The sequence below is a fragment of the Polaromonas aquatica genome, from assembly GCF_042659145.1.
Taxonomy (GTDB): Bacteria; Pseudomonadota; Gammaproteobacteria; order Burkholderiales; family Burkholderiaceae_C; genus Polaromonas; species Polaromonas aquatica.
The window spans coordinates 53,605-108,888 of sequence record NZ_JBHSRS010000080.1 but is presented as its reverse complement, the minus strand read 5'-3'; the positions used below and the strand labels follow the sequence as shown (position 1 = coordinate 108,888).

Annotated in this window: 54 protein-coding genes, 1 tRNA gene and 5 pseudogenes (2 of these 60 cut by a window edge); 26 read left to right on the top strand and 34 right to left on the bottom strand. The window is 59.2% G+C overall.

Going from position 1 to position 55,284, the window contains the following annotated elements; all coding sequences use genetic code 11:
* The 11 genes from ACFQND_RS16505 to ACFQND_RS16455 all read right to left on the bottom strand — a co-directional run.
* Positions 1–1,170, bottom strand: partial view of an acetyl-CoA carboxylase biotin carboxylase subunit gene (locus ACFQND_RS16505; protein ID WP_371439217.1) — the 5' portion only. 303 nt of this gene lie to the left of the window's left edge; 1,170 of the gene's 1,473 nt are visible here — the first part of the coding sequence; the start codon lies at positions 1,168–1,170; its stop codon lies off the left edge, out of view.
* Positions 1,167–1,982, bottom strand: coding sequence for a TetR/AcrR family transcriptional regulator (locus ACFQND_RS16500; protein ID WP_371439218.1), 816 nt, complete (start codon positions 1,980–1,982; stop codon positions 1,167–1,169). Before ACFQND_RS16500 ends, ACFQND_RS16505 begins: the two co-directional genes overlap by 4 nt.
* A complete protein-coding gene (locus ACFQND_RS16495; protein WP_371439219.1) occupies positions 1,979–3,787 on the bottom strand; it encodes an acyclic terpene utilization AtuA family protein in 1,809 nt (602 codons plus the stop codon). The genes ACFQND_RS16500 and ACFQND_RS16495 overlap by 4 nt, the downstream gene beginning before the upstream one ends.
* 27 nt (positions 3,788–3,814) lie before the next feature.
* The gene (locus ACFQND_RS16490; protein ID WP_371439220.1) at positions 3,815–4,606 is read right to left on the bottom strand and encodes an enoyl-CoA hydratase-related protein; all 792 of its coding nucleotides are present in this window, start codon (positions 4,604–4,606) and stop codon (positions 3,815–3,817) included.
* Between the two features lie 2 nt (positions 4,607–4,608).
* The gene (locus tag ACFQND_RS16485) at positions 4,609–5,565 is read right to left on the bottom strand and encodes an SDR family oxidoreductase (RefSeq protein ID WP_371439221.1); all 957 of its coding nucleotides are present in this window, start codon (positions 5,563–5,565) and stop codon (positions 4,609–4,611) included.
* A 28-nt stretch (positions 5,566–5,593) separates the two neighbouring features.
* Positions 5,594–6,796 (bottom strand): ABC transporter substrate-binding protein, encoded by a 1,203-nt coding sequence (locus ACFQND_RS16480; RefSeq protein WP_371439222.1) that lies wholly within the window; start codon positions 6,794–6,796, stop codon positions 5,594–5,596.
* Positions 6,797–6,861: 65 nt separating this feature from the next.
* Complete coding sequence (locus tag ACFQND_RS16475) at positions 6,862–7,908, bottom strand: branched-chain amino acid ABC transporter permease (protein ID WP_371439223.1); 1,047 nt, start codon at positions 7,906–7,908, stop codon at positions 6,862–6,864.
* The gene (locus tag ACFQND_RS16470) at positions 7,908–8,780 is read right to left on the bottom strand and encodes a branched-chain amino acid ABC transporter permease (protein WP_371439224.1); all 873 of its coding nucleotides are present in this window, start codon (positions 8,778–8,780) and stop codon (positions 7,908–7,910) included. Before ACFQND_RS16470 ends, ACFQND_RS16475 begins: the two co-directional genes overlap by 1 nt.
* Positions 8,777–10,678, bottom strand: coding sequence for an AMP-dependent synthetase/ligase (locus tag ACFQND_RS16465; protein WP_371439225.1), 1,902 nt, complete (start codon positions 10,676–10,678; stop codon positions 8,777–8,779). Before ACFQND_RS16465 ends, ACFQND_RS16470 begins: the two co-directional genes overlap by 4 nt.
* 61 nt (positions 10,679–10,739) lie before the next feature.
* Positions 10,740–11,546, bottom strand: coding sequence for an ABC transporter ATP-binding protein (locus tag ACFQND_RS16460; RefSeq protein ID WP_371439226.1), 807 nt, complete (start codon positions 11,544–11,546; stop codon positions 10,740–10,742).
* A complete protein-coding gene (locus tag ACFQND_RS16455; protein ID WP_371439227.1) occupies positions 11,543–12,334 on the bottom strand; it encodes an ABC transporter ATP-binding protein in 792 nt (263 codons plus the stop codon). Before ACFQND_RS16455 ends, ACFQND_RS16460 begins: the two co-directional genes overlap by 4 nt.
* Before the next feature lie 380 nt (positions 12,335–12,714).
* Between ACFQND_RS16455 and ACFQND_RS16450 the strand changes: the two genes are divergently transcribed.
* Both ACFQND_RS16450 and ACFQND_RS16445 read left to right on the top strand, forming a co-directional pair.
* Entirely contained in the window at positions 12,715–13,497 is a 783-nt protein-coding gene (locus ACFQND_RS16450) for an enoyl-CoA hydratase/isomerase family protein (RefSeq protein WP_371439228.1), read from the top strand.
* Between the two features lie 68 nt (positions 13,498–13,565).
* A complete protein-coding gene (locus ACFQND_RS16445) occupies positions 13,566–14,783 on the top strand; it encodes an acyl-CoA dehydrogenase family protein (protein WP_371439229.1) in 1,218 nt (405 codons plus the stop codon).
* A 303-nt stretch (positions 14,784–15,086) separates the two neighbouring features.
* Here the strand turns inward: ACFQND_RS16445 and ACFQND_RS16440 are convergent.
* Positions 15,087–15,180, bottom strand: a pseudogene (locus ACFQND_RS16440) (IS3 family transposase); the annotation flags it as partial.
* Between the two features lie 193 nt (positions 15,181–15,373).
* Between ACFQND_RS16440 and ACFQND_RS16435 the strand changes: the two are divergent.
* Positions 15,374–15,637 (top strand): phage integrase central domain-containing protein, encoded by a 264-nt coding sequence (locus ACFQND_RS16435; protein WP_371439230.1) that lies wholly within the window; start codon positions 15,374–15,376, stop codon positions 15,635–15,637.
* A gap of 138 nt (positions 15,638–15,775) precedes the next feature.
* Positions 15,776–16,006 (top strand): annotated as a pseudogene (locus ACFQND_RS16430) (hypothetical protein); the annotation flags it as partial.
* On the opposite strand, the gene ACFQND_RS16425 reads toward ACFQND_RS16430, so the two are convergent.
* Positions 15,986–16,486, bottom strand: a complete 501-nt coding sequence (locus ACFQND_RS16425) for a hemerythrin domain-containing protein (RefSeq protein WP_371439231.1) — start codon at positions 16,484–16,486, stop codon at positions 15,986–15,988. The pseudogene ACFQND_RS16430 and the gene ACFQND_RS16425 overlap by 21 nt on opposite strands.
* A gap of 331 nt (positions 16,487–16,817) precedes the next feature.
* Between ACFQND_RS16425 and ACFQND_RS16420 the strand changes: the two genes are divergently transcribed.
* On the top strand, positions 16,818–17,786 hold the full coding sequence (locus ACFQND_RS16420; protein WP_371439232.1) for a PDR/VanB family oxidoreductase: 969 nt from the start codon (positions 16,818–16,820) through the stop codon (positions 17,784–17,786).
* Between the two features lie 19 nt (positions 17,787–17,805).
* On the opposite strand, the gene ACFQND_RS16415 is transcribed toward ACFQND_RS16420, so the two are convergent.
* Complete coding sequence (locus ACFQND_RS16415; RefSeq protein WP_371439233.1) at positions 17,806–18,495, bottom strand: Crp/Fnr family transcriptional regulator; 690 nt, start codon at positions 18,493–18,495, stop codon at positions 17,806–17,808.
* 72 nt (positions 18,496–18,567) lie between these two features.
* On the opposite strand from ACFQND_RS16415, the pseudogene ACFQND_RS16410 reads away from it, so the two are divergent.
* The 9 genes and pseudogenes from ACFQND_RS16410 to ACFQND_RS16370 all read left to right on the top strand — a co-directional run.
* Positions 18,568–19,631, top strand: a pseudogene (locus ACFQND_RS16410) (IS4 family transposase); the annotation flags it as partial.
* 123 nt (positions 19,632–19,754) lie between these two features.
* Positions 19,755–20,513 (top strand): SDR family NAD(P)-dependent oxidoreductase, encoded by a 759-nt coding sequence (locus ACFQND_RS16405; RefSeq protein WP_371439234.1) that lies wholly within the window; start codon positions 19,755–19,757, stop codon positions 20,511–20,513.
* Between the two features lie 83 nt (positions 20,514–20,596).
* The gene (locus ACFQND_RS16400; protein WP_371439235.1) at positions 20,597–21,622 is read left to right on the top strand and encodes a Bug family tripartite tricarboxylate transporter substrate binding protein; all 1,026 of its coding nucleotides are present in this window, start codon (positions 20,597–20,599) and stop codon (positions 21,620–21,622) included.
* 72 nt (positions 21,623–21,694) lie between these two features.
* Positions 21,695–22,080: pseudogene (locus tag ACFQND_RS16395) on the top strand (IS481 family transposase); the annotation flags it as partial.
* A gap of 630 nt (positions 22,081–22,710) precedes the next feature.
* The gene (locus ACFQND_RS16390; RefSeq protein ID WP_371439236.1) at positions 22,711–24,153 is read left to right on the top strand and encodes an NAD-dependent succinate-semialdehyde dehydrogenase; all 1,443 of its coding nucleotides are present in this window, start codon (positions 22,711–22,713) and stop codon (positions 24,151–24,153) included.
* 141 nt (positions 24,154–24,294) lie between these two features.
* On the top strand, positions 24,295–25,545 hold the full coding sequence (locus ACFQND_RS16385; protein WP_371439237.1) for a cytochrome P450: 1,251 nt from the start codon (positions 24,295–24,297) through the stop codon (positions 25,543–25,545).
* A 19-nt stretch (positions 25,546–25,564) separates the two neighbouring features.
* Entirely contained in the window at positions 25,565–25,789 is a 225-nt protein-coding gene (locus ACFQND_RS16380; protein WP_092007594.1) for a ferredoxin, read from the top strand.
* 24 nt (positions 25,790–25,813) lie between these two features.
* Positions 25,814–26,137, top strand: a complete 324-nt coding sequence (locus ACFQND_RS16375; protein WP_371439238.1) for a 2Fe-2S iron-sulfur cluster-binding protein — start codon at positions 25,814–25,816, stop codon at positions 26,135–26,137.
* Positions 26,134–27,408: an NAD(P)/FAD-dependent oxidoreductase gene (locus ACFQND_RS16370; protein ID WP_371439239.1), complete on the top strand. Its 1,275-nt coding sequence runs from the start codon at positions 26,134–26,136 to the stop codon at positions 27,406–27,408. Before ACFQND_RS16375 ends, ACFQND_RS16370 begins: the two co-directional genes overlap by 4 nt.
* Positions 27,409–27,887: 479 nt before the next feature.
* Here the strand turns inward: ACFQND_RS16370 and ACFQND_RS16365 are convergent, their stop codons facing one another.
* From ACFQND_RS16365 to ACFQND_RS16345, 5 genes and pseudogenes are all read right to left on the bottom strand, one after another.
* On the bottom strand, positions 27,888–28,394 hold the full coding sequence (locus tag ACFQND_RS16365) for a LysR family transcriptional regulator (RefSeq protein ID WP_371439240.1): 507 nt from the start codon (positions 28,392–28,394) through the stop codon (positions 27,888–27,890).
* 89 nt (positions 28,395–28,483) lie between these two features.
* On the bottom strand, positions 28,484–29,719 hold the full coding sequence (locus ACFQND_RS16360) for a Rieske 2Fe-2S domain-containing protein (protein WP_377414159.1): 1,236 nt from the start codon (positions 29,717–29,719) through the stop codon (positions 28,484–28,486).
* Between the two features lie 50 nt (positions 29,720–29,769).
* On the bottom strand, positions 29,770–30,759 hold the full coding sequence (locus tag ACFQND_RS16355; protein WP_371439242.1) for a Bug family tripartite tricarboxylate transporter substrate binding protein: 990 nt from the start codon (positions 30,757–30,759) through the stop codon (positions 29,770–29,772).
* A 23-nt stretch (positions 30,760–30,782) separates the two neighbouring features.
* Positions 30,783–31,646, bottom strand: coding sequence for a fumarylacetoacetate hydrolase family protein (locus ACFQND_RS16350; protein ID WP_371439243.1), 864 nt, complete (start codon positions 31,644–31,646; stop codon positions 30,783–30,785).
* A gap of 860 nt (positions 31,647–32,506) precedes the next feature.
* Positions 32,507–32,722: pseudogene (locus ACFQND_RS16345) on the bottom strand (thermonuclease family protein); the annotation flags it as partial.
* A gap of 182 nt (positions 32,723–32,904) precedes the next feature.
* Between ACFQND_RS16345 and ACFQND_RS16340 the strand changes: the two are divergent.
* Together ACFQND_RS16340 and ACFQND_RS16335 are read left to right on the top strand one after the other, a co-directional pair.
* A complete protein-coding gene (locus ACFQND_RS16340) occupies positions 32,905–33,453 on the top strand; it encodes a hypothetical protein (protein ID WP_371439244.1) in 549 nt (182 codons plus the stop codon).
* Positions 33,454–33,494: 41 nt separating this feature from the next.
* A complete protein-coding gene (locus ACFQND_RS16335) occupies positions 33,495–33,980 on the top strand; it encodes a hypothetical protein (protein WP_371439245.1) in 486 nt (161 codons plus the stop codon).
* A gap of 1,222 nt (positions 33,981–35,202) precedes the next feature.
* Here the strand turns inward: ACFQND_RS16335 and ACFQND_RS16330 are convergent.
* Together ACFQND_RS16330 and ACFQND_RS16325 are read right to left on the bottom strand one after the other, a co-directional pair.
* On the bottom strand, positions 35,203–37,554 hold the full coding sequence (locus ACFQND_RS16330; protein WP_371439246.1) for a hypothetical protein: 2,352 nt from the start codon (positions 37,552–37,554) through the stop codon (positions 35,203–35,205).
* A 1-nt stretch (position 37,555) separates the two neighbouring features.
* Entirely contained in the window at positions 37,556–37,831 is a 276-nt protein-coding gene (locus ACFQND_RS16325; protein ID WP_371439247.1) for a hypothetical protein, read from the bottom strand.
* 452 nt (positions 37,832–38,283) lie between these two features.
* Between ACFQND_RS16325 and ACFQND_RS16320 the strand changes: the two genes are divergently transcribed.
* Both ACFQND_RS16320 and ACFQND_RS16315 read left to right on the top strand, forming a co-directional pair.
* Entirely contained in the window at positions 38,284–38,613 is a 330-nt protein-coding gene (locus ACFQND_RS16320; RefSeq protein ID WP_371439248.1) for a hypothetical protein, read from the top strand.
* Between the two features lie 143 nt (positions 38,614–38,756).
* On the top strand, positions 38,757–39,386 hold the full coding sequence (locus ACFQND_RS16315) for a recombinase family protein (protein ID WP_371439249.1): 630 nt from the start codon (positions 38,757–38,759) through the stop codon (positions 39,384–39,386).
* A gap of 90 nt (positions 39,387–39,476) precedes the next feature.
* Here the strand turns inward: ACFQND_RS16315 and ACFQND_RS16310 are convergent, their stop codons facing one another.
* Positions 39,477–40,214: a type II toxin-antitoxin system death-on-curing family toxin gene (locus tag ACFQND_RS16310; RefSeq protein WP_371439250.1), complete on the bottom strand. Its 738-nt coding sequence runs from the start codon at positions 40,212–40,214 to the stop codon at positions 39,477–39,479.
* A gap of 105 nt (positions 40,215–40,319) precedes the next feature.
* On the opposite strand from ACFQND_RS16310, the gene ACFQND_RS16305 reads away from it, so the two are divergent.
* Complete coding sequence (locus ACFQND_RS16305; protein ID WP_371439251.1) at positions 40,320–40,583, top strand: hypothetical protein; 264 nt, start codon at positions 40,320–40,322, stop codon at positions 40,581–40,583.
* Between the two features lie 724 nt (positions 40,584–41,307).
* Positions 41,308–41,706 carry a Rha family transcriptional regulator gene (locus tag ACFQND_RS16300; protein WP_377414154.1) on the top strand — a complete coding sequence of 133 codons (399 nt, stop codon included), beginning with the start codon at positions 41,308–41,310 and terminating at the stop codon, positions 41,704–41,706.
* Here the strand turns inward: ACFQND_RS16300 and ACFQND_RS16295 are convergent.
* The 3 genes from ACFQND_RS16295 to ACFQND_RS16285 all read right to left on the bottom strand — a co-directional run bounded on the left by ACFQND_RS16295 (position 41,610) and on the right by ACFQND_RS16285 (position 44,049).
* Entirely contained in the window at positions 41,610–41,873 is a 264-nt protein-coding gene (locus ACFQND_RS16295; protein WP_371439323.1) for a hypothetical protein, read from the bottom strand. The two genes, ACFQND_RS16300 and ACFQND_RS16295, sit on opposite strands and share 97 nt — an antisense overlap.
* Positions 41,874–42,048: 175 nt before the next feature.
* Positions 42,049–43,938, bottom strand: a complete 1,890-nt coding sequence (locus ACFQND_RS16290; protein ID WP_371439253.1) for a hypothetical protein — start codon at positions 43,936–43,938, stop codon at positions 42,049–42,051.
* Positions 43,939–43,973: 35 nt separating this feature from the next.
* Positions 43,974–44,049 (bottom strand) — tRNA-Arg (locus ACFQND_RS16285).
* 188 nt (positions 44,050–44,237) lie between these two features.
* On the opposite strand from ACFQND_RS16285, the gene ACFQND_RS16280 reads away from it, so the two are divergent.
* A complete protein-coding gene (locus ACFQND_RS16280) occupies positions 44,238–45,092 on the top strand; it encodes a c-type cytochrome (RefSeq protein WP_371439254.1) in 855 nt (284 codons plus the stop codon).
* Between the two features lie 99 nt (positions 45,093–45,191).
* On the opposite strand, the gene ACFQND_RS16275 is transcribed toward ACFQND_RS16280, so the two are convergent.
* Genes ACFQND_RS16275 through ACFQND_RS16260 form a run of 4 tightly spaced genes read right to left on the bottom strand, consistent with a single transcriptional unit; the run spans position 45,192 to position 48,044 of the window.
* On the bottom strand, positions 45,192–45,752 hold the full coding sequence (locus ACFQND_RS16275) for a DUF2946 family protein (RefSeq protein WP_371439255.1): 561 nt from the start codon (positions 45,750–45,752) through the stop codon (positions 45,192–45,194).
* Between the two features lie 18 nt (positions 45,753–45,770).
* Positions 45,771–46,739, bottom strand: a complete 969-nt coding sequence (locus tag ACFQND_RS16270) for a YheT family hydrolase (RefSeq protein WP_371439256.1) — start codon at positions 46,737–46,739, stop codon at positions 45,771–45,773.
* Positions 46,740–46,754: 15 nt separating this feature from the next.
* The gene (locus tag ACFQND_RS16265; RefSeq protein ID WP_371439257.1) at positions 46,755–47,198 is read right to left on the bottom strand and encodes a YybH family protein; all 444 of its coding nucleotides are present in this window, start codon (positions 47,196–47,198) and stop codon (positions 46,755–46,757) included.
* A 51-nt stretch (positions 47,199–47,249) separates the two neighbouring features.
* Complete coding sequence (locus tag ACFQND_RS16260) at positions 47,250–48,044, bottom strand: hypothetical protein (protein ID WP_371439258.1); 795 nt, start codon at positions 48,042–48,044, stop codon at positions 47,250–47,252.
* A 43-nt stretch (positions 48,045–48,087) separates the two neighbouring features.
* Here ACFQND_RS16260 and ACFQND_RS16255 point away from each other — a divergent pair, with 43 nt between their 5' ends.
* From ACFQND_RS16255 to ACFQND_RS16245, 3 genes are read left to right on the top strand one after another with little or no spacing between them, the layout of a single operon-like run.
* Positions 48,088–48,687 (top strand): LemA family protein, encoded by a 600-nt coding sequence (locus ACFQND_RS16255; RefSeq protein ID WP_371439259.1) that lies wholly within the window; start codon positions 48,088–48,090, stop codon positions 48,685–48,687.
* Between the two features lie 8 nt (positions 48,688–48,695).
* The gene (locus tag ACFQND_RS16250; RefSeq protein ID WP_371439260.1) at positions 48,696–49,646 is read left to right on the top strand and encodes a TPM domain-containing protein; all 951 of its coding nucleotides are present in this window, start codon (positions 48,696–48,698) and stop codon (positions 49,644–49,646) included.
* Positions 49,647–49,653: 7 nt separating this feature from the next.
* The gene (locus ACFQND_RS16245) at positions 49,654–50,187 is read left to right on the top strand and encodes a TPM domain-containing protein (RefSeq protein WP_371439261.1); all 534 of its coding nucleotides are present in this window, start codon (positions 49,654–49,656) and stop codon (positions 50,185–50,187) included.
* A gap of 39 nt (positions 50,188–50,226) precedes the next feature.
* Here ACFQND_RS16245 and ACFQND_RS16240 read toward each other — a convergent pair whose 3' ends face one another.
* Entirely contained in the window at positions 50,227–50,805 is a 579-nt protein-coding gene (locus tag ACFQND_RS16240) for a cyclic nucleotide-binding domain-containing protein (protein ID WP_371439262.1), read from the bottom strand.
* A 138-nt stretch (positions 50,806–50,943) separates the two neighbouring features.
* On the opposite strand from ACFQND_RS16240, the gene ACFQND_RS16235 reads away from it, so the two are divergent.
* A complete protein-coding gene (locus ACFQND_RS16235) occupies positions 50,944–51,312 on the top strand; it encodes a chorismate mutase (protein ID WP_371439263.1) in 369 nt (122 codons plus the stop codon).
* Positions 51,309–52,283: a Bug family tripartite tricarboxylate transporter substrate binding protein gene (locus ACFQND_RS16230; RefSeq protein ID WP_371439264.1), complete on the top strand. Its 975-nt coding sequence runs from the start codon at positions 51,309–51,311 to the stop codon at positions 52,281–52,283. The genes ACFQND_RS16235 and ACFQND_RS16230 overlap by 4 nt, the downstream gene beginning before the upstream one ends.
* A 98-nt stretch (positions 52,284–52,381) precedes the next feature.
* Here ACFQND_RS16230 and ACFQND_RS16225 read toward each other — a convergent pair whose 3' ends face one another.
* The 4 genes from ACFQND_RS16225 to atpA all read right to left on the bottom strand — a co-directional run.
* Positions 52,382–52,798 carry a F0F1 ATP synthase subunit epsilon gene (locus ACFQND_RS16225; protein WP_371439265.1) on the bottom strand — a complete coding sequence of 139 codons (417 nt, stop codon included), beginning with the start codon at positions 52,796–52,798 and terminating at the stop codon, positions 52,382–52,384.
* A gap of 39 nt (positions 52,799–52,837) precedes the next feature.
* Positions 52,838–54,241 carry a F0F1 ATP synthase subunit beta gene (gene atpD, locus ACFQND_RS16220; protein WP_305638331.1) on the bottom strand — a complete coding sequence of 468 codons (1,404 nt, stop codon included), beginning with the start codon at positions 54,239–54,241 and terminating at the stop codon, positions 52,838–52,840.
* Between the two features lie 48 nt (positions 54,242–54,289).
* Positions 54,290–55,156, bottom strand: a complete 867-nt coding sequence (gene atpG, locus ACFQND_RS16215) for a F0F1 ATP synthase subunit gamma (RefSeq protein ID WP_371439266.1) — start codon at positions 55,154–55,156, stop codon at positions 54,290–54,292.
* A 66-nt stretch (positions 55,157–55,222) separates the two neighbouring features.
* Positions 55,223–55,284: the 3' portion of a F0F1 ATP synthase subunit alpha gene (gene atpA / locus ACFQND_RS16210; RefSeq protein WP_371439267.1), read on the bottom strand. It continues 1,492 nt past the right edge of the window; 62 of the gene's 1,554 nt are visible here — the last part of the coding sequence; its start codon lies off the right edge, out of view; its stop codon occupies positions 55,223–55,225.

Sequence of the window (55,284 nt, the reverse complement as noted above, 5' to 3'; positions counted from 1 at the left end):
CAGTTTGGCCAGCATGGAGTCGAAATCGGCCGTCACGGGGGCGCCTTCGGTCACACCACAATCAAAGCGCACGCCGGGTCCGGCCGGTGCGCCAAGCAACAACACCTTGCCTGTGTCCGGTACAAAACCTGCATCAGCGTCCTCGGCCAGGATGCGGCATTCAATGGCGTGCCCGCTGAATTGCACATCAGCCTGCCTGAGCGGCAGCGGCTCGCCCTGCGCCACACGCAACTGCAGCTCCACCAGGTCCAGCCCGGTCACCATTTCCGTGACCGGGTGTTCAACCTGCAGGCGGGTATTCATTTCGAGGAAGAAGAACTCGCCATCGGGCGACACAATGCATTCCACCGTACCTGCATTCACATAACCGGCAGCGGCAGCCAGCTTGACAGCGGCATCGCAGATGCGGTCGCGCAGACCGACAGGCAGCGCTGGTGCAGGAGACTCCTCAATCAGCTTCTGGAAGCGCCGTTGAATCGAGCATTCACGCTCACCCAGGTGGATAACCTTGCCGTAGCTATCGCCAAACACCTGCACCTCGATATGGCGGGGCTGCTCGACAAAACGCTCGGCAAACAGCCGGCCGTCGCCAAAATAGCGCTGGCTTTCTGCGCGCGCGACGCTGATGGCGTGGGCAAGCTCTTCTTCTCGCCGCGCAATCTGCATGCCCTTGCCACCACCGCCCGCAGCTCCCTTGACCAGCAGCGGAAAGCCAACGGCGCGTGCGCGTTTTTCAAAACTCGCCGGATCTTCCGCCTCGTCGGCCGATGGCGTGACCGGCATGCCCTGCGTGACCGCAAAACGGCGCGCGGTGATCTTGTCGCCCATCAACTCGATCGCTGAAGCAGGTGGGCCAACGAAGATAAGGCCTGCATCTGCTACCGCCTGGGCGAAAGCTGCGTTTTCCGAAAGGAATCCGTAGCCAGGATGAATGGCATCACAGCCTGTATCGATGGCTGCCCGCACCATGGCGTCCATATCCAGCCAGGCCGCTACCGGCGGGCTGCCAAACACCTCTACCGTTTCGTCAGCCTCGGCCAGCGCCGGGCCGGACTGGTCCTGCTGGTGCCAGGGCACGACAGTGGCAATGTCCATGCGCCTGGCGGTACGCACGATGCGCAGCGCGATCTCTGCGCGGTTGGCAATAAAGAGTTTTCGTATGGTGGTCATGAGGTCTTTTTTCGGCTTGACGCTACGGGCGCAGCAACCGGAGCGGGGCCGGCAGCCACCAATTTTTCGAGCCGCTCCAGCCGCCGTTCGATGTCCTCACGGCTGGAAGCAACGGGCGCTACGGAAACTGATACCACCTCAGGCTCACCAGCAGGCTGGATTCCCCTGAGCACCATGTCGGTAAACCGGTCGGCTGCTACTTCAACATCAACGGTATCGCGCCCGTACAACACGCCCCACATACGATGCTCTATGCCGCCATAGACCATGCCGCGGATCATCTCGCCATCAGTGTCCTTTTGCAGTTCGCCGGATGCGATCGCGTCGCGCACGGTACGCATCAAAAATGCGGTGTAGCGCACATGCAGGTCATGAAGCGCAGAGTTGAAGTATTCAGGCCGTGTCCGCACCTCATGCAGCACCAGGCGCGAGAGCCCCGGGTCCTCGACATAAACACGCAAGTGCCGCCATATCAGGAAACGCAATCGGCTGCGCAGCCCTTTGAGACGGCTGAAGCCATCTTCTATTTCGCTTATGAGCGGCTCGTACATACCGCCAAGCACTTCATTCAGCAGGTCACGCTTGGTCGGAAAGTAGGAATACAGGAGGCCCTCGACAACGCCGACCTTGGCAGCGATCTCGCTGACCGAGGCCTTCTCAAAGCCCTTGTCCAGAAAGGTTTCCCGCGCGGCCGCAACAATTTCTGCCGCGCGCCGCAAACGGCGCGGGGTTCTCTTTCCGGCGGGATTGGTGGCCAGAGCCTGCCCGTCGGGGTCTATTGTTTTTTTGAGTATTTTTTTTGCGGGTTTCATGGCAATTTTTCAAGAAGATCCACGGGGACATCCACAGGTATATCCAGCAACATCTGGGCAAGGGCTTTACCCTGCGGGTCATAACGCAGCGATGCAACACCGCCGCCGCCCAATGCATTTTCAAGCGTGAAGTTGAGAGCGTTAAAACCGGGCAGGCTGTAACGCGAAACCTTACCCCTGACTACATGTAGAAAATAGTCACGCACGCTGTCTGCAGTCAGGTTTTTCAACAACACGGCATATAGCGCGTCAGAGCGGGCAATGATGCCTATATTGGCCATATCGCCCTTGTCACCGCTACGCCCGTGCGCGACACGCATCAACGGCACAGTCCGGGTTGCGCCCTGCGATGCATACGAAGATGCAGGAGTGACCGGAGTGTCGCCGGAAGCGTCAGAAACTCCGGAGCTGAACACTTCCTCAAACGGCAGGTTGTTCCCGTCGACGCAGACCGACGCATTCACAAGGCGTCTGTCCGTCAGGAAAGAAAACAGCCTCACAACTGGCGACGGCGCTGCCCTGCCAGCGGCAAAACCAGTGATGCCTTGCGCCATGGCCGTGGCCGACGGGGCGATCTCGCGTGCCAGCAACTCCAGCGCCTCACGAGACACATGTTTGGCGGCAATCTTGAGAACCACTTCGCGCGCACCCGCTGTACGCGCATGGGGGCCGTAAGTGCTTTCCGCACCCAGGACTTCCAGGCTGGTTTCACTATAGTCAGCCCATCCCCTTTCAAGGAACATGCGGCGCGTGCGTTGCAGGATGGATTCACCGACACGCTGGGCTTTCCGCGCAGCATCTGTTCCGCCAACCATCACGGTGCTGAGTACACGCCAGCCGTCGCTGAAAGTGGCACTGACCTTGTAGGAGGCAGGTGCGGGGCGGCCTCGCGCACCGCTGATCCGGACCCGGTGCGGGCCGTCCTGAACCAGCTTCACGTTCCGGAAATCGCAGCTGACGTCGGGCAGCAGGTAAGCCGAGGGATCACCGATTTCATAGATGATCTGTTCGGCCACGCTGGCCGGCTCCACCAGCCCTCCAGTAGCGGCAGGCTTGGTGAGTACAAAACTCTCGCCCGACGCCTCGCATTCTGCAATCGGAAAGCCCATGTCGTCCCAGCCGGGGACACGTTCCCAGTCGGTGAACAGGCCACCCGTGGCCTGGGTTCCGCATTCGATGACATGACCGGCGAGGCTGCCGGCGGCCAGCTTGTCCCAGTCTGCCCAGGACCAGCCGAACTCATGCACCAGCGGGGCCAGGGTCACGGCACTGTCCACCACACGCCCGGTGATGACGATGTCAGCACCCGCATCGAGTGCCGCAGCAATCGGCTGGGCGCCGAGATAGGCATTGACGCTTAAAAATTGTGCAGGCATGGCCATGCCACTGAACATCTCGCGCACATCGCTGGCCCTGAATTCATCGGCCCGGGCAGAGAGATCGTCGCCTTTGACGATGGCAATTTTCAGGTCAACCCCCTGTGCCTGTAGCAGCCTGGCCAGGGCTTCGCCGCAAGCACGCGGATTGACTCCGCCGGCGTTGGACACCACCTTGATGCCACGCGACTTCAGCTCGCCTGCCAGCGAGGCAATGATGCGCACAAAGTCCGGGGCATAACCGGCATCGGCCGATTTTGCACGCGCGCGCGCCAGCAAGGACATGGTGATTTCAGCCAGGAAGTCAAAGACGAGGTAATCAATGCCGCCGTGCAAAACAAGCTGTGCCGCACCAGCCTCCGAGTCGCCCCAAAAGCCCGTGGCACAGCCAATGCGCAAGGGCTTTGTGCGGAGTATTTTTTTCTGCATATTCATCATTGCTGCCGGTCGCCGCGCCTACCGTCCCGGCCATACCGGCGCACGCCGTTCGGCAAAGGCCTTCATGCCTTCTTTTGTGTCCTCACTCTGGGAGAGTATGGGCAATACGGCCTGCGTGAGGTTGAGAGCATCGGAGAACGACAGGTCGGTCACGGCTGAAATTGCACGCCTGCCAATTCGAAGCGCAACAGGTGAATTGGCAGCCAGCTTGTCAACCATGGCCGCGACGGCTGTGTCCAGCTCGGCGGCGGGCACCACCTGGTTCACGATCTCGAACTGCTGCGCCTCAACAGCAGAGAACCGGTGCGCAAAAAAACACATCTCCAGCAGCCTGCGGCGTGGGATCACGCGCATCAAAACAGGCAGGATCATCATGGGGAAAACGCCGACTTTCGCCTCCGTCGTGCCAAATTTTGCGCTGTCCACAGCCACGGCAAAATCGCAGGCACATACCAAACCCAGGCCACCGCCGAATGCGCTGCCATTGACACGGGCGATGATGGGCAGGTTGCAGCGGTCCAGGGCCTTGAACATCTCCGCAATCGGGTTATCAAAGCGGCCAGGCTCCAGCGCAAAGGGCGAACCGTCAGCCGTCGGCTTGAGTTTTCCGCCGGCACAGAAAGTCTGTTCACCTGCGCCCGTCAGCACAATGGCGCGTACGCCGTCCATGCCTTCGGCCTGGCGAAATGCCAGGGTCAATTCTTCCATGACCAGGTCAGTCATGCTGTTGTGTTCTGCTGCGCGGTTGATGGTGATGTGGCAGGCTTCGCCGCGCACCTCAAACAGCAGTTGAGAAAAATTTTGGCCCACGTTTACTCCCCCTGCACTGTCGACGCAGGCGTGTCGGCAAACGTGACGGGCGGCTGGTATTGCGGAAAACCGTTGTACGCAAAGCTGCGCTCGGCCGGCTGCAGCTTCCAGCTGTGCCGCGCAGTGGGCACAGCGCCGTCAACCCGGATAACGCTGCCGCTGATGAACCCTGCAGCTTCAGACAGCAAATACACGGCGGCAGAAGAAAGTTCGGCTTCGGTTCCGAAGCGTTGCAGCGGCACCTTGGTGCGCAACCCACGCAGCACATTGCGGTAATCCTCGTCATAGGTGTCAATGCCGGCGGATGCAATCCACCCGGGCGCCACGGCATTGACCCGTACCCCTGCATGTCCCCACTCACAGGCGGCGGTTTCTGTCAGCGTCAAAACGCCACCGCGCGCGGCACCGGAATGCCCCATGCCCGGCAAGCCTCCCCAGATGTCCGCCAGCATATTCACAATGCTGCCGCCGTGGTGCTCCATCCATTGCACAAAACATTCGCGTGAGAACAAAAACGTACCGTGCAGGTTGTTACGAACGACCGCATCCCATCCCTTAAGCGAGATATCGCGCAGTTTCGCCGGGAACTGCCCGCCAGCGCAGTTAAAAAGCCCGTCGATGCGGCCATGCTTATTCAGGATGCTTGCCACGGCGGCTTTGACTTCGGACTCATCCCGGATGTCACAGACGGTGGTGCTGACATCCCCGGCACGCTCCGGATAGATGGATGAAATCTCGGCAGCCACGGCATCCAGCTTGGCTGCCTGCCGGCCCACCAGGGCGACATGTGCGCCCAGGCTGGCCAGTTCGTGCGCCGCGCACCGGCCAAGCCCACTTCCTCCGCCGGTGACAACAACAGTCTGGCCATCAAATAGTCCCGGCCTGAAAGCAGATCGGTAACGTGTCTTGCTGGCCGGGCCGTCATGGCCGGTATCCGTGGTGGTGCTTTGCAGGTTCATCTTTTTTTGATGTGAGGCGTTCAGGTTTTCAGTAAGCGATGAAGTCGGTCATCGACTTGACGGTGCCACTGGCCGGATCTGTCTGGAACAGCTTGATAGGCAGGACTGCCTGGGCCTTCGGATTGTTGAAGGACACCGGGCCGCTGAGGCCACCGGTCTGGAAGTTTTGCAGCTTGTTGAGCTCGTTCACAACGCAGACACGCGTGACATTTGCACCGCAGCGGCGAATACCCTCGGCAAAAACCAGGGTTCCCACATAACCGCTGACGGTGTAACGGTTGAAGTTGGCGTAGTCATCCGCATTGAGGTACTTTTTGGCCTTTGCCATCAGGGCCACGCCAGCCGGGTCGTAGTTGGACGCGTAATAGTCCGGGATCAGGTATTTATAGCCTGAAGGCGCGGCCAGTTTGACAGCGGCAGGCAGTTGGCCGGCCCAAAGGGTTCCCAGTGTCACGTCCATGTTCAGGCGCCGGAACTCCGACATCACCGATGCAGACTCGGTCGTCAGCGTGCCGAGGTAGACGGCATCGGCACCCTTGTCCTTCAGGGTCAGCACTTCGGCAGAGAAGTCCTTCGCCCCGCGCTTGAAGGAGATTTCAGCGACGCTGTTCAGGCCATACTGCTTGACCGCTTTCTGATAGCCTGCGAGCAGCGCCTTGCCGAAGTCATCGTCCTGGTAAAGGATGCCGAACTTGCCGCCCTTCTTGTTCATTTTCTCGACCATGTAACTGATGGGCGCGTAACCTGCATAGTCGTAGTCGGGCCCTATCATGAACACGGTCGGACGGCGCGGGGTGACAACCGCCGGATTGGGCGCCATGTGCACGATGGTCGGTATCTTGGCCTCCTCAATGGTCGGCAACATGGCCACCATGTGCGAGCTGCCCGTGGTCCCGGTGATGCCGAACACCTTGTCAGAGTCGATCAATTTTTTGACGGACGACACCGAACGCGCCGGCACATAACCGTCGTCTTCATAGATCGCACGCAGCTTGCGGCCGTTGATACCGCCGTTGGCGTTGATCTCTGCGATGGCCAGTTTGGAGCCCGCCGCACCGGCCTTCCCGATCAGCGAAGCCGGCCCGGACATGGGCTGGACCTCCCCTATCAGGATTTCCGTTGCCGTTACGCCGACATCCTGTGCGGCGGCAGTCATGGCAGCACCCGCCGCAAGCGCGATGGCGGAAATTTTTGCAAGATGGCCGACTATTTTCTTAAAATTTTTGCTCATGTTGTCTCCTCTAGAAATACGCTGGCACCGGGGAATTCCGGTGTCATGCGAATGTGTTGGGCGGCTCACTGCGACAGAGGCCACTGCACCCAGAAACGTTTTGACTTGCGCCAGATGCCGGCCATGCCTTCAGGCTCCAGCCGCAGGAACAGCAGGATGACAATGCCGTACATCATTCCCTTGATTTCATAGATACGGTCGGCCATCAGAGTTTTAAAACTGTCACCCGCTGCCGAGAATCCAACATTCAACAGTTCAGGCAGCAGCAGAATCAGCGCCGTGCCAAGAATGGCACCATGAATGCGCCCCATGCCGCCGACGATAACCATGGCCAGCGCCTCGATGCTGATGAGGATGCTGAATGTGTCGACATTGATGAACCGTGTCTGCAGCGCCACCATGGCACCGGCCACCCCGGTGTAAAACGCACTGACCATGAAGGCCAGCAGTTTGTAGCGCATCAGGTCAATGCCCATGGCGCGCGCAGCAATGTCATGGTCGCGCAACGCCAGCCAGGCCCGGCCAATACGCGAGCGCATCAGGTTGAGCGTGATGAGCACAAACAGCAGCAGCAGCGCCAGGGCCGCATAATAAAACCGCACATCGCCCTTGAATGAAAAACCTAAGACGCTCAGCGCATCCACCGGCATGCCGGCCGATCCACGTGTAATGCCCTCGGCGAATAGGACAATGTGGCGCACGATAAATGTGAACGCCAGCGTCGTAATGGCAAGGTACAGGCCCTTGAGACGCAACGAAGGTATGCCCACAACCAGGCTTGCGATGGCTGCGACCAGGCCGGAGACAAATACCGCAAGCAGGGTAGGAAGCTTGTAGTCGGTCGTCAGGATGGCCTGTGCATACGCCCCTATCAGCAGGAAACCGGCATGACCCAACGATATCTGGCCCGCCACGCCTGACAACAGGTTAAGGCCCAGCACACCGATGGATGCCACAAAGATGGCGGTCAGCATATTGAGCCCGAATGAGCCGAACAGCGCAGGCATCAAGGCCAGCACCAGAACGCCGATGGCAGCCCAGACCCATGCCGTGGGCTGGTTGGACAGAGCCACCAGGCCCGCGTAGGAGTTTTGATAAGTACGGCTACGCATCAGACACGCTCGATTTCACGTTGACCAAAAAGACCATAGGGTTTGACCATCAGCACAACGATGATGAGGACAAACCCCGCGATTTCCTTCAAACCCCGGCCAAGGTAACCGCCAGCCAGGTTTTCCATCACACCAATGACAAGGCCGCCGAAGGCACCGCCAACCACAGAGTCCAGCCCCCCCAGGATGGTTGCCGGAAAGCCACGCAGCCCCATCTGCGATATCTCGGGCTCCAGGCTGAACATCAGGCAAAACGACAGGCCGGAGAATGCCGCGAAAACCGCGGACAGGGCCCAGGCAATCGCGCTGATGCGTTTGACGTTGATGCCCATCAGCAGCGCAGTGGTTTCGTTGTTGGAGGTAGCGCGCATCGCAATGCCGACACGGGAACGGCGAAAGAAAAGCCACATCGCGAGGGACAGCACCGCCAGCGAGACAAGGGCAAAGATCTGCCCCGGGTACAAGGCCATGTCGCCAAAACGGATCACTTCATTGCCGAACGGTCTCGGGAAGGCCGTGGGTTCCACACCCCAGATCAGTATGACAAATGAGCGTATGACCACCGCAAGCCCAATGGTCACCATCACACGCGAGAACATGGGTTCGCCAAGCATGGGCCTGATGAAGGCCCATTCAATCAGCAAGCCGAGCACGACGGACACCGCCAGCACGCAGGCCAGCAAAGGTATGAATGCCATGCCGGGGATGCTGGCAAAGGTGTAGCTCATGTAGGCGATCAGCATCATGACTTCGCCCTGTGCGAAATTCACCATGCCGGTGGCGCGATAGATGATGGCAAAACCCATTGCCACCATGCCGTACAGGGTACCGATGACCAGCCCGGACATCACGAGGTTCATGAAGTAGTTCATGCAGCTTCCTTTGCAGAGCCATAGATTTCGCTGATTTCCGGGGCGAATTTCTTTTCAATAACGCTCCTGCGGACTTTCATCGTCGCAGTCAGTTCACCATCGTCATGGTCAAGCTGCTTGCGCAGGATGACAAACTTCCGGATGTTTTCGACACGGGAGAAGCGGGCATTCACACGCTCGACGTCTTCTGCAATCAGCGCTTTCACCGCATCAAGACGTGCCAGCGTTTCATAGGTGGTGTAGGCCATGCCGCGCTCCTGCGCCCATTTGCCGACAGTGTCCAGGTCTATCTGGATCAGGGCCGAGACGAAATGCCGGCCATCGCCGAGCAGAACGGCCTCGCTGATATAAAGGCTTTCCTTCAGCGTGTTTTCAATCAGCGACGGCGTGATGTTCTTGCCGCCGCTGGTGATGAGGATGGCTTTTTTCCGGTCTATGACCTGTACCTGGCCGGTGGCCTCATCGAGCTCAACCACATCGCCGGTGCTGAGCCAACCGTCGGTAAATGCGACTGCGGTCGCGGCCTCGTCATACAGATAACCATTGAAGACAATCCGGCCGCGCAACTGCAATTCCCCATCTTCGAGAATCCGCTGTTCGACCACACCGGGCAGCGGTGGGCCGCACCAGCCGAGGCGGGACATTTTTCTCGACTGTGCATGGCTGGCACCGCTGCTTTCCGTCATGCCGTAGATCTGGTAGATCGGCACGCCCAGCGCGCGAAAGAACAGGATGACCGAGGGCGAAATCGAGGCACCGCCCGTCATCGATATCCAGGTGCGGTCCAGGCCTATGCTGGCCAGCAGGTTGCTGAAAACTGCGGCACGCAACAGCCAGCCGACGAAGGCATCACGCACATTGACGGGTTCGCCGCCATTGGCGATGCTACGTTCTGCAATCGGTGTCGCGATGGCCAGCGACTTCCTGAAAGCCCATTGCGCCAGCGGCCGTGCGTCACGCGACTTGATCAGGATTTCATACTGCAGCTTTTCCCAGATGCGCGGCACGCCGAAAAAGAAGCTGGGGCCGATCTCTCGCAGGTTCTGCGTCACCGTGTCAATCGACTCGGCAAAGTACACCACCGAGCCATAGGCCAGTTGCATCACGGGCGACATCAGGCGTTCGGCCACGTGGCAAAGCGGCAGGTAACAAACCACCGACATGGGCTGGCCCGCAAAGCCGTGGACCTGGCCCAGCGCCCAGGCATCCGAGAGAATGCCGCGATGGGAGATGCGCGCCCCCTTGGGCATGCCGGTGGTGCCTGAGGTGTAGACGATGAGCGCGTCCTGCGCGGCGCTCAGGCCGTCAATCGACCGTTCAAAGGCATCGACCTGTGCCGGCTGGTTCGCAAGATTAAAACCTTCTGCCAGCGCGTCCGCGAACGAGGTCAGGCAAGCGTCGGTGTATTGGCGCATGCCTTTCCAGTCCACCGTCAGCACGCGCTGCATATCGGGCAGGCCTCCCTCGCGCTGCATGGCAGTCAGCGCCTTGTCGGTCTGCTCCTGGTCGCCGCAGACTGCGATTTTGGCCCTGCAGTGCCGCGCGATGTATTGCAGTTCAGGCCAGGGATTGGTTGGGTAAATGCCGACCGTCACCCCGCCCAGCGACTGCGCCGCCAGGTCGGCAAAAAACCATTCCGGCGTGCCGTCGGAGGCAATGATCAGCTTGTCGCCAGGCATGAAGCCCTGCGCTTTCAGGAACAGCGCAAAGGCTCTGGCCTTTTCAAAATAGCCCAGCCACGTCGTGCCCTGCCAGATACCGCGTGTTTTCTCACGCAGCGCTATCTGCTGGGGTGTTGTGCGGGCGCGATGCCGCAGCAGCCCGGGCATGGTGGCTTCGCCCTCGGCAACGCCTGGCGGCAACTGCAGGTCGGCGATTGCGGGATCCGGGCGGCTCATTGGAGTACCTTCGTGCTTCGCACTGCGGTGCGAGCTTGCCTGGGGCGGCCCTGTGCGACGCTCATGCGGTCTCTCCCACGTCCTGGCCAAGGTATGCGGCAATCACGGCCGGGTCTTTGGAAACGATGGCCGGAGCGCCATCTGCAATCTTGCGCCCGAAGTTGAGGACGCACACATGGTCTGAAATATCCATCACGATGCCCATTTCATGCTCGATCATCATGACAGTCACATTGCGCTCTTCGCGTATGTCAAGGATGAAGCGTGCGATGTCTTCGGTTTCTTCCTGGTTCATGCCGGAGACCATTTCATCGAGCAGCAGCAGTTTGGGCTGCATCGCCAGCGCACGGCCAAGCTCGACCCGTTTTTGTAATCCATAGGACAGGGTGCCCACAGGAAGCTCGCGTATAGATTCGATTTCCAGGAACTCGACAATTTCTTCAGCGGCTTCCCGGGCGCGGATTTCCGCGTTCCTTGTCGCCCCCCAGAACATGGCGGCGCCAAAAATCCCGGTACCCAGACGCGAATGCATGCCGGTCAGGATGTTGTCTATCACCGTTTCGTGCTTGAACACGGCCAGATTCTGGAAGGTGCGGGCCAGCCCGCGCCTGGCAAGGTTGTGCGCCGGCAGGCTGGTAATGTCTTCCCCGTCAAAAGTCACACTGCCGGTGGTGGGCTTGAGCAGGCAGGAGGCCAGGTTGAAGAGTGTGGTCTTGCCTGCGCCGTTGGGACCGATGACGCTGCATATCTCGCCCGGCATCACACGCAGGTCAATGCCTGCCAACGCTTCCAAACCACCAAACCTCTTGGAGACACCGGAAAACTCAAGAACTGGCGCGGCTGCCACCGCCGTGGCATTGGTGTTCATGACAGCCACCTCTTGCGCCGCTTGTAGTGTTTTATGTCGCGCATGCTGCGGCGCTCTCCGCCATCCTGCACACCGAGGTAGAACTCCTTGACATCATCATTGGCAAGCAGCTTTTGCGGCGTGTCGTCCATCACGATACGCCCGCGCTCCATGATGTAGCCATAGTCGGCGACCGACAAGGCGAGCTGCGCGTTCTGCTCGACCAGCAACACGGTCAGGCCGCGCTCGTCACGCAACCTGCGAATGGCCTGGAATATCTCGGTGATGATTTGCGGAGCCAGCCCCAGCGAAGGTTCATCAAGCAGCAGCATTTTTGGCTCACCCATCAAGGCGCGACCTATCGCGACCATTTGCTGCTGCCCACCCGAGAGATACCCCGAAACACGATGCCGATGCGCTTCAATGGCAGGAAACATTCCAAAGATGCGCGCCATGGCGGCAGACGATTCGCCTGCGGGCCGTGCGTAGCCTCCCATGAGCAGGTTCTCCTCAACCGTGAGCGTGTCAAAGAGTCGCCGGCCCTCAGGCACCTGCACCAAACCCAGCCTGACGATCTCATGCGGAGGGAGCTTGCCGATCGGCCTGCCGCCATAGGCAATGACACCGCCCGTGATTGCACCTTCTTCGGGATACAGCACGCCACTGATGGCCTTGAGCACGGTGGACTTGCCGGCACCATTGCTGCCGAGCAGCGCAACGATGCGGCCAGCACCGACCTCAAGCGATACGTCTCGCACGGCTTCGACCGCATGGTCGTAAAAGACCTGCAGGTTGGTAATGCTCAACATGCGTTATGCCGGCTTGCAACAGCAACACTGACGAATAAATTCATGCTTGTCTCCACGGTACCTTTGCAGCACTCTGTGTCTTGAATCTGATCGGCACTCAACAAAATGCCGCTTGTCTTGTGAGCCGGATTTTGTGACCTGGCGCACCATAAGTCAACAAATTATGACCCAAACTCAAAAATATTCTTACCTATGGATTTCCCCAAATCCATTTCAATGCAGATGATTTTTCCCATTTCTACCTCTTGAAAATTACAAAACATAGTAATTACCCTATCTGAATTCATCTTCAATGATGTTCACATACCGATTCCTCTAACGATAAATTTGAAAATGGGTCAAATTTTAGAAACCATCCCTGATTTGCCGGCGGCATCGGCATGAGCAGTGAACAAGCCGTATACAGCGAACAGCAGGGCGAGGTGGTCACGCTGACACTGAATCGCCCGGATCGGCTGAATGCGCTGGACCATGAAATGGCCGGCGTGTTACTCAGCGCCATTGAGGACATCGCAAGAACGCCCTCCGCACGTGTGCTCGTACTCCGCGGCGAAGGCAAGTCCTTTTGTGCGGGCGGCGATGTTGCGGCCATGCAGGCCCACAGCAATGAGCTGCCGGCCTTCATAGAGAAAACCATCACGCCGTTTCACGCCTGCATCCTCGCTCTGCAGCGCTTGCCCATGCCGGTGGTGGCTTGCGCGCACGGTGCACTGGCAGGCGGCGGATTTTCGCTTGCAATGGCCTGTGACTTTGTGGTGGCAACGCGGTCTGCCCGCTTTGTCGTGGCCTACCCGAAGCTGGGTGCTCCCGCAGATGGCGGCTTGAGTTTTTTCCTGGTCCAGCGTCTTGGCGCAGCAAGAGGACTGGAAGCACTGACAACAAAAGGCCAGTTTGACGCGGAAACGGCCTTGCGGCTGGGCCTTGTCAACCGGGTGGTCGATGACGACCGGCTGGCACAAGAAACCAACCAGTGGGTCGCTGAAATGCTCGCGCTGCCGCCGCAGTCATTGCGGGAACTGAAAACACTGGTGGCGGTGCAATCCAGCACCGCCTTGCAGGCGCACCTGCAGCGGGAGAAGGAGGCGTTCCTGCGCTGCGCGGCGACACCGGATTTCGCCGCGCGCGTGGCTGCCTTTACCCAGAAGCGCCAGCCCCGCAACTGACAAACAAACAACCCATCCACCAGCGCCCAGGCGCCCCCTCAACAACACACCAACAAACTGAAGACTCCATGAACAACTCCAGCACTTCCATATCCGGGATTCCGGCAGCCTCGGCCATGCAACGTTTTGCGGGCCTCTCCAACGACGAACAAAGCATGCTTGACGAGGCCGACCGCTTCGCGCGGCAGGAGCTCTACCCGTTGTCGCAGCGCATGGACAACGAGGAATGGTGGCCAGAAGAGGCCTTCCCCCTGATCGGCAGGACGGGCTACTTCGGCATCACGGTGCCCGAGGCTTACGGCGGCGCCGGGCTGGACATGTTCACCAGCGGCCTGGTGGTGCAGGCCTTCTCACGATGGAACCACGCGCTGGCGCTGAGCTGGGTGGCGCATGAAAATCTTTGCCTCTACAACATTTACCGCAACTCCAACGAAGAGCAGCGCAAACGTTACCTTCCGGGCCTGTGCAGCGGCCAGACCATAGGCGCACTGGGCCTGACAGAACCAGGCGCCGGCTCTGACGCGCTGGGCTCCATGCGTACCACCGCCACGCCTGATGGCGATGGCTACATACTCAACGGCAGCAAGATCTACATCACCAACGGACCGGTGGCCGATGTGTTGCTGGTCTATGCCAAGACCAATCGTGAAAAAGGCGCCAAGGGCATTTCCGCATTTATTGTCGAGAAGGATTACCCAGGTTTCAAGGTGGCGCAAAAACTCACCAAGATGGGCTTTCGCGGCAGCCAGACGGCCGAACTGGTGTTTGACAACTGCCGGGTGCCTGCGGCCAACCGCGTCGGGGAAGAGGACACCGGCGTGAAGATCGTGATGAGCGGCCTGGATCTTGAGCGGGCCATGATTGCGCCCATTTGCCTGGGCATTTCGGAGCGGGCGCTGGAACTGGCGCTCGAATATGCACAGACCCGCCAGCAGTTCGGCCAGCCGATTGCCAACTTCCAGATGATCCGTGCGAAGCTGGCGGACATGTTTGTCTGGATAGAGGCCATGCGCGTCTTCACCTACCAGGCCTTGCGCGCCGCGAACGACCTGGAAGTTGGCGGCGGTGGGCGTGGCGACATCCACAAGATCACTGCAGCATCCGTGATGTTTGCCGCCGAGACCATGAACAAGGTGCTGAACGAGGCCGTGCAGATCCATGGAGGATCAGGCTACATCTGGGAATCAGAAGTGAACCGCCTGTACCGCGCCATCAAGCTTCTGGAGATAGGCGCAGGCACCACCGAGGTCCGGAAGATCATCATCAGCGATGAAATGATGCGCTGACCATGATATCCCGGAAAATGTGACAAGCAAGACAATTTCAGCGTAAAAATAAAGCATAACCAGTGCTTTATTACCTGCTTTTTACAGGTGCCAGATCAGAGCGAACAAGCACTACAAGGTCAAACTTGTATTTTCAAAGCATGATCAAGTCGAGCTTTCCGAAGCCGAAATGTCGTTTATTTTGCTGATTTTTTACAGCAATCTCGCTTTTTTATGCTTGTACAGCCCCAGTTTCAAGGCAGTTCGAGTCAATTGCCGCCATCTTATGAACAAGTGGGGATGCGGAGTAACACTTGGACTGGTTTACGCCGTAATTCCGAGGCTCTCCCGGTATTCGAGGGGGACTGAGTGAGCCAAGGGAAATCTTGATGCGCTTTTCGTTATACCAGTGGATATAGCCCACCTGAAAATCGCGACTTTGTTCGTATTCTCGATGCCAGATCTTCAATGCATTTCCCGAGCTTGATGTAGAGCTTGACGGCCCGAATGCGGTCTTCGTATGAGTACATGAACTACCTCCAAGTAATCCAAGTTATTGGACGCCCCTCATTGGGTCAGACTTCAGCGGAATTCAACAGGGACTAGGGCCGGTGGATACATTTGGACTGCCTCAGACACGTGAACGCGCAAAGTTGTGCCGCCAACAACTGGCCGATGCTTGGGACCCAATTGAACATAGAGACACGGAAAAGAACGAGCGCGCCGTCCAATGGATCAGCACTTTGCGTAAGTATGCAATCCCAAAGTTTGGTAAACGTGCCATCAGTGGCCTGCCCAAACAACACATAGTGGACGTCCTTGAGCCCATTTGGACCACTAAGACCGAAACGGCAAGCCGGGCGTGTCGTGTTTAATTTCGCTGCGGCTAAAGATTATTTCGTCGGCAAAGACACTGAGTTTGGGAGCAGGTTAAGCTCGCCTTGGGCTCTAACGATCAAACTTGAACGGTTGAGTACCACTCTGCTTGCCCTCACAAGTTCGTATTAAGCTTACTCCAAGCCGTAGATCAAGGCCCGTCATCTGAAGTAGTGCAATTGGCCCTACAGTTCACCGCTCTCACCGCTTCACGTTCAGGTGAAATCCGCGGGGCCACTTGGGAAGAAGCAAGCGACGACTTCAAGGATTGGATTGTGCACGCCGAGCGCATGAAAGCCGGCCGCGCTCATCGTGCGCCTCTGTCTGAGGACGCTCAGCAGACGTTCTTATTCGATAGGCATGAATGAGCGATACTTAGGCGATGGCAGTGTGGCGCCGGCCGCTTCGACCGGCCTGTGCCGCTGCAGCGGCATCGGAATGCCGCCAAATCGTGCCTTGCTGCGGACCGCCGCCAAGTTCGCGTCCATTTCACTCACATGTTCAGGCAGCCAGCGCAGGAGCTCGAGCGAAAGACTGGAGATCAGTCGCTGTGCCATCGCCGGTGACGTCGCCGTTTCACCGAGGATGAGATGCACTTCGTCCAGGGACGCCAGGACTGCGGCGTGCTCGTCCAGGTGACACGCGGCGTTGTTGCCGCCTAGGCGGCGCAGATCCGCGTCCTCTCGGCCAAAATGCTCCCGCATCTCGGTGCGCAAGCTGTCCAAGGTCGCAACCGCATCGTTGCAGGAGGCATCGAACAGCATCCCCACAAGACTGAACAACTCTGCGTGCTCCCGGTCCAGATGAGCATCACCCAGATTCATCGGCTGAAATGATTGGATATTCATTTCGATGAGACCTTTGTTTCCCTGATCACCTCACCACGTTTCGTGAGCTCGCTTGCCAGCAATTCGTGCGATTGCATCGATACCACCTAGCGGCCCAGATTGAAAGCGGTGTTCGTCATGTTGATCCTCTTGAAGTGAATCGGCTTTGATGCAGTATTGACTGCGAGTGCTCCTCCAGCAAGCGGCGAAGTGAGGAAATTGTGCTGTTTGTTGCCTTTGACGTTGGTGCATGGGGACTCTGTGGAGACTCAATCGGCCAATTGCAACTTTGGAAACGGTTTCGCCCAGTCTGGATTGGACCAACGCCTTGGCATCGCCAAGAATGCTCATCATGAACACACTTCAAGCAAGACTGCATTCGATCGAATGGCTCGCCTCCGGAATCCTCGGCTTCGATTTCAGGCCGGTGGGCGAAGATCAGTGGCCCACCGCTCCGGCGGGATCTCACATCGACGTGCACCTTCCCAGTGGGCTCGTACGCAGCTATTCACTTGTCAATGCGCCGGGTGAACGCCATCGCTATGCGATTGCGGTTAACCGTGAGGAATCCGGCGGAGGAGGTTCGCGCTATATGCACGACCAGTTGCGTGTCGGGCAGGTGCTGTCGATCTCTGCGCCGCGTGACAGTTTTCCGCTGAACGAAGCGGCTTCGCATTCGGTATTCATCGCCGGCGGCATCGGAATCACCCCCCTGTGGAGCATGGTCCAACGCCTGTCGCAGATTGGAGTCCCGTGGACGCTGCACTATTCAACGCGAACGCCCGAAGGCGCGGCGTTTGCCGACACGATCGCCGTGCTCGCTTCCCGCGCGGGGGGCCGGGTGCACATGAACTTCGACGGCGGAATGAGCTGCAAGCGACTGGACCTTGGGGCCATCGTCGCCTCAGCTCCCCCTGATGCGCATGTGTACTGCTGTGGCCCCATCCGTATGCTGGAAGCATTCGAATCCGCGTGCGCGCAGCGAGACCCTGCCTTGGTGCATCGCGAGTACTTTGCCGCGCCGGCGGCGCCGCAGTCGGCGGGCGCCACGGACCAGGAATTCACCGTAAAGCTGACGAGGACCGGCAAAACGATCCCAGTCGGTGCCGGCATGTCTATCCTCGACGCGGTACTGAAGGCTGGCGTTGATGTTTCCCACTCCTGCATGAGCGGCATCTGCGGAGCCTGCGTGACCAATATCCTGGATGGCGTTCCGGATCACCGTGACATGGTCCTGTCCGATGCCGAGAAAAATTCCGGGGAGACGATGATGATCTGCTGCTCCCGCGCGAAATCGCCGGAGCTGACGCTCGACCTGTAAACGGGCGATGAGGCCGAGGCTAGTTCGGATCAGACACCATCTGAGCAAGCTTGTCGTTGTCGAGGATCAATATCCGGCCGTATTCGACCCGAATCACACCTTCCGCCGCCATGTCCCGCAGCGCCCGATTGACGACCTGCCTTCGCGTGCCCAGCATCGTCGCGATTTCATCCTGCGACAGGTTGACCCCGGATCCGTCACGGCCGCTTACGCTGCGGGCCTTGATGGATGTCAGCAGGCCCGCCACCCGGGCCTGGATCGTGTCGACGGCGGCACTGGCATGGAGCTTCAGAGCCCGAAAATGGCGTCGTTCCTGCGCTGCAAAGAGGGAGAATGACAAGCGCCCATTGCTGGCGATCATCTCGCGCAGGAGCTCGCCGGGAATTCGAACAAGCACGGCTTTTTCCTTGCAGGTCGCGTTGTAAAAATGCTGCGCCTGGGAAAGAACCAGTCCCAGTGCGTGGAATTCACCTGCAAGATGGAGCCCCGCCGTGAAAGTGCGCCCGGAGGACATTTCCCGCGTTAGATGCATCGAGCCCGCAGCGAGGATGGTTAGGTACTTGGCCGGATCCCCGGCGCGCGCGACACAGGTGCCAGGCTCTACTACCAGAACCACGGCGTGGGCGACGAGACGGGCGATTGCCTCGTCGGGCCAGTCGGGGAAAAGCTCAGACTGAGTGATCGCCAGCCGTACTAGGGTGTCATTCATTGAGCCCGGCCTCCTCACCGGTGCGATTCAAGAGCAGCCCTTCCAAATGCGAGGAGGGTTTTCGCTTTTTAACACAGCGGCGATGCGGGTGTACGTACTTTTGGCCGCTCCGATTTGTTTCATGTATGTGCCTTCGCGCAATTGACCTAGCGCGGCATCGAGTTTTGCTTGACAGTCAATCAGGTCAATCTTTTTTTCATGGAATTGAAGGGCCTGCCCGCCCGCTCGACGCGGTCGGATGCATTGAACCGTCGAAACTGGCGCATCTATCCCGCACTGGCGAAGAGGCTCATTGCACGCGCCAGGGAGCCCTACGCCAAAAGGTCGCTGGACATCCATCTGGACGCCACTGTCTATGCGTTGGGCGCGACCACCATCGACCTGTGTCTGAGCCTGTTCAATGGGGCACTGTTCCGATAGACCAAGGCAGCGGCACACCTTGCTGGACTTGCGCGGCGCCACTCCTGCTTTCATTCACATCAGCGACAGCAAGATGAGCGATGTCAACGCGCTGGACTTCTTGCCTGTCGATGCAGCTGCTTTTTTCAGCGATGGACCATGGCTATCTGGACTCCGCCCGGTTGTACAAACTTCGTCAGACCGGTGCCTTATTCGTCACGCGCGCCATAAGCAGCATGAACGCTCGGCGCGTGTACACGGCCAAGGCCGACAGAGCCACCGGGGTGATTGGCGATTAGCCTGTTGCAAGGATTGGCTTTACGTGACCCTGAACTATCCCGAGCATTTCCGGCGTATTCGTTTCAAAACCCGACAGTCGGGCAAGGCACTGGGTTTCTGAGCAACCACACGACCTTCCGGCCGTTGACCATCGCCGCACTTTACAAGAGCCACTGGCAGGTGGGATTTTTCCAAATGGATCAAGCCGCATCGCGCATCCAGCGCTTTTGGGTACGAGCGAGAACACCGTGAAGACGCAGATTTGGTGCGCCGTATCCCCATACGTGCTGATCGCTATCGTTAAGAAAGCGATTCAACTCAATGCCTCGCTCTACACATTGCGACAAATCTTGTCGGTCTCGGTCTTCGAGAACACCCAGATTTCTTGCGCCATACAGCGCGACCTCACCCAACCCTTCTCAATACTCCCCGACAACCATTTGATCTTGTTCACTTTTAAACTGGAAACCACTTCTGCAATATTTGCAATTTACTCCGATTTCACTGCTCGCTATAGTCGTTTTCCAGCCTAAGCCATTGGGGCGCGGGGAAGTATACGAAAGTAGAAAAGGAATGAACCGATGAACGACGTGAAGACAGACAGCAAGGGCGCGGTCGTGGTAACCGGAGCCGCGCAAGGCATCGGCTACGCGATTGCCGAGCGTTTTGCGGCCCTGGGCCAGCGCGTGGTGATTGCCGATCTGCGTGGTTCCGAAGCCGCGGCGCAAAAGCTGAGTCACGGTGCGTTGGGTTTCGATGTGAACGTGGGCAATGCCGCGCAGGTCGATGCCATGATGGCATTTGCGGCCGAACAATGCGGCGGCGTGTCGGTTCTGGTCAATAACGCAGGCATCTACACCTCACTCACCAAAAGGCCGTTCGAGGAAATCGATCCCGAGGAATGGAGGCAGGTGTTCAACGTCAACGTCGAAGGCGTGTGGTTCTGCTGCCGCGCCGCGGCGCGCTACATGAAACCGGCAGGCAACGGCAACATCGTCAATATCGCCTCTGCGGTCGTGTCCAAAGGCACGGCCGGTTTCCTGCATTACGTGGCCAGCAAGGCGGCGGTGGCCGCGATGACGCGCACCCTGGCGCGCGAACTCGCTCCGTTCGGCGTGCGCGTCAACACCGTGTCGCCGGGCTTCACGCAAAGCGATGGTGTTTTGGCGGGTGGCGCGGCGCGTGAAAAGCAGAGCGCGGACATCCGCCTGCAGCGCCTGGTGCAGCGCGACATTGCGCCGGACGATATCGCTGGCGCGGTGCTGTACCTGGCGGGGCCGGATGCCGGCATGTTGACCGGTCAAAACATGGTCGTCGATGGCGGCATGACCATGAACTGAAGCGAAAAGCACTCTGCCATGACTTTGCGGTATTGCTGCCAGCCGTGCAGCGAATGATATGCGGTGATATTTCTGGAGACACCATGCCTGATCGAATGACAACCGACTGTGACGCAAGCACAGCTCAAGTTTCAACCCTAGCGCCTGCGGGAATTTCCCGTCGTGACCTCCTTGCCTGGGGATCACTCCTCGGCCTTGCTCCCTTCGAGGCATTCGCCGACACCTACCCAAGCCGCCCGATCGGCCTCGTCGTCGGCGCCCCGCCCGGTGGGTCCGTCGACTTCGGTGCCCGGGTCCTCATGCGGCCGCTTGCGGAAGTACTGGGCGTGCCGATCATCGTCGACAACAAGCCAGGTGCCACGGGCGTCATCGGTGCGAAGTTCGTCGCCAAGGCGCCAGCGGATGGCTATACCCTGCTGATCGCCACGCCAACCAGCGTCCTCATCGGGCCGCAGACCATGCCTGGGGATTCCTACAATACCCTCAGGGATATCGTGGGCATCAATATGGTCGCGAAGAACCCCTTGGCCATCGCGATCAATCCGGCCTTGAAAATCGACAACCTGAAGGATCTGGTCGCGCTGTCCCGTACTCGCCCGGTCACGCTCGGCCAGTCCGGCTCCGGGGGGTCGTTCGATTTGCTGATCAAACAGCTGGCCAAGGTCACAGGCGGCAATTTCGACAGCATCCCTTACAAAGGCATGGGGCCCGCCATCACCGACGCGATTGGAGGCCAACTCGATGGCGTGGCATCGGACCTGGGCCCGTGTCTCCCCTTCCATCAGAGTGGCAAGCTCAAGCTCGTGGCGGTCACCTCGGACAAGCGTCTTGCATCCTTGCCGAACGTTCCCGCAGCCACCGAGAGCTATCCGGCCTTGGTCGCCTACAACTGGCTCGGCCTATTTGCGCCCGCGAAGACGCCCCCGGAGGTCATCAACAAGGTCAATGCCGCGCTGATGAAGATCCTCACCCGCGACGACGTTAAGGCGCAATTCACTCAAGCCGCCAACATCGTCTCGTCGATGAAAGGGCCCGCTGAATTCCAGGCGTTCGCCACGAGCGAGTACAAACGCATGGGGGCGATGCTGAAAGAGCAAGGCATGATCTAGGACCAGGCCATTATCCGAGGGGAAGGAAGTGGAAGCTTCTGACACATCCCCAACCTCGTCAGGACTACCCGGGTGAGCATCCACAAGAATGCCCCCGCGACGTCCAAAGGTCGAGTCCATTTGGCTCGAGAAATTGATCGAATAGGGCCCAAGCTCGCGGCTGCAGCCGGGAGCTTGGGCTATGAACGCATTGCCGAACGCCCGTTCAGAAGCGCCGTGGCGCGCGCCTGTAAGCGCGCCGGCCTGGCCAAACTGTCCGCCTTGCAAAACACCGTGCCCGTCAGGCGCTAGTGAAGCGAACCAGCCCCGGTGAGCTGCCGTACATAAAAACCAGGACACCGTACCGTGCAGACAAGCAGGGCCATCGCATAACGGGCGACCGGAGCCGGAACACGCCTGGATCTGGCTCACAGGCGCGGCATGTGGTGCATGTGGCCATTGATGGCTACTCGCGGGTTACCCTCAGGGGTGCAGTCCAGCATGGGGAGGATTTTGCCGCATAAGCGTCAGCGCAGGCGATGAAGGCCGAACCCAAAAACCATGACTCTGGACGCATTGCTCAATGCTGGCGTTGAGGTGCCCTATTCAGGCAAGCGCGGCATATGCCAAGCATACGGAGAAACGTGCTTGGTGGACGCCCTGATCACCATGATCTTGTACTGACCAGTAGCAAGCGCGAGTCCGGAACGACGAGGATGATTTGTTGTTCGCGTGTCCAGAACAAAGACTTCATTCACGATTTATGGACGCGCAATGTCAGTAGCGGCACTGTTGCGCGCGCCATAAATAACGGCCGTATTGAAGGGACGCCTGAATTCGCATGGCCAGCGATTTTCAAGACGCTGCGCGGGTGGAGTTCGAATGACTACAGGAAACGTTTCTGGCCGGCCGATCTAACTGGGCTCTCAAGGCCAACGAATAGGCCTCCCCATCTTGGCCTCCTTCATTCATCTTCAATCAGGAATTCGCTGAAAAGATTCCGAGAGTGGCGCCAAACAGAAACAAACCAGACAAACGATCGGACTAGATCCTTGCAATGCTTCCGGGCGCTGGCAATACTACTTTCCACAACTGCGAAAGAAAGCATCATGAACTTGACCTATCCGCGTATCGGCCTGCATATCGACGGCCAATGGATTTATGACCGCCCCGCCTGTACCGAGGTCGTCAATCCGAGCAACGAGACCCGCCTCGGCGGCGTCCCGGGGGCGACGCCCGAGGATCTCGCGCTCGCGCTGTCCGCTGCGGAGCGAGGCTTCCGCGTCTGGCGCGACACACCACCGCTGCAGCGGGCCCAGGTGATGCTGCGGGCTTGCGCACTGGTGCGCGAGCGTGCGGAGGCTATTGCACAAATCATCACACTGGAGCAAGGCAAGCCTATCGCCGATGCACGCAATGAAGTGGGACGTGCCACAGCCTTCATTGAATGGGATGCGGCGGAGGCACAGCGCCTCTACGGCAGCATTGTTCCGGCCGGGCCGCAAATGCAGCAGATGATTCTGAAGTGCCCCATCGGGCCCGTGGCCGCCTTCACCCCCTGGAATGTGCCGCTCGGCTCTCCGGCGCGCAAGATCAGCGGCGCGCTCGCCGCAGGCTGCTCGGTGATCATCAAGGCCGCCGAGGAAACCCCTGGCACTGCCTGCGCCATCGCGCAATGCTTCATTGATGCCGGTCTGCCGCCCGGCGTACTGAATCTCGTTTTCGGCAATCCCGCCTTGATTTCCTCGACGTTGATCGCCTCGCCGGTCATCCGCATGGTGACCTTCACCGGCTCGGTGGCCGTAGGTAAGCACCTGACCCAGCTCGCCGCTGCGGTTATGAAACCAGTGCTGATGGAGCTGGGTGGTCATGCACCGGTGCTGATCGGCGCCGACGTGGATGCGACGGTGCTGGGCCGGCTTGCCGGGAGCGCAAAAATGCGCCTGGCCGGGCAAGTCTGCGCTTCGCCGACGCGCTTCATCATTCACCGCAAATCCTATGTCGCTTTCGTTGAGGCCTTTGCCAAGGTCGCGAGCGAAATGCGCGTGGGCGATGGCTTCGAGCCCGGCGTGCAAATGGGGCCGTTGATCAATGACCGGCGCCTCCAGGCCATTGACACCCTTGTGCAGGATGCCGTGGCCTGTGGCGCCCGCGTCGTGGCCGGTGGCAAGCGCGTGGGCGAACGTGGTTTCTTCTACGCACCGACCGTGCTCGCCGACGTGCCAGCACAGGCCCAAGCAATGTTCACCGAACCCTTTGGCCCCCTGGCGCTGTGCATTCCGGTCGACGACCTGAGCGAAGCCATCGCGCTCGCCAACAGTCTGTCCGTAGGCCTTTCCGCCTATGCCTTCACCAATTCGCTGGAAGAGGCGGAGCGTCTGACGCGTGAGCTGGAGTGCGGTTCCCTGTCGATCAATCACTTCGGCATGCCTGGTACCGACACGCCTTTTGGCGGGGTCAAGGAAAGCGGTATCGGACGCGAAGGTGGGCCGCAAAGCCTAGAGGCTTACAGCAGCACGAAAACGGTGCTGCAACGAACCACGCGCGTTTGAGCGCAAGGGAGGACTAAAGATTTGCGCAGACCATTCTGAAACAGCGGCTGCGCTGCAAATTCCCCAAGAGTTGTTTTTTAAAGACCCGATTGACCGCCGAGGCGGTTAACACGGCATCGATGGCGTTAAAAGGAAATGAAAATGAAATTGGTATTACAGGGTTCCGAACCTCAAACGAATTTAAGCCTCGACGACATCAATATTGCGGATCCCGACTTCTGGCTTAGAGATGACTTCTATGGCGCGCTCGCGATGTTACGCAGGGAGCGACCGATTTCGTGGCACGAGCATCCAGAGTCTGGCAAGGGCTTTTGGGCACTCGTTGACCACGAAGATATCGCCGAAGTCGACAGGGACTGGGAAACGTTCTGCAGCAAATATGGTGTGCGTGTCTACAATGACGCCGACGCCAACAAGACCCGGCCTGGCACGGGAGCGTTGATAGAACTCGATCCGCCTAACCATACCACCAACCGCAAACGCGTGAGCAAGGCATTTACGCCGCGCCAGGTGGGCTCGATGGAAGGCTCCGTGCGGGAGCATGCTCGTCGTTTGGTATCTCAACTGTCCGAAGGACAGGAAATCGATTTTATAGACGATTTGGCGGCGGTTCTTCCTTTCGAGATTATCTGTGACCTCGTTGGTGTAGATCCCGCAGACCGGCCGCATCTGCTTAAGTTGTCGTCGATCGGCCGCTCCGAGCAGGAGCCTGAATATGTCGGCAAACCCGAGATCCCACAGCAAGCCGTCAACGAACTTCGCGAATACGGCGTCAATCTCGCAGCAAAGCGTTTGCTCGCCCCCAAGGAAGACCTTATTTCAGAACTGGCTCAGGTCCGCGTCGACGGAAAACCGCTCGACAAGGAAGAGCTGGGCGGATATTTTGGTCTGATGATCTCTGCCGGCAGTGGTACGACGCGTACAGCAATTGCGCATGGGATGCTGGCGTTCACGCAGTTCCCGGACCAGCGCCGCCTGTTCATCAGCGATCCTACGGGGCTTGAGCGGACGATGGCAGAAGAGGTGATTCGCTGGGCGACGCCGCTCAAACATCAGGGGCGCGTTCTGACTCGAGACATCGAATTCAAAGGTGTCCAGATGAAGAAGGGACAAAAGATCGGCATGTGGTTTGTCGCGGCGAACCGGGATCCACGCCTCTTCGCAGATCCGTTCAATTTCGACATCACACGAGAGATAAATCTGCACCAGAGCTTCGGCGCAGGTGGACCCCACTTTTGCATGGGTGCGCACATTGCACGCCGTGAAATCTGGGTGCTGTTCCAGGAGTTGTTTGCGCGCTTTCCTAACGCGGAGGTCATTGCAGACCCTATTCGCGAACGGTCACTGCAATCGAATGGCTTCAGACAAATGAAAGTGCGTCTTTCGCGCTGAATCCGAGCAGGAGGAATATATGACCGAGCAAAAATGGACGGTTACCGTTGACCCCGAGATTTGCGACGGGTATGGGGTGTGCCAGCGTATCGAAAAATCGATCTTTCAGCCCGCTGAGGACGATGACGTCGTGCGCATTGTTTCTCAGCCCGAGACGCCGGAAATGCTTGAGCGTGTCAAGTTGGCCGTTCGCCGATGCCCAAAGCTGGCGCTGAAACTACTGCCGCGTGATAGCGCGGAGTAATTAACTTCATGGAAGTGAAATATTATGCCTAACGTGATTTTTATAGATGCCGGCGGCAAATCGAAAACCATCGATTGCACGGTTGGGACCAGTCTGATGAAGTCCGCGCAGCTCAACGGGGTCTCGGGTATCTATGCCGAATGTGGTGGCCAGCAGATGTGCGCGACATGCCATATCTACGTTGCAGAGGATTTTCTCCATACTCTGCCAGAGATATCCATCGATGAAGACGAAATGCTCGAGGCCACGGCATCTGATCGACTGCCCAACAGTCGATTGTCGTGTGCGATCATCGTCAAGCCGGAGCATGAGAACATGGTCATTCATCTTCCCAAGTTTCAGCGATGAGCAGCGTCCTTATCGTCGGGGGCGGACATGGTGGCGTCGATGTTGCATTCGGCCTGCGTGAGCGTGGTTACACAGGGCCCATCACTGTGCTGGACAAAAGTGGCTTTGTCCCCTACGAGCGCCCCCCCATGTCCAAATCGTGGATCAATGGGGCCGGCGGTCCGGCCGAGCTCATGTTGCGTGGCCATGACGCTTTCTCAGGCGCCAATATCGAGCTGATGCTTAACTGCGAGGTGTTGGGCATCGACAGGGATAAAAAGGTCCTGGAGACCAGCCATGGGAGCGTCGAATATTCGACGCTAGTGCTGGCTCTTGGATCCAGTCCGCGACAACTCCGGTTTTCGGGCGCCTCTCTGGCAGGCATGCACCACCTGCACACGCTCGAGCAGGCTACCGTGCTCAGAAACGACCTTACGTCCGCCACCAGCGTGGGCGTCATCGGTGCAGGTTTCATCGGACTGGAAATCGCGTCATCAGTGGCAAAACGTGGCATTCCCGTAACGGTCGTGGAGACTGCGAGACGCCCGATGCCCAGAACCGCTAGCGAGTTCACGTCAGCTTACATGCGCGCCCGGCACGAAGATGCCGGAACGAATTTCCGTTTCAACGCTTCTGTTCAGGAAATAGTTGGCCAATCAGGTCGAGTTTCGCGGGTCATGCTATCGGACGGGACGCACGTGAAGGCAGACCTGGTGGTGATGGGTGTAGGCGCCCTCGCAAATGGCGGATGGGTGACAGATTTCGGGCTCGATTTTGACAACGGAATCGTCGTAGACAGCACCCTGCGTACCAAGGATCCGGACATCTTCGCGATCGGCGACTGCGCGCGCTTCCTGGATGATGAAGGGGGCGCCACGCGGCTGGAATCCATCGGCAATGCCGCGGACCATGCGCGGCGAGTCGCAGCAACCATTGCAGGCAGTCCCGTGCCCGTACCGGATGTTCCATGGTTCTGGACCCTGCAAGCCGGCGTTCGGCTTCAGATGGCTGGCCGAGTCGACCGTGTGGAGGAATGGTTGCTGACTGGTTCTGTTGAATCGAACTCGTTCAGCGTGCTCGGTTGGCGAAACAGCAAGCTGGTTTATGGCGAATCTATCAACAGTCCAAGCGATCACGTAACCATCCGCAAGCTCCTTGCCGAGAATACGGCCCCAACGCTGTCGGAATTGCGGCCGATCGCTGAAATGGGCTTAAAGGCTGCTATCAAGTTCCTGGTGTCATTTCGATCTGCTCCAAAGGATGAGGTAAGCCGTCCCCAAATGGCGCGTTAAAAGCAGACCAGTCCGAGTGAGCCGTCCAGGGCCGTAGGTTGACACCGATGAAGGACTTGGCGCCGGTTTGCTCCCGCTGGCAAGAGGCGCTCGATGAACCTCATCGGACGTTATTACTTGCAGGAATGGGACGGCCTTTCCTGGTTGTAAATCTGCACGGCCTCCTTGGTGCCGCGCCTCGAAGGCGAAGCGCAGCTTCAGTTGCCTGGACGAAATAACCTGTTCCGTGCGTGAGAAGGCGATTGCCATTCAAGGCCCCGATGGCGATCAGCAGTCCGCCCTCCAGCTTTTTCTATTTCAGAAAGCTCTGTACGCCCAATCTGTGGCGGTTGAGGCAGACGGCCACCATGGGTCTGGTAAACAGCCGCTCGCTTGTGATCTCGCGGCGGGCAAGTCGAGGACCGAGACTGCAAAGTCAACCTCGCTGCGCGCTGCATCTCGCTGATTTCGGTGACGCAAGGAGGTCGAAAACCTGTATGTTATTGCTCGGGTAGCGTCGACCATACTCGCGCGCAATGCCCGCGAGTCGGCTGGCTGCGATCGTTGGCAGGGCAGCCGATGACAGCCTCTTCGAAATCCCGCGTGGCCTTGATTTTCAATTCATCAAGAGCGCTGGCCAGCTCGCGCACAATGCGGATGGCCTTGGGCAGGAATTCCATGCCGACGCGCGTCACCGTCATCGACCGGGTGGTGCGCTCGATCAGCGACAGCCCCAGCGCGGCCTCCAGCTTCTGCAGCCGGCGTGTCAGCGCAGTAGGAGAAATGTACAGATGGTGCGCGGCAACATTGAAGCTGCCAGCCTCGGCGATGCTGATAAAGGCTTGTACACCGAGCAGATCAAGACGTTGCATCCGGAAAGTTCCATGTGAGGCGTCCTTCTTGTCAAGTGCATCGACAAAGTGCATCTCCGAGGTGCCAGGATTCGTAAAGCACATATCGACAGGGTTGTCGATGAGCGTGCGGACAAGCTTTTCAGCGCCGTTCATAAGAAACCTCTCGTTGCAGTAAAAATCCTGCCTCACAGACGGGGACAGTGCAGCTCGACAAGCGGCGCGTACCCGTGCTGCTTGTTTCCTCAGTCAGTGGCTTTTTCTGCCGTATGCTGAATGAGCGTGGACGGCCGCTCAATGCGGCTCCACTCCTTGGTCGGTGCCCCTGTGCGGATCGCCTCCAGCTCGCGCGCGATAATCCGGCGCAGCATCGCAATGCCCAGGTCGGACGCGCCTAGCCGCTCGTGCACGCGATCGGCGATCGCGCCCTGGCCTATGAGTGCCACGTAGTCCTGGGCGCTGGTCAAACGCACCAGCGGATCGTCCGGGTAGTTGCCGGCAAACAGCTCATCGTGGTAGTCAGTGGCGCAGTAGTCATCGCAGCCGTCAAAATATTCCTGGAGCTTGGTATCGGCCTCGGGGTTGGTCGACGGTGCTGCGCGCAGCGAGACCCGCAGGGTGTGCGTGTCATCAATGGGCACCATCCAGTTCGCGCTCTCCATCCACGGCCCGCCTTCGTACACCGCGGGCATGGCAACGTGGTTGCCATAAGGAAAAGTCCAGTCGCTCACCCGGACCTGGGACTTGCCGCCAGAAACACGCACTGCGGTCTGCTGGATACCGGCGGAAGTTTCCTCATAGCGCAAGGTTGGGATATCGCTGGTGATGGCATCGCCGAAGACCCCGACCTTGCCCATCTGGTGGGCAAAACTCACGTGCACGGCATCCAGGGAGTTTTCCGCATGCTGGAGCCAGTTGCAAGGCCAGATTTCCTGGCGCGGGAACAACATGACACCTGGCTCCTCGAACTTGGGCTTGCGCGGCAGGTCGAACATCGGCGGCTCACCCTCTCCCAAGTAGGCAAAGATGAGGCCGCAGTACTCGTGGACGGGATAAGCCGTCACACGGATGCTTGCGTGGCTACCGGGCCGCTCGGCCGGCCGCTCGACGCACTGGCCACGGGCATCGTACTTCCAGCCGTGGTACATGCAGCGCAGCTCGTCCCCCTGGACCCAGCCGGTATGCAACTTGGTCAGCCGGTGAGCGCAGCGATTGGCCAGCAGATGGGCGCTACCGCCCTCGCCGCGGTAAAGCGCCAGATCCTCGCTCAGCAGGCGAACTTCACGGGCCTTTCCAGGGGCGACGCTCCTGGAAAGAGCGATGGGATGCCAGAATTTGCGCAGTAACTGGCCCATGGGGGTACCGGCCGAAGTCTCGGCCAGTTGAGCCATCCGGGCGGTCAACTGCTGGTGACGATCCTGTTCCATGGATGGGTTCCGGCTGTCATCTTGGCCCGGACGATTCAATAGTGCGTTTGTCATGGTGGTACTCGTGTTGTTTGTGATGTTGCGCCGCTGTACGGCAATGCTCTTTACTTCAGGGAGATTTTTGATTCATTGACCACATTGGCCCATCGGACGATCTCGCTCGCCATCAGTTCGCGCGCCTGCGCCGGTGTTCCCCCGGGCGCTCTGATGCCCATGTCCGCGAAGCGCTTCACCACGTCCGGCTGGCGCAGAGCCCGAACCACCTCCTGGTTCAGGCGCTGGACCACGGGGCCGGGTGTCTGCGCTGGCGCAACGAACATGCCCCAGGACGACACATTGAATTCGCTAACGCCCTGCTCGGCGACTGTCGGGACATCGGGAAGCACCTCGGAGCGCCTCGCATTGGCGATGGCCAAGGCCCTGAGCTGGCCGCTCCCGAGTAGAGGCAGCGCGGGTGGAACGTACTCGAACGCGAGGTCTATGTCCCCTGCGGACAGGGCAGTGGTCACTGCGGAGGCCGTCTTGAAAGGCACGATGGTGAAGTCGATATTGGCGCGCAGCTTGAAGAGCTCCGCAGTCAAGTGCTGGGTAGTACCCAGCAGGCTGACCCCGACCATCACATTGCCTTTTTTCTCCCGGGCTTCGCGGATGAAGTCTTCCATCCGGGCGAATCGGGAGTCCTTGCGCACCAGAAGAAGGACGTCATTGCTGCTAACGGTGCACACCGGCGCAAAGCTCTCCAGCATGTCGTAGGGCTGGGGTTTGAACAAGGCCTGGCTGATGGCCACCCCGGCGCCAATGTAGAGCAAGGTATGGCCGTCCGGCTTCGCGCCTGCGACCAGTTTGACGGCGCCCACACCACCAGCGCCAGGACGGTTATCGATGATGACCTGCTGCCCCAGGAAACCACTCAGATGATGGGCCACCAGGCGTCCAATGGTGTCGGCGGCATTGCCAGGCCCGAACGCCAACACGAGGGTGACCGGTTTGGTTGGGTAACCGTGGCTATACGCAGACGCAGCCAGGGAAGCGCCCCCTGACCACACGAGCGGCAGAGCGCCTGCGACCTTCAGGATGTCTCGTTTGCCGAGCATGTTCTTGCCTCCGCCTGGGTGCCTCAGCCCACCTTGACGCACAGCGTTTCAAGACCGCTGACCTCGATTTCCAACTGATCGCCGGTGGTCAGAAAGCGGTTGCGGGCCACGCCGACGCCTGCTGGGGTGCCGGTGGCGATGACATCGCCGGGCAACAGGGTCATGTAAGAGGACAGCGTTGCGATGATCTGCTCGGTCGAAAAGATCATCTCTTTCATGCTCTCGCTCTGCACCTGCTCACCGTTGAGCCGCGTGGTGATTCTCAAGCTGCGCTCGCGCAGCGCCGAGAGAATGTCCGGGCCGCAGGTAATGGTAGGACCCAGCGCGGAGCCGCCATCAAGACCCTTGTTGGCGGTCCAGTCAGGCCAGAGGACGGTCGCGGTCTCGGGATTTCCAAGTGCAACTTTGCTGAGGTCGCGCGCGCTGCCGTCGTCTAAGGCGCAGACGCCGACCACGAAGCTCAGGGCATTCTCCAAGGTCGCGTTCTTGCAGGTGCGGCCTATCACCACTGCGATTTCGCCCTCGTAGTCAAACTTGGCGGTGAGCTGCTTGTTCGGGTTGAGGCTATCGCCATGGCCCACAAAATTTGAAGGCGCTTTATAAAACATGAGAGGCCGCGAGGGCGGCAGCGCCTTGGCTTCGGCGCCGTGGGCGTGGTAGTTGATGGCGATGGCGAAGACGCGGGCGCGCGGATCGAGCGGCGCCAGCATCCTGGCACTGCCGGCCGGAATTCGCCGGATGACAGCAGCGGCGGATTCCGGCGAGGCCAGCACGCGCGGAAGGTCGTCGCGCTCGCTGACGATGTCGATGGCGTCCTTGTCGGCGCGTCCGATCACGATCTTGCCATCGAACAGGTAGCGGCCAAGGTTGAAATTCGCATTCGTCACGTAGATCCTCTGGTGGTGATTGGTGTAAGGCAAGTGTCAGCCGCACCACCGCGCCAAGCAACGCTTAAAACGCAGCGATTGTTGCGTTTGTTGCTATGCGCTGACCTCGCCCCCGGATTCCGCGACCCCTGACCGCGTTCATGATGAATTGGCCTGCCTGGGCTGAGTGGCAACCAGTCTTGCTCAAACCACAACGGACTGACATAGGCCTATGCCAAATGCAGGCGAGCGTTGTTGCAAAAAAATCAAACACTTCCTTGAAGGCATGATCAGTCCAGCACCGGTTGCCGTGAAAAGCCGCCTGATTGTTCTCTTTGCTGCCATGGAGCTCGTACCGTCGTTGTGCTCGGCCATGGCGGACCTGAAAATTCCCTCACAACCACAGAATGTTGATTTCTGCGCACACGTGGCCCATATTCCAGCGCACACGCCTCCATTACGGTGCCCCACTGCGCAAAAGTGCGTCAGCACTCGACGGAAAAATTGGTCAAGCGTGCGTGGAAATTGACATCTCGGGATTCAGTACTGATATGGAGTTCGCGTCTGCCGACGCGTTTTCTGCAGGCGGATGGGGACGCAAATTCGAACGACATAGATGCCGCTGCTGCGCCGATAAAGATAGCCGGACTTGGCCATGAGGCAACCCTTCGCGGGAGGGTTACGTTGCATTGATAGGGATGCTTTTGAAATCCCAATCAAATCAACAGACCAGGACAGGTATGGTGCGGCTGGCGGGGGTCTTTGTCCCGCCGACTTCTGCCTAAGCAAATCAATGACTTACGGCGGCATCCGCCACCTCTGCGTCCGGTCGTGTGTCCGGGTGCATTGTGGGAAATCATAAGCGCAAACAGCTTAAGCTACTATGACCCCATACGGGAGCATAGAGGAGACCAAATGGCGGAACTTGTTGACGACTGCCCACGTTTTCGCCAGTCCCACGGGGGCACCGCTTGGGCATCCTTCCAGAGCCCCTTACCAGCCTCCCGCGCCTTAGCTTCCGCCCTGGTGTATTCCAGGCGGTCCTCCAGGGGCGGCTCCTTCTGATACTTCTTGTAATGCCATGCGAGGCCTGCACGTACTTGCGCTAGCTGTGATTGATTGCAAGGGCTTCAAGACCCCATGCTAGGATGGGCTGTAGCAGCGTTTACAGGGGCTAAGAATCAAAAAAATCAAGGCACACCGTCTGCATGGATGGGTACTGTTCTCAGCCGGGGCGAGCGTTGGCGTTTTGCTTGCGTTTCCGTTCGCAGCCCCAGTCATGGGAAGTGTTATTCCAGAGTCCGCAGCCACTCTTTGGGGCTCTGCTTTGGGAGCCATTGTCGCCATCGCAGGGGCGCAGTGGGTAGCAAAGGAGCAGCAGAGAACACAACGCCACAATGCGGCTGCTCTTGTAAGAGAAAGCTACAGTCGTGTGTTGTTTTCTCTGGATGAGCTTTGTTACGTTTATGGTGCCCCTACCACCCGTGCGGACCATGCAGAAAATGACGATGAACCCAACCCGCTCAGTTGTGAAGATTGGGCAGAGATAAGCGACTTTGCGGGCGTTCTTCTGGAAAACTATGCTCATCTGAAAAGCAAAAGCCATCGCGTTGATGCCGCCGTGACTCTGCTGGGGCAGGAAGAACTAGAGGCGTTTCTCTTTTTAGAAACAGAAGTGGAAGCCATGATTGAGCTTGTCCAGAAGCTACATGAGAAAGCTAGGGAATCGCCCGTGCGGATGTATGGCAGCCCCGCAAGCTGGACGCAGCGGTTCGCGCTGGGGATATTTCTCAACCACATTACAACCCACATGGACAAGCTCACATAGAGGGCCATAAGAGGCTACTAAACAAGAGACGTGGAGAATACATGACGCTATTTTCAGAATTGGAGCAGGACCGTAAAGGCCGCATCGTTGCCCATGTTGACCGCCGATGGGGGCAACTTCACGGCATGGAGAAGGACTGGGGTGACAAAGCCTACAAGTTCCTACTGCTGACCAATTCTGGTGGGGCAATAGCTACGCTGAGTTTTCTGGGAGCCTTCGGAAAAGCATTGAACATTTTCCCCGCGAAACTGGCGCTCTTCGCGTTTGTGGCCGGGGTGATTTTTACTGGAGTTGGGCTGGCCTGTGCGTATCACCGCTTTGCACGGCTCTATCGGAGTTATCGCGGCGATGCCAATAGATTCTTCAAGGACGAGCTGACTTGGGAAACAGTGCTGGCAGAAGACGAGAAGCGTTCGCGGGGGCCAAACAGGCTCTCCACGACGATTGCCTACGGGTGCTTTGGCTTGTTCATCCTAGGGTGCCTCTCAGGGGGCTATGCGGTGTTTGTGGCAGCGGGAAACCCGTAACGAGTGGCCCTATACAGATAGGGAGAGGCCGACGGACCTTTATAGATAACCATACGGCGCAACCTATGTTGGAAGACCACAGGGATGGGAATATCAATGGTCATTCCCATCATCGAATCCCCTGCTGGTCACCTGCTGGACCACCGTGAGAACCCCTTATGCTGCAACAGCAGGCACACAGCAGGTGACAGTCCGACTCACCATTGGGTTCACCTTTTGGTATCTCTTATAAGGCGGTTGTTAAGGGGACTTCAGCGGTTACTAAGAACCATATAGCCGGTTAGTAGGGACAGTCTTCCGGGGCGATGCCCAATGCGCTCATTTGACGCAGGAAGTCAGCTTCCTCCGCCTCTCGCTGTATGCGGCTGTACTCCGCTGCTGAGTCCTCCTTTGGACCTTCGCTGCGTCCTCTGTATGAGTAGGTGGCCTGCTTGGGATTGCTCCACCGCGTTATCCACTTGGCCTCACACAGTTGCTCCAGAAGGGTTCGCATGGTCTGTCGAGTAGCCCAGGGAACGATAGTCTTCAAGATGAGGTTGACCCCACGAGCATCGGCGCGGGCCATGTTGCCAAGGACTACAGCCAGGGCTTCGAGGTAAGCGGTAGAGCATCTCTTCACGCCCAGCGATTGCATGGCCCACCCCCTCAGCACATCCACCGGATAGGTTGTCCGGTTCGCCTTAGCGAGATGCATCACATATGTGGTCAAGCGGAACCCGCAGCGTCGGCTACGGCTCCATACGCCCAACTGAGGAGCGCCGGAGCCGTCGGGAGTGAACTGGAGGACAGCATGGCCTCTATGCCGCTTATGTTGGTAGCCTGAATCATGGCCCCACCGCCGCCCTCTGGATTCGCCGCATTGGGCACCCAGCCAAGCACCAGCATGATGTCTTTGCGGTCGACGTGTTTTCGCAGTTTCGAGGTCTTCCCCTTTTCAAGTGCCCGGAAGATGTCCGCCAGGACGAACCACCGGCCACCATGGCCATCAAGGTGGTAGCGAACCTCATGACCTTTGTAGTCGAGCCGTTTAGAGACCCGTGGCTGGTCTGCGTAACGTTCCCGCCATGTTGCCTTGCACGTGCCATGAGATGCACCTATAGGCCCCGTTACGGACTTCGCGGAGCTTCTGTCATCTGTCTTTGCTTGTATGTCTGTCATAGGAATACAGGAAGGTTGTAAGCCTCCCCGCGATTGATTACTGTGTTGTTGATAAATGGGTGGACTAGGGCTTAGTCAGCATCCGCTTTTGACGGGCGTTCATGTCCTTGACGAAAGCCTCCCCCATGTGGTCAAGAGGGCGATTTTTCTGCGCATCTTTAGCCTGCTTGCGAGAGATGGCCTGCTCTACTTCTTTCGCCTGCTGGGTGGTGTACCAAGCCTGAATAGCGCCCTTCTGATAAACCATGAGGCCCCCGCTCGGGTCAGTGAGGGGGAGCCCAGCGACAAAGGCGCGGTAGACCCTTGAGCGCTCGTCAAACTCCATGCGTACATGCTCTCCAGCGAATCCAAGTTCCTTTGCTCTGGCCTTGGGCACGGCGTCTATGAACTTCTCAAGCCACTCTCCGGGGGTCCCCTCAGGGGGTGCCGATGGCAATTCAGAGCGGAGATAAAGAGTGCCGTTGACCTTGACCGACACGGCCGGATTGCTAACGTATTCCGCCGCCAGTTTCAGGGCCTGGTCAGCGTCTCCCACTTGCCCGCTGTGGGCTAGAAGGCTGGCGTATCGCTTCACCCAGCTATGCACCTGAGAGGTGTTCGGGGTGGTGTTGCGGTCTGCGGTGTCATGCTTGGAGCCCTTGAGCCAGGTTGGAGCCCTCTCCTCGCCCACGGCCACTCTGGCGACGCCATAGACCCAGGCCTTTCCCAGGTTCGCGGGGTTGTTGTTGGCAATGAAGTCATGGGTGTTGTCCCGCGCATTCGCAAGCCAGTCAAGCCAGGGCGTAGAGGTCAGCTTGTCAGCCTCGGCACGAATGGACTTCTCCAGTTTGTCCGCAGGACTGCCGAATGCCGCACCCACTGCGCTGTTCATGGCAATGGAGGCCGCATCGGAGGCGTCCCGTCCCATGTGCATGAGGAACGAGATGTCACTAAACCGCTTGTACGCCGTATCCCCTGCGGTCTCCTTCGCTGAATCCGGGTTGACGGCATCCAGCTTCTTGAACAGCTCGATGGCCTGCTTACCGGCCTCATTGAGTTCCCCCGCAGGTTTCCCATTCGTGCCCACCCCGATGGACGAGAGATTAAACAGGCCCGCCTTCAGGATGTTCTCCCAGTTCGGATTCTTCAATCCGTTCATCGCCCAGGTGGACACCTGTTGCTCAAAGGGCATCCCTTCGGTACGCCGTATGAGGCTCTGCTCTGCGTAGTCCTTCACCTTGAACTCCTGCACCTTGCCGGTGTCGGTGAGAACCTTCGGGTTGCTGGTGCCCTGGACACGCCAGAGGTTGCCATTTGTGAGCGCCGCGTCTACCTGGTCCTGTGCCGCACGGACGGAGGCCTCAGATTGACCTTGCAGCTTGGCCTTGTCGAGTGCCGTCTGCTGGTGAGCCAGTGCGCCCATGTTGCGGTTGAGGATGGAGTGGACCGTGGAGGCGGAGATGTAGTCCTTGTTGCCGGGGTCCTGCGCCCAGCCCATGAACTTTTCCACGTTCAATGAGCCGGTGTCGGATGCCAGCATGTGCGGCAGCACCTCATCATCCATGCGCTTGCGCTGGTCCTGGTCGAACTTGGCCCCAGCGGTAGCCAGGAAAGTTTGCGCTTTGGTCTCACCAAGGAATGCCCGCACGGTTCCCACATCGGGTAGCTCGGAATCCAGCAGGGCACCGAGGACGGCCTTCTGACCACCTCCAGCGGCTCGAGCGGCTACCTCTTGGAGGGCGCTCTTGGCGGCAGCATCGGGCATCACCTTGGTGTGGCGCAGTAGCTGGTACTGTTCCAGGAGAGCGCCTGCGGCTTCCTGAGGTGTCCCTTTGAAGTCCTTGCCGGTGACCTTGAGTAGCGTGTTCGCCAGGAAGTCGGAAGCCTGGTTACCGGCGTTCTCCACCATCTCCTTGTCGTTCACCTTCGCCACGCCATCCATGAGCTTCTGGCGCAGGGTGTTGTAGCCCTTGTCGAATCCGGCCACGCCGTACTCACTGGCACCTGAGAGAGCCGTGTTGCGGGCCTCCGTGAGGTACGTGTCTATCTCCTCCGGGCGGTTGAACTTGAGGGCTCCTGTGGTGACCTGAGAGAGGACATCACGCTCCAGGGCGTCATGCGTGTTCTGGCCCCATACGTGCTGCACCGTGGCGGCAAATACAGGGGATTCAGAAGTCAGCATGTCACCGGCCTTGATGCGCTTGCCCAGTTCGGAGACGGTCATGGAGTTGGCATAGGCGGTGGCCCGCGAACGGTCATCCTCCTGTTGCACCTTCTGACGTTCTGCCATCAGGAGTTCACCCTGGGCGAATGCTCCAGCGAGACCACGCCACGCGGAAGGGGTAGCCTGAGGGGCCACTTCGGCTTGAGCGATGGGCCGCGCCTGGGTCTGGAGACGGCCAGCGCCGAAGTCTTCGTTTATTTGCAGGCGGGGCATATCAGAGCTTCCCTTCCGCTGGTCGGGACACCACAAGGTCACCCAGCCACAGGGCGGTGCAAAGGTCATCTATGGTCAGGTCACGCCTGGCAGCGGCAAGACCAAGCCGCGAATGGGCGCAAAGGATGCGGCCTAGCGTCTCACTGTTTGTGACGGCCCGCCCAGGCTCCAACTCATCGGCTTTGAGTTGATAGGCAAGTTGGGAGTTTTTCAGATGGGAGAAAGCGACGGGTGTGAAAGTACAAACGCGGGTTACACGCGATTCAATATTGGTCATGTAGACAGGTAGTGATTAAGGGTTGTAGAGACGTGAAAAAGCCCCGGCAGATGACGCAAGAGATGCGGTCGGCAGGGGCCTTGGAGAGTTGGGCCTTACGGCCCCGGAGGATGCTTGAAGTGCAGTCCTGGAGGTGCGGGAAATCGGGAGGCTCTCCCAATGGGGGACTTTTATTAATCAGCTCTCAGGTCAATGAATATAAGCCTCTCTTGCTATCATTTTTGATGGTTATTGCAACCTATTTGCTTGCCGATGGTGTGACGTTGGACGTCCTCCAGCTAGCGGAAAAGGTGTGGGCGGGGGGCCTCCCTAATGTCGGACTTTTATTGCCCTAAGAAGACCCCGACGCCAGTTATAAAGGCCGTTTTTCGCCAAGCCATAAGACCAGGACCCGGCGTGCTCTTCTATATGTGCGGGTTATATTCCCTGCCCGACAAATTAATATCCAGCCCATGAACCTCAACGCCAATCCATCCATCACAGACCTCAAAGACCTAATAGCGTCGGCCAATGACTCCGCAGGGCATCACATACTTTGGGTAGATACCCAAGGCGATGTTTACCTCAACTGCCTGGACGGTGATTTGTCGCCCGTAGGGTTCGAGGACAAGGTGTCCAAGGTGCTAAAGCTGCGGTATGAGACTTTTGAACGTGGCAGCGGATATATGGGTCCGGAGGCCGCGCTCGACGAGGCTTGGGTTGGTCGTCTTTTCCGAAGCCTTGTGAAGGAGTGGCAAGACCGCCCGAGCGGCACTGACTCCGAATATATCGACGAGTATTGACTTGACTATTACCCGGTTCGATTAGGGTATGCCTCAACGCTACCCACCAAATAGGCCGAAAAATTGGTTCGCCAAATACCTTGACACCAGTTCAAGCGAACCGCTAATATACGAACCATCCAAAACGAACCAAAGGGATTTTGATGTTCATTCGCGCCTACCTCAGGGCATCCACCCAAGAACAGGACGCACAGCGTGCCCGTGCCGCCCTCGACGCCTTTGCAGAGGAGCGGGGGTTGGCGATTGCGGCTTACTACGCTGAGAACGAATCAGGGGCCAGCCTAAAGCGGCCCGAACTGTTCCGGCTGTTGGCTGATAGCAAAGCCGGGGATGTCCTGTTGATTGAACAGGTAGACCGCCTATCGCGCCTGAGCGATGCCGATTGGCAGACCCTCAAGGTCAAGATTCAGGAAAAGCGGGTGCGGGTTGTGGCGCTGGACCTACCTACATCATGGCAACTGGCGACTCCGGGCGATGAACTCACACGGCGCATGCTGGAGGCCCTCAACGGGATGATGCTGGACATGCTAGCGGCGATTGCCCGCAAGGACTACGAAGACCGCCGACGCCGCACCGCTGAGGGCATCGCTAAGGCCAAACAGGTGCCGGGCAAATACCGGGGAAAGCCTGAGGACGTAGAACGGAATACAGCCATCCTTGCGCTGCTGGCTGCGGGCAATACGTGGTCTCAGGTATGTGCGGCTACCGGGGCCTCAAGGTCTACCTTGAGCCGGCTTACCAAAGCCAAGGCTGCCGTCGTCATGGTCGCTTAATGGTGCCTGCTTGGGGGTACTCCGGACGGCCACACAATCGCCCGCCGCTTCCATTTGCTGGTTGGGCGGCTATCTACCCATAAAGCTTGATTAGGTCTTGGCAAGACGCTTCAATGCGGCCATGTATCTGTAGATTTGTTCTCGGTCTAGGGACGTACCTTGTTGAAACTCGTCAACTCCAAACCCCGCTTGAAGTTCATTGAGCTTTAGCCGCTTTAGGTATTGCCGTACAACGCCACCATCGAGTTGCTTTGTACTTTGGGAGATTCGGACTCCCATCCCATTTAGCAGGCAATGAGTGCCGCCTTTGGCCTGTTTGTACTTAACGCCCGCTTGCTTACAGCGCGAAATGAACTCGCTCGTCGTCATCCCCGGAGTGGTTCCTTTTTTCGCCACAGTGCGCTCCTTTAGCCACTTTGCAATCTCCTCGACAACGGCATCGGGTTCAAGCCGCTTAGTCGCATTAGGGAATTCGTCCGCAGTGACAGCGACAACAAAATCGAAAATCTCGTCATCATTCACGTCCTGCTTCAAGCGGCGATCATTTCTACTCAATGTAGTCAGCAGCGTAATAAGTGCTGTCCTCTTGTTCCCGTTGTGGAAGGGGTGATTTTTAGTCAGTGAATGAAAAAGTGCCGCAGCCTTTCGATACAGGGTGTCGTACTTATCTGTGTTGCCAATGCCGGTGTGCGGGCGGGAGCACGCTGAAGCCAGCATGTCCGCTGACTTGATCCCAGCCGGGGAAACCGGGTCTTCTTCTTTTTCAAATAGAGCCACAAGGCCATAGTGCACCTCCTCTACCGCGCTCACTGTAGGCATCCAAATCATTTCTGCACCTCCGTTGTTGCTATTTGAAGGATAACCAATTTCACCTGATTGCGGTTCGCACGGTGCTATGCGTGCCGGGGAGAGGTGACATAACATGGGCCTGCCATGTTCACTGAAGACTTCAACCCCGTCCAACGGTTAGCCATCGAGACGTGCCCTCGTTGTCATGCCGTGGGGCTGGCGGTACCGGACGCTGAGACCTACGCCAACACCCCAGAGGCCGATCACCACGTCGAAAAGATGACCATATGCCCCAGCATCGTCGCATGGTGCCCCGCTTGTGGTCTTGTTGGTGACTGGCCGGGGATGTGCTGGAAGCCTGAGGAGAAGCCCAAGCGGAAACGCAAGGGGTATTCTGAGATTGCCTGAGGGTGGTCGGTGGGGGGTGTCCTGCGACCCGGCCAGGGGGAACTGTCACCGCGAATCTTGTTCGAGGGGCCTCTCAGATTTTTAGCTGAAAATAACTCGATGTTTGCTACGCCCTGCCCGGAGTTGCCAAGCGGTCCAACACCTCCGTGACCCGATTGATAAGGCGGCGTCCATCCTCAGTCAGCAAAAGGGCCTTGGTCCGAGCATCTACTCCGTACCCCGTAACCACCAGCGGCGCACCTCCAGGGCTCACCTGACGGCCCAGCGCTTGAACATGCCGCGATGCAGAGGCTACGGTGGTTCCAGACACATTCGCTAGTTGAGTTACGCCCATTCCTGGAGCCGCTGCTATGTGCAGGAAGGCCACCGCTTTGACCACCGGCATGTGGGGGTCAAAGGCCTTCAGCTCATCCAGCAGTTGAATCAGTTGTTTAACCCTTACGCGGTCCTGCTGTTGCATCTGAAGGTTCCCTGTCGAGGTTGCGAAAGTGCGCAGACTACACCCGTCCACACTTTTCTCAAAACTGCGGATTTATTTGGGCACATCAAGGGAAAAATAAGTCCTACCTACGAGGGGAATGCTTTGAATACCCCAATGCTTCACCATGGTATTTAAATTGAATGTGACAACTCCCCTGCCCCTGTCGTCAAGGAACCCCCGCAGCTTGCCCTTCAGTACACCCCACAGGTTCCGCTGAAGGTTGCCGGTAGCGGCCCGCTGACGATGACCTCAAGGGAGATTGCGGAGTTGACGGGGAAGCGGCATGACCATGTGATGCGGGACATCCACTACATGCTGAACGCACTCGGTGAAAAAGATGTCCCCAAGTTTGGGGCGATCTATTTAGACGACTACGGACGTGAACAACCGATGTTGGCCCTCCCCAAAGACTTGACCCTAACCCTTGTCTCCGGCTACTCGATACCACTGCGTCACCGCATCGTTACCCGCTGGTTAGAGCTTGAGGGGCACCAAGCGGCACCTATTGCCATTGACGAAACTCCCCAGCGCCCTCCCCTGCACTCTCAGTGCAGCGCAAAACTCACCAAAAGGAGGAACGTGGCAGCGTGTGCGGGGTCATCGGTGAAGACCTCACCCTCCTCTAATTCCAGCGCACCATAGGACTCCGCAGCTAGGAAGGCGTCACTGTCCGGGATTACGCTGGCCCCCCACCATTCCGCATCACCGTTTTCGATACACGCAGCGGCGGCTGCTTGCAGTTCTGAGCGGAGCCTTTCGGTTTCCCGTTGGTGAAACTGTTGGAGGGTGGTGGGGGAGATTTGAGTCATGATTTCCTTGCTGGTCAATCGCGCAACAAGCGGCGCGGCAAGAGCGAATCATGCTGGGATGGAGCGAAGTTTGGTATGCGGAATTGCTCGAATTGAAAGCGGCCTCGTACAATCACAATCACGATGAGCCGCGAACATCTTCGAGCAATCGAGAAGGTCTCGCTGGCGGTAGAAGTCAGGCCCCACTTACTTGACCAACGCCCACGCTATCCGCCTCCCTTTCGGGGGTTTCTCCAACGGCGACCGTGCACAAGACCTCATGGCACCGCATGGGCACCCTCACCCCAAAGTCCAATTCTTTGAAAGCGCCGTAGAGATACGGCATATCCTCGGGGTTCTTCGTGGGGCTTGAAATGTAGGACTCCTGAGCAATCGTCTTGCCGGTCTCACCGTGCCCAATGAATGGCTCCACCTTTACGCCTTGTCTATCTCCATTGGTGGCAAACGTCTTACGGAACACGTACATACCCGTAACCTTCTCCGCCTTGGTCACATCGTCATAGAGTCCTGTCGCCCGCAATAGCTCCGTGAAATCCGCACCTGCCGCCATGTAGGGGTTACCCCCTTTTACGCGGAAGCTCGGGAACAGCCGGTCAGCACCTTCAGCTTTCATCCTCTCAAGGTACGCAGGGAGCCCCAAGCGGACAAGCTCAGGATGCAACGGCACTAGGCGGGTATCGCCGGTCTTGATGGACTTCGTAACGGCCTTGCCTGCGGGCTTGTTTTCGTTGAAATCCAAATACCAGACATCACCTTCTTTGCCCCAATCGCATTGAGGGTTCAATTGGCATATCTCGCGGGGACGAGCGCCCGTGTAGAGGCCAATCACAGGAAGCCAGTAATGGGCTTCTTGCGTCGGGTCTTGCGCAATGGATTGGAACTCCGCGCCATTGAACAGGCGCACAAGCTCCGCCGCTTTGAGGTGACGCTGCTTGTCCTGCACACCGCGCCGCTCCCCTGTGTATGGATAGTCCGCGCTCAGGTCGGGGAAGCCGCGCTTCTTCAAGTCCCGGTAAGACTGACGCAGGAACTTCGCGAACGTGGCCCGGTAGTTGTCCCGGTAGGTGCTCTCAGAGATACCTTCCCCGTCTTCGTCGTCAAGTAGCTGAGCTAGGGTCTCCCCCTTTTGCTGATAACGCGTGCCCGCATCCCGTGGAAGCCTGCATACCATCACAAGGAAGCGCTTGACGTGCTCCTGTTCCAAGTCACCCACCGGAAACAAGGTCCCCACGTCCTCACGAAACATCTTCAGACAGAGTTCGATCTTGCGCCTGTAATGGTTTTGCGGCAGCGAGGCCATGTAGTCGGCAATCACCGTGCCCAACGTAAGCACCACCGGGGTGCTCTGGAGGGACTCAGGAAGCGGCGGCGGTAGCACATGACGACCCGACAAGCGGCGCATGCTGGGCTCGGTGTAATGCTCATCTATCGCGGCGGCGAACTCAAAGACAAACGTTCGGAAACTCGGATGCTCACGATCAAAGCCAATGCCCGCAGCAGTCAGGAAAGCCTCCGCAACCGGCGACAGGCCGTCTGCTCCTTGGGCGGACAACACATCACCAGATATCTGCACAAGGGCCTCATGCAGGGACTCCAATTCGGAGCGCGGTGCCCCACCACGCAACGCCGCGTACTGTGTCCGGTTAAAGCCTTGAGCAATGTTCACAGCAAGCTCTCTCAGGTCCGCCTCAGTGCGCTCACTCAGTGGCTGGGGACGGGGCCGCATGGCCTCCTCGGCAAGCTCCCGGCGCTTGTCCGCGAACATGCCTTGCACAGCGATGTAATGCATGAGGGCCATCCGCTCAGCGTCTCTGCCCGCTTTCATTTTGAGGTTCACCACAGGCCATTGCACCCCGAAGTGGGGGTGGAGGTCTTTGGGTACGCGAAGGCGGAAGTAAGTCCGCCCGTCAGTCTTAACGTGATAGCCCGACCACTTAGGCATGGTCTCTCCTACATCGAACAGTCGGAGCAGTGAGGCCGGTTTAAGAGGCAAACCGTCCCGCAATGTGTCCGGGTTTGTGTCCGGGCGGGAGCGCGTAAGAGATTGATTCACTTCGAAACTCATACATATCAAGGAGATACGAGAGTTTCGCTGATGATTGGTGCGGCTGGCGGGGATCGAACCCACGACCCTTGGCTTCGGAGGCCAATACTCTATCCACTGAGCTACAGCCGCAATGCTGTGAGGTGACTTGCCCTCTTGTTGAGGACAGCCATCGATTCTACCAGCCGGCCATGACCTGCAGACACAGGGGCCGGGGATTTACGGGGCCACAGTTATAATGTGTGATTGCTGGGCAGCGTCTGTCCCGGCACACAACAAGCCCGATTCCCGCCCCCGATTCCTAGTTTTTTGAGGACGCCATGAGCGCAAACGATCACACCACGGCCCACGAAGAAGCCCACACTGGCCCGATCAAGACCCCCAAGCAGCTGCTGGCAGCGGTCTTTTTCTCTTTCGTTATTCCCATTTTCGGCATCATCGGGCTGGTTTATTACGTAGCCTCGGCCAACAAGACGGCCCCGGGCGCAGTGGATACCGAAAAAGCTGTGGCGCAGCGTATCCAGAAAATCGGCGCCGTTGAAATCCGCGATGCCAACCGCCCGCTCAAGGCTGGCGAAGAGGTCTACAAGGCCCAGTGTGCAGCCTGCCACGCCACAGGCGCAGCCGGTGCCCCGAAATTTGGCGATGTCGCCGCCTGGGCACCGCGCATCAAGACCGGTTTTGAAGCACTCTGGAATTCAGCACTCAAGGGCAAGGGCGCCATGGGTGCGCAGGGCGGTGGTGACTTTGCAGACACCGAAATCGGCCGCGCCGTGGTTTACATGACGGCAGCCGCCGGCGGCAAATTTGCCGAACCTGCAGCGCCTGTTGCTGCCGCATCCGCGCCCGCCGATGCAACTGCTGCTGCGGGCCCATCGGCCGATGTGCTGGCCGCGCTGGCAGCTGCCAACAAATCGGCTGCGCCCGCTGCCGGTGGCAATGCGGTCCCTGCGCTGTACACACAGACCTGCGCCGTCTGCCATGCCGCAGGCGTTGCCGGTGCCCCCAAACTGGGTGACAAGGCCGCCTGGGGACCTCGCCTGGGCGATGGCGTTGATGGCATGGCGGCCATCGCCATCAAGGGCAAGGGCGCCATGCCTCCCAAGGGCGGATCGACAGCATCCGATGCAGAAATCAAGGCGGTTGTGCAGTACATGGCCAACGCGGTGAAATAAAACTGCAGGGCCAAGGGCCCGACACATAAAAAAGCCGGTTCAACCCGGCTTTTTTTATGCAAAAAATGCCTGTGGCCGTCTAAATATGCACGCCACCAGCTATTGTTTTTGTAGCGCCTGCGGACTGCTCACGTAGCCATAGCGCGCCGGCAGGTCGCTGGCAGCGGCATCTTGCGGCACCCACAAGCCCTGCTCTATGGCATCGGCCGCGTACATCATGTCCTGTGTGTGGACCAGGCCAAAACCCAGATCGGTCTCCAGGTAGACGCGCCCTGCCTCATCAACCACACAGCGCTGCGGCCGGGCCGCGTCACCGGTATGTGCGGCCACTGAAAAATCGGCCGCAACCCGCCAGATCAGGGGCGTGGCTTCAAGCTCCACGTATACGCGCTGCGGTCCATTCTGGAAAAACCACTGGCCCTGCGCGTCACTTTCGTAGTTGCGCTGGATAAAGTCGATCAGCTTGTCGTGCTTCAAAATCGAGCCTTTGCTGGCCTTCTGGCGGGCGGGGTCCATGCCGGCCACGCCGCAAAACGGCCCTGCGGCCTGCGCCCTGTCGTCGCGCATGTACCAGTTGCCGCGCGCATCCAGTCCCAGCCAGCCGTAGCAGTCGGGCACGTTGGGCCATTTGGCCAGCGCGGCCTTGACGATGTCATCCATGGTTTTTCATTCCAGCGGTCAAAGGTGGGTCGCAAAAAAGTTTGCTACGGCTTCCGGCATGGCCCTGACATGTCCCGGGAACGGTGCAGAAGGAAAGCCCACATGCCCGCCCTGCTGCGGCTGCCACAAGGTCACGCTGGCGCTGACCTCACCGGCCTGCGGCAGGCTCCACGCGGGGATAAAAGGGTCATTGTGGGCATTGAGCGCCAGCGCAGGCACGCCGACCTTGTGCAGGTGCGGCTTGGCGGAGGCGCGCGACCAGTAATCCTCGGTGTTTTTAAAGCCATGAACAGGCGCGGTGAACACGTTGTCAAAGGTGTACAGGTCACGCGCTGCCAGCAAGGCATCACGGCTGAACAATCCGGGGTGTTGCTCCAGCTTTTGCAGTGCCTTGGGCACCATGGTCCTGAGGAACATCCGGGTGTAGACCTGCCGGTTGAAACCCCGGCCAATGGCCCAGCCGCCTGCCGCCAGGTCCAGCGGCGAACAGACGGCGGCAACAGCGCTCACCACGGCGCCAGCCGCAGCGCCCATCTCGCCGGCCCAGCGCATCAGGGCATTGCCGCCCAGCGATACGCCCACCGCCAGTACCGGACCGCGGTGCTGTGCCTTGAAGCGCCGCAAAATCCAGTCGATCTCTTCAAAATCACCCGAGTGGTAGGCACGCGGTGCGTGGTTCATCTCGCCCGAGCAGCCGCGAAAATGCGGCACGGCACAGTCCCAGCCGCGCAGCCGCGCAACATCGGCGAGCGCCTCGGCGTAATGGCTGGCAGACGAGCCCTCCAGCCCGTGAAAGACGACCAGCAGCGGCGCATCGGCCGTGCCGGCATGCTCCAGAAAATCGACGTCTACAAAATCGTTATCCGGCGAGGCCCAGCGCTCACGGCGAAACACCGGCTTGGGCCCCAGAAAACGTTGCGCGCGCAAGGCGGCCCAGATGGTTTGCAGGTTGCCGCCGGGCAGCCACCAGGGTGCGGAGTAGTTCATGACTGCAACACCATCTCAGTGAAGCACCTGCGGACTGTCAGAGAGTTCCTGCATCTCACGCGGGGTGCCGGGGCTGGCATGGTGCGCGATCATGCGCCAGCCCTGCGCTGTCTTCTGGTAGACATTGGTGGCGATCACGTAGGCGTGGCGCGGACCTTCTTCGGTCAGCACGTCTATACGTTCAAGCACGCTGTGCACACTGGCGCCCATGGATTCCACCGTGCGCACCTTTTCAGCACGTGCCTGGATGCTGCCATTGGCAAACATGGCTTCAAACGCCGCGCGTATGACACCCGCACCGATCAGCCGCGCACCGCCGGGATGGACACACACAATGTCGTCTTCGTCTGCCCAGCAGGCCATGAGTTTTTCGATGTCACCGCTTTGCAGCGCTTCATAAAAAGCGGCTTCGGTGTCGTCAGCGCTGCCGAGGGCAGCCGGGGTTTTTGGATTTCGCATGGGGTCATCCGGATAGGTGATGTGCCTGGGTGATGTGCTGGCGTCTCGGTGTCAATCCAGCCTTGTATTAAGCCACGCCTGCAATGCCGCACGGGGTTCGCTGCCCTGCCCCTGCGCAAACTGCCACAGAAGCTCGGGCGGGGCCACATGCGTTCCTGCCGGCAGCAACGGCAAGATGGCATCGACAAACTCTGCAAGCTTTGCCGGCCGGATGGGCCGCTCGCTCGCGGGAATCATGTAGCTGAGTGTGGAAAGCATCCAGGCCGCGGTCCGCGCCAAAAACCCGGAGGGTTTTTCGGCTGCCTTCTTCCGGGCCGAGCGCACCAGCAGCAGGCGCTCGAACCCCACGCTGGAAACGGCCTGCTCGTCCAGGTTGGCAAGGCCACGCTTGAGCGCTTCGGGCAAGCGGCCCTCCGCATGCGGCATGACCACCACCAGCGTCTGCACGCCGCAGCGGCCAAGCCACCGGGCCAGGCCCAGCAGTTGTTCAGGGCCGGGCGTCCACAACGCACGTTCGCGGTCATGGTACAGGCGGGGCGGCTCGAACATCACCACCCCAATCTGCGCGCGCAAGGCCTGCACCGGCCAGCTGTCGCAGGCACCCTGGGCCGCCAGTGTGATGCCGACTTGCAGCAGCCCGGTCGTGATGGGCTCCCTGGCCAGCACCTGCGTACGGGAAAAGCGGCCACTGCCTGCCAGGCGGCGCAAGACCTCACTGCCCAAGGCACCGGTGGCACCGGCGACGATCAGGCCCGGTTTTGCCGGAGCCGCAACGGCACCCCGCCGCAGTGCGGCCTGCAGTGCAGAGGAAACAGTATCTTCGGCCTGGCTGGAAAAATACGACATTCGACTATGTTAGTGTTGCGGCTTGAATTCAGGAGGCTTTTACATGAAATCCCGTATTTTGAGTTGGCTCATAGTGGGCTTTGTCAGCGCATTGCTGACAGGCTGCGGTTACAACGACTTCCAGCGCCTGGACGAGCAGACCAAGTCGGCCTGGTCCGAGGTTCTGAACCAGTACCAGCGGCGCGCCGATCTGGTGCCCAATATTGTGGCCACCGTCAAGGGTGAGGCAGCGTTTGAACAGGACACCCTGACCAAGGTTATCGAGGCGCGGGCCAAGGCCACGTCTATCCAGGTCACACCTGAAACGCTCAACGACCCGGCGGCTTTCAGCAAATTCCAGGCGGCGCAAGGCGAACTGGGCAGTGCGTTGAGCCGGCTGATGGTGGTCAGCGAACGTTATCCGGACCTCAAGGCCAACAAGGGTTTCTCGGACCTGCGCGTGCAGCTCGAGGGCACGGAAAACCGCATCACCGTGGCCCGCAACCGCTACATCCAGACGGTGCAGGAGTACAACGTGCTGGCGCGCAGTTTCCCGAGCAACCTGACGGCCATGGTTTTCAGCTACAACGTCAAGCCGAACTTCTCGGTGCAGAACGAAGCGCAGATTTCCGTGCCGCCAACCGTCAGTTTTGACAAAAAATAAGGCAAAAAGTGCCTCTGCCCGCCATTTCACGCGCGCGACTAGCTATACATTTAATAGCAATCCTGGCGCTCGCCATTTGCGGGTTTTTCGCGCCCATGCACCATGCGTCGGCGCAGGACCTGCAAGCCATACCGGCCCTGAACGCCCATGTGATGGACACCACAGGCACGCTGGATGCCGCTCAGAAACAGGCGCTGGAAGCCAAGCTCGCGGCATTTGAGGCCAGCCGGGGCGCGCAGATTGTGGTGCTGATGGTGCCCAGCACCCAGCCCGAAGACATCACGGCCTATACCCAGCGCGTGGGCGACAGCTGGAAAATCGGGCGCAAGGGCATAGGCGACGGCCTGCTGCTGGTCGTGGCCAAGAATGACCGCAAGGTCCGCATCGCCACCGCCAAGACACTTGAAGGCGCCATTCCCGACCTGGCTGCCAGGCAGATCATCGACAGCGCCATCACGCCGCGTTTCAGGCAGGGTGATTTTGCAGGCGGCCTGGACGCGGCAGCCGACCAGCTCATGGCCCGCATCAGCGGCGAGAACCTGCCGCTCCCGCCGTCCGAAGGCAGCCAGGGCAGCGGCAAACATGGCGACCAGGGTTTTCAATGGACAGACCTGGCGGTGTTTCTGTTTTTCGCCGTTCCCATAGGCGCCCGCGTGCTCTCCGGCATCCTGGGGCGCAAGGGCGGGGCCATCACCACCGGCGGCATTGTCGGCCTGCTGGCATGGGTTTTCACAAGCAGCCTGTTGCTGGCCGGTGGCGCGGCGCTTGTCGCGACCCTGTTCGGGCTGTTTGCAAGCCTGGGCTCCCTGGGCGGATTCGGCGGCGGAAGGTCGTCCGGCTGGGGCGGCGGTGCCATGGGGGGTGGCTCAAGCTGGGGCCGCGGTGGCGGAGGTGGCGGCGGATTCAGCAGCGGTGGCGGTGGGGACTTTGGCGGCGGCGGCGCCTCGGGTGACTGGTGAACAAACGATGAACATCAAGCAATTCAAACGTGTGTTGAAACACCTATGGCTGGATGCATCGGATGCCCGCCGCGCGATCCCGCCCGACATGCTGCAGCGGCTGGCAAAGCGGGTGGGCGCCAGCGAAAGCCGCCATAGCGGGCAGATACGGATTTGCGTGGAGGCTGCGCTGCCCATGAGCTACCTCTGGCGCCTGGGCGCCAACACCACCATCAAGCACCTGCTGCACCAGCGGGCCGTGATGCTTTTTGGCAAGCTGCGCGTCTGGGACACCGAGCACAACAATGGCGTTCTGATCTACCTTCAGCTGGCGGAGAGGGGCATTGAGATCGTGGCGGACCGCGGCCTCAGCCGCCAGGTGCCGCCTGCTGAATGGCGGGCCATGACCCAGCGCATGGGCGCGGCTTTTCGCGAGGGAAAGTTTGAGGACGGCCTGACGCAGGCGCTGGAAGAAGTGTCTGCCCTGCTGGTGGAGCACTTCCCGGTGACTGCAGGCGAGCCGCAGCGCAACGAATTGCCCAACGAACCGGTTGTGGGTTAAACGCCAGGCGCAACACCGCACCGGGGTCGGCCGCCCGGCTCAACGGTCGAAAATAACGCCGCTTTTGATCTGATGCGCGGCGTTCAACTCCTGCTGCAGCGCACGGCTCAGGCCACCCAAAGTCCGGATCTTCCGGTTGGCTTCGCGCAGGCGATCGGACAGCCGCTTGGAGATGGCGAGCATCAAACGCGCCGCGACAGCCGGGTTGCTTTTGATCAGCGTGAGCAGGGCTTCACGCGACAGCACGGCGACAGCAAGATCGGAAGTTGCCGTGCAGGACGCAGAACGCGGCGCGCCATCGAGCACGCCCATCTCGCCTATCAGGCTGCCGGGGCCGATGACGGACATCACCATGCTGTCATCCATGGACGCCACCTCGTTGTCGACCAGCACCTCGCCCTCCAGGATCAGCATCATGAAGTCGGTGTGCGTGACCTCGCCTTCCTTGATCAGCACCGTGCCTATTTCCACCCGCCTCAGCAGCATGAAACTGATGACCGTCCGTGCATCCGCCTTGCTGAGGTCCGCCAGCGCCGTCGGCGTCACCAGCAGGTGCGCCGCATTTTCCTGATTGGCATCCTTGAACGGTGCGGAATATCGGTTTCGGGAGAACAACATGGTCCGATTGTAAAGACTCGTGACAATCAGTCTTTGCCTTGTTGGCCGATTGCGCAACGCACCGACAGCACCCATCGCCGGCCGGTCGCTGCACAGTAGACTCTGGGCTTTGCATTCCTCTCAACTGCCGGACCTCCCATGAACCAGGAACCCTCCACCGACGGGGCGGCGCTTCGCCGCTACCATGACCCGGACTACGAACCGCTGTGCGCGACGCTGGCCGATGTACGCGCCAACATTGATCGCCTGGACCGGCAGATCGTCCCTTTGCTGGCCGAACGCGGTCGTTACGTCAAGGACGCGGCCCGCTTCAAGCGGGATGCCTTCCAGGTGTCGGCGCCGCAGCGCCAGCAGGAAGTGATAGACAAGGTGCTGGCACTGGCCAGCGAGCATGGCGCTTACCCCGAAGTCATCGAGGCTTGCTACAGGGCCATGATTGCCGGCTTCATCGCCCGGGAACAACAGGACTTTGCCGGCATGTCGGCCATAGAGGAGAAGCAGACATGAAACTCCCCCGTTTTTGGCTGATGGCTTTGGCCATGCCGGCGCTCGCCTGCACCCATGTTTCTGCGCAGGAATGGCCGCAGCGCGTGGTCCGGATTGTTGTGCCCTTTGCGGCCGGCTCCTCACCGGATATTCTTGCGCGCATCGTCAACGACAAGCTGGCGGCACGGCTGGGCCAGCCGCTGATTGTGGAGAACCGTCCCGGCGCGGGCGGAAACACCGGCACGAGCCAGGTGGCAAAAATGGCGGCCGACGGCCATACCTTTTTGCTGTCGGTGAATGCGCCCCTGGTCTACAACACGGTCCTCTATAAAAACCTGCCTTACGATCCGTTCCGCGACCTGGTGCCGGTGACGCTGGCAGCGACCACACCCAACGTCTGCGCAGTCTCCAACGGACTTGGCGTGGACTCCGTGAAGGGCTGGCTGGACACCGCGCGCCGCAACCCCGGAAAATACAACTTCGCCTCGACCGGCAACGGCTCCATCTCACACCTGAGCATGGAGCTGATCAAGCTAAAGACCAATTCATTTGCGGTGCATTTCCCCTACGCCTCTTCAGGCCAGGCCGTCACCGCGATGATCCAGGGCGATATCCAGTTTGCCTGCCTTCCGCCCGTGGCCATCATGCCGCAGGCCAGGGCCGGACGGCTCAAGGCCCTGGCCGTGACATCGGCGCAGCGTTCCCCGCTGCTGCCGGAACTGCCGACCCTCAAGGAGTCGGGGCTGGACGACATCCAGGCATCGCCATGGTTTGCCTACATGGCCCCCAGGGGCACATCACCGGCAGTGGTCCAGCGCATGAGCCGGGAGATTGCCGCGGTACTCAAGGACCCGGACGTGCAGCGGCATTTGCAGACCGCGTACTTTGACCCGGTCGGCAGCACGCCCGAAGAGCTGGCGAAATTCATGCGCGAGGAACTGCAGCGCTGGAAGCCGGTGATCGAGCGCATAGGACTCAAACCCGACATGTGACAAGCGCCGGCCGCGAGCGGCTGGCGCTTGTTCTTGGCAACAGCACAGAAAACAAAAAAACCGCCCGAAGGCGGTTTTTCTTTACCCGTTCGGGTGGCTTATTTTTTCTGGCGGTATTTGCGCAGGGCGGCGATTTGAGCGGCCATCACGGCAAGCTCGGATTGCGCCATGGCAATATCGATATCGCTCTTCGCGTTCTTCAGGGCTTCCTCGGCCGCGGACTTGGCTTCCACAGCCTTGGCCTCGTCGAGATCCTTGCCGCGAATGGCGGTATCGCTCAGCACGGTCACGCAATTGGGCTGCACTTCGAGCAGGCCACCGGCCACAAAGACAAACTCTTCCGAGCCATCGGCCTTTTCAATGCGCACTGCGCCCGGCTTGATGCGGGTGATCAGCGGTGTGTGGCGCGGGTAGATACCCAGCTCGCCAGCCTCGCCGGGCAAAGCCACAAACTTGGCTTCGCCGGAGAAGATCGACTCTTCTGCAGATACGACGTCGACGTGGATGGTGGACATAAACGTTCCTTAAATTGAAAAATTTCTGAGGCGTGAGCCTTAGACCTTCTTCGCTTTCTCGAAAGCTTCGTCAATGGTACCGACCATGTAGAAGGCCTGCTCTGGCAGGTGATCGCACTCGCCAGCCACAATCATCTTGAAGCCGCGGATGGTTTCAGCCAGGCTGACGTACTTGCCGGGGGAACCGGTGAACACTTCAGCAACGTGGAAAGGCTGCGACAGGAAACGCTGGATCTTGCGCGCGCGGGCCACGGCCAGCTTGTCTTCAGGGGCCAGTTCGTCCATGCCCAGAATCGCGATGATGTCGCGCAGTTCCTTGTAGCGCTGCAGCGTACCCTGCACGGCACGGGCCGTGGCGTAGTGGTCTTCGCCCACCACGTTGGGGTCGAGCTGGCGGCTGGTCGAATCCAGCGGATCCACCGCAGGGTAGATGCCCAGCGAAGCGATGTCACGCGACAGCACCACGGTGGAATCCAGGTGGGCAAAGGTCGTGGCAGGCGACGGGTCGGTCAAGTCATCGGCAGGAACGTAAACGGCCTGGATGGAAGTGATGGAACCGACCTTGGTGGAGGTAATACGCTCTTGCAGGCGGCCCATTTCCTCGGCCAGCGTAGGCTGGTAACCCACAGCGGAAGGCATGCGGCCCAGCAGAGCCGACACTTCGGTACCAGCCAGCGTGTAGCGGTAGATGTTGTCCACAAAGAACAGAACGTCACGGCCTTCATCACGGAAGGACTCGGCGATGGTCAGGCCGGTCAGCGCAACGCGCAGACGGTTTCCTGGGGGCTCATTCATCTGGCCGTAAACCATGGCAACCTTGGATTCGCCGAGGTTCTCGAGATTCACGACGCCGGAGTCGGCCATCTCGTGGTAGAAGTCATTGCCTTCGCGGGTACGTTCACCCACACCGGCAAACACCGACAGACCCGAGTGCGCCTTGGCGATGTTGTTGATGAGTTCCATCATGTTCACGGTCTTGCCGACGCCGGCGCCACCGAACAGGCCCACCTTGCCGCCTTTGGCGAACGGGCAAACCAGGTCAATCACCTTGATGCCGGTTTCCAGCAGTTCCTGCGATGGCGACAGTTCGTCATAGGCAGGAGCCTTGCGGTGGATGGGGGCGGTCAGGGTCTGGTCGACCGGGCCGCGCTCGTCGATAGGCGCGCCCAGCACGTCCATGATGCGGCCCAGCGTGGCCTTGCCCACCGGAACCGTGATGTTGGCGCCGGTGTTGTACACCACGTTGCCGCGGCGCAGGCCGTCGGACGTGCCCAGCGCGATGGTACGCACAATGCCGTCGCCCAGCTGCTGCTGGACTTCCAGCGTCAGTGCAGAGCCTTCCATCTTGAGCGCATCGTAAATCTTGGGCATCTGGTCGCGCGCAAATTCCACGTCAACCACCGCACCGATACACTGAACAATCTTGCCTTGAGCTTGAGCCATGATTGGATCCTTTTCTGTTCTTTAAGTCTTTAAATCAGGTGTGGCGGCTTAGACCGCAGCAGCACCGGCAACGATTTCCGAAAGTTCTTTCGTGATCGCCGCTTGACGCGTTTTGTTGTAAACCAGCTTGAGTTCGCCAATAACGCTGCCGGCGTTGTCGGTCGCGGCCTTCATGGCCACCATGCGGGCGGACTGTTCCGACGCCATGTTCTCGGCCACAGCCTGGTACACCAGCGCTTCCACGTAGCGGACCAGCAGGTCGTCAATCACGGTCTGTGCATCAGGCTCGTAAATGTAGTCCCAGCCATGCTGGTCCTTGTCAGCCTGCATGTTTTCTGCGGTCAAGGGCAGCAACTGCTCAACGACAGGTTCCTGGCGCATGGTGTTGATGAACTTGGTATAGCACAGATACACCGCCTTGATCTTGCCTTCGCTGTAGGCGTCGAGCATCACCTTGACGGGGCCGATCAGCTTGTCCAGATGCGGCTTGTCACCAAGCTGCGTCGCATGTGAAACCACCTTCGCGCCAACCCGGTTGAGAAAACTCAGGCCCTTGTTACCGATGGCAACAGCCTGCGCCTCTTCGCCTGCAGCCTGCAGGTCCTTGAGCCTGGCCGTGACAGCGCGCAGCACGTTGGTGTTCAAACCACCGCACAAACCCTTGTCAGTCGTCACCACGATAAACCCGGTGGTCTTGGTGTCGTTGGACTCCATGAACGCGTGGGTGTATTCGGGGTTGGCCTGAGCCAGGTTGGCCGCGATGTTGCGGATCTTGTCGCTGTAAGGACGGGCAGCACGCATCCGTTCCTGCGCCTTGCGCATTTTGGAGGCCGCCACCATTTCCATGGCTTTGGTGATCTTTTTGGTGTTTTCCACCGACTTGATCTTGCCGCGTATTTCCTTGCCTGCTGCCATAGTTGGTCCTAAGGGTTCCTGATGTTGTCTAGAAGCGCTTGCTTGAGTGTGCTTTTAGGCCAGGGCTCAGGCAAACGACTTCTTGAACGCAGCCACGGCAGTGGTCAGTTCAGCTTCGGCGTCCTTGT

Coding starts and splice junctions, on each gene's coding strand:
- ACFQND_RS16500 (WP_371439218.1), bottom strand. CDS start 1,982: ATGAAACCCGCAAAAAAAATACTCAAAAAAACAATAGACCCCGACGGG.
- ACFQND_RS16495 (WP_371439219.1), bottom strand. CDS start 3,787: ATGCAGAAAAAAATACTCCGCACAAAGCCCTTGCGCATTGGCTGTGCC.
- ACFQND_RS16485 (WP_371439221.1), bottom strand. CDS start 5,565: ATGAACCTGCAAAGCACCACCACGGATACCGGCCATGACGGCCCGGCC.
- ACFQND_RS16480 (WP_371439222.1), bottom strand. CDS start 6,796: ATGAGCAAAAATTTTAAGAAAATAGTCGGCCATCTTGCAAAAATTTCC.
- ACFQND_RS16475 (WP_371439223.1), bottom strand. CDS start 7,908: ATGCGTAGCCGTACTTATCAAAACTCCTACGCGGGCCTGGTGGCTCTG.
- ACFQND_RS16470 (WP_371439224.1), bottom strand. CDS start 8,780: ATGAACTACTTCATGAACCTCGTGATGTCCGGGCTGGTCATCGGTACC.
- ACFQND_RS16465 (WP_371439225.1), bottom strand. CDS start 10,678: ATGAGCCGCCCGGATCCCGCAATCGCCGACCTGCAGTTGCCGCCAGGC.
- ACFQND_RS16460 (WP_371439226.1), bottom strand. CDS start 11,546: ATGAACACCAATGCCACGGCGGTGGCAGCCGCGCCAGTTCTTGAGTTT.
- ACFQND_RS16455 (WP_371439227.1), bottom strand. CDS start 12,334: ATGTTGAGCATTACCAACCTGCAGGTCTTTTACGACCATGCGGTCGAA.
- ACFQND_RS16450 (WP_371439228.1), top strand. CDS start 12,715: ATGAGCAGTGAACAAGCCGTATACAGCGAACAGCAGGGCGAGGTGGTC.
- ACFQND_RS16445 (WP_371439229.1), top strand. CDS start 13,566: ATGAACAACTCCAGCACTTCCATATCCGGGATTCCGGCAGCCTCGGCC.
- ACFQND_RS16425 (WP_371439231.1), bottom strand. CDS start 16,486: ATGAATATCCAATCATTTCAGCCGATGAATCTGGGTGATGCTCATCTG.
- ACFQND_RS16420 (WP_371439232.1), top strand. CDS start 16,818: ATGAACACACTTCAAGCAAGACTGCATTCGATCGAATGGCTCGCCTCC.
- ACFQND_RS16415 (WP_371439233.1), bottom strand. CDS start 18,495: ATGAATGACACCCTAGTACGGCTGGCGATCACTCAGTCTGAGCTTTTC.
- ACFQND_RS16405 (WP_371439234.1), top strand. CDS start 19,755: ATGAACGACGTGAAGACAGACAGCAAGGGCGCGGTCGTGGTAACCGGA.
- ACFQND_RS16400 (WP_371439235.1), top strand. CDS start 20,597: ATGCCTGATCGAATGACAACCGACTGTGACGCAAGCACAGCTCAAGTT.
- ACFQND_RS16390 (WP_371439236.1), top strand. CDS start 22,711: ATGAACTTGACCTATCCGCGTATCGGCCTGCATATCGACGGCCAATGG.
- ACFQND_RS16385 (WP_371439237.1), top strand. CDS start 24,295: ATGAAATTGGTATTACAGGGTTCCGAACCTCAAACGAATTTAAGCCTC.
- ACFQND_RS16380 (WP_092007594.1), top strand. CDS start 25,565: ATGACCGAGCAAAAATGGACGGTTACCGTTGACCCCGAGATTTGCGAC.
- ACFQND_RS16375 (WP_371439238.1), top strand. CDS start 25,814: ATGCCTAACGTGATTTTTATAGATGCCGGCGGCAAATCGAAAACCATC.
- ACFQND_RS16370 (WP_371439239.1), top strand. CDS start 26,134: ATGAGCAGCGTCCTTATCGTCGGGGGCGGACATGGTGGCGTCGATGTT.
- ACFQND_RS16365 (WP_371439240.1), bottom strand. CDS start 28,394: ATGAACGGCGCTGAAAAGCTTGTCCGCACGCTCATCGACAACCCTGTC.
- ACFQND_RS16360 (WP_377414159.1), bottom strand. CDS start 29,719: ATGACAAACGCACTATTGAATCGTCCGGGCCAAGATGACAGCCGGAAC.
- ACFQND_RS16355 (WP_371439242.1), bottom strand. CDS start 30,759: ATGCTCGGCAAACGAGACATCCTGAAGGTCGCAGGCGCTCTGCCGCTC.
- ACFQND_RS16340 (WP_371439244.1), top strand. CDS start 32,905: ATGGGAAGTGTTATTCCAGAGTCCGCAGCCACTCTTTGGGGCTCTGCT.
- ACFQND_RS16335 (WP_371439245.1), top strand. CDS start 33,495: ATGACGCTATTTTCAGAATTGGAGCAGGACCGTAAAGGCCGCATCGTT.
- ACFQND_RS16330 (WP_371439246.1), bottom strand. CDS start 37,554: ATGCCCCGCCTGCAAATAAACGAAGACTTCGGCGCTGGCCGTCTCCAG.
- ACFQND_RS16325 (WP_371439247.1), bottom strand. CDS start 37,831: ATGACCAATATTGAATCGCGTGTAACCCGCGTTTGTACTTTCACACCC.
- ACFQND_RS16320 (WP_371439248.1), top strand. CDS start 38,284: ATGAACCTCAACGCCAATCCATCCATCACAGACCTCAAAGACCTAATA.
- ACFQND_RS16315 (WP_371439249.1), top strand. CDS start 38,757: ATGTTCATTCGCGCCTACCTCAGGGCATCCACCCAAGAACAGGACGCA.
- ACFQND_RS16310 (WP_371439250.1), bottom strand. CDS start 40,214: ATGATTTGGATGCCTACAGTGAGCGCGGTAGAGGAGGTGCACTATGGC.
- ACFQND_RS16305 (WP_371439251.1), top strand. CDS start 40,320: ATGTTCACTGAAGACTTCAACCCCGTCCAACGGTTAGCCATCGAGACG.
- ACFQND_RS16300 (WP_377414154.1), top strand. CDS start 41,308: ATGACCTCAAGGGAGATTGCGGAGTTGACGGGGAAGCGGCATGACCAT.
- ACFQND_RS16295 (WP_371439323.1), bottom strand. CDS start 41,873: ATGACTCAAATCTCCCCCACCACCCTCCAACAGTTTCACCAACGGGAA.
- ACFQND_RS16290 (WP_371439253.1), bottom strand. CDS start 43,938: ATGAGTTTCGAAGTGAATCAATCTCTTACGCGCTCCCGCCCGGACACA.
- ACFQND_RS16280 (WP_371439254.1), top strand. CDS start 44,238: ATGAGCGCAAACGATCACACCACGGCCCACGAAGAAGCCCACACTGGC.
- ACFQND_RS16275 (WP_371439255.1), bottom strand. CDS start 45,752: ATGGATGACATCGTCAAGGCCGCGCTGGCCAAATGGCCCAACGTGCCC.
- ACFQND_RS16270 (WP_371439256.1), bottom strand. CDS start 46,739: ATGAACTACTCCGCACCCTGGTGGCTGCCCGGCGGCAACCTGCAAACC.
- ACFQND_RS16265 (WP_371439257.1), bottom strand. CDS start 47,198: ATGCGAAATCCAAAAACCCCGGCTGCCCTCGGCAGCGCTGACGACACC.
- ACFQND_RS16260 (WP_371439258.1), bottom strand. CDS start 48,044: ATGTCGTATTTTTCCAGCCAGGCCGAAGATACTGTTTCCTCTGCACTG.
- ACFQND_RS16255 (WP_371439259.1), top strand. CDS start 48,088: ATGAAATCCCGTATTTTGAGTTGGCTCATAGTGGGCTTTGTCAGCGCA.
- ACFQND_RS16245 (WP_371439261.1), top strand. CDS start 49,654: ATGAACATCAAGCAATTCAAACGTGTGTTGAAACACCTATGGCTGGAT.
- ACFQND_RS16240 (WP_371439262.1), bottom strand. CDS start 50,805: ATGTTGTTCTCCCGAAACCGATATTCCGCACCGTTCAAGGATGCCAAT.
- ACFQND_RS16235 (WP_371439263.1), top strand. CDS start 50,944: ATGAACCAGGAACCCTCCACCGACGGGGCGGCGCTTCGCCGCTACCAT.
- ACFQND_RS16230 (WP_371439264.1), top strand. CDS start 51,309: ATGAAACTCCCCCGTTTTTGGCTGATGGCTTTGGCCATGCCGGCGCTC.
- ACFQND_RS16225 (WP_371439265.1), bottom strand. CDS start 52,798: ATGTCCACCATCCACGTCGACGTCGTATCTGCAGAAGAGTCGATCTTC.
- atpD (WP_305638331.1), bottom strand. CDS start 54,241: ATGGCTCAAGCTCAAGGCAAGATTGTTCAGTGTATCGGTGCGGTGGTT.
- atpG (WP_371439266.1), bottom strand. CDS start 55,156: ATGGCAGCAGGCAAGGAAATACGCGGCAAGATCAAGTCGGTGGAAAAC.